Here is a 57671-nt window from a genome sequence, read left to right on the forward strand (position 1 = left end):
TAATTCCGATTAACGCTCGCACCCTCCGTATTACCGCGGCTGCTGGCACGGAGTTAGCCGGTGCTTCTTCTGCGAGTGATGTCCTTCCTGACGGGTATTAACCGGCAGGCTTTCTTCCTCGCTGAAAGTGCTTTACAACCCGAGGGCCTTCTTCACACACGCGGCATGGCTGGATCAGGCTTGCGCCCATTGTCCAATATTCCCCACTGCTGCCTCCCGTAGGAGTCTGGGCCGTGTCTCAGTCCCAGTGTGGCTGATCATCCTCTCAGACCAGCTACGGATCGTCGCCTTGGTGAGCCGTTACCTCACCAACCAGCTAATCCGACATAGGCTCATCCGATAGCGAGAGCCGGAGCCCTCTTTCTCCCGTAGGACGTATGCGGTATTAGCCTGGGTTTCCCCAGGTTATCCCCCACTACCGGGCAGATTCCTATGCATTACTCACCCGTCCGCCGCTCGTCAGCGGAGTGCAAGCACTCCCTGCTACCGCTCGACTTGCATGTGTTAGGCCTGCCGCCAGCGTTCAATCTGAGCCATGATCAAACTCTTCAGTTAAAAGCTTGATAGTCCTTACCTCTTCTCTATCCAAAGATAGAAGAAGTGAAGCGGACCAAACTTGGTTCAAGGTCAAACGAATCTTGACGAGTCGCTTGCCTCGATATGTCGTGACTGGCGTCACGCAAGACAAGCGCCCACATCAATTACCTGATCGATTGTTAAAGAGCGGTGCCGGCGGCTGTTGTCGTCGCCAGCGGATGCGTACTTTACGGACCTCAATGGCACTTGGCAACCCCTGCGCGAAGATTTTTTACGGCCCGTCATGACGGCGTCATATTCACGACGTGTGGGCTCGCCTCGCCAGCGGTTCGTGACGTGCGCCTTCAGATCACCCAGAGATCCATGAAATCCGCCACGGGCATGGCCTCAAGCCGGGCCGGCTCGAGGCAAAGCGCCTGCAGATGATCGCAACGCTGGGCCGGGAATCGCGTGGCGAGATTACGTCTGAACTTCGCTTCGAGTTGCGGGATGCCCTCTGCTCGCCGCCGCCGATGACCGAGCGGATACTCCACCGCGACGACGTCAGTAGAGGACCCATCCTTGAAGTGGATCTGCAACGCGTTCGCGATGGAGCGCTTGTCAGCTTCGAGATACTCGCGGGAATAGCGTTCGTCTTCGACGACCTCCATCTTGGCTCGCAGCTCGTCAATGATCGGATGGCTGTGATGGAAGTCGTCTTCGTAGTGCTCTGCCTGTAGATCCCCGAACGCCAAGGGCACGGCGATCATGTATTGGAGACAGTGATCGCGGTCGGCCGGATTCGCCAGCTCCCCGACTTTGGAGATGATGCGAATGGCGGACTCATGCGTGGTGACCACGATGCGCTCGATCTCGTCGAGTCGATCACGAACCCGCGGATGCAAGATCACCGCAGCTTCTGCTGCCGTCTGCGCGTGGAACTCCGCCGGGAAGCTGATCTTGAACAGCACGTTCTCCATCACGTAGGTGCCGTAGCCTTGCGGAATCCGAAACCGACGCTCGGCCTCGGGTTTGACCAACTGATCGCGATTGGTCTTGCTGAAAAGGACATCATAAAAGCCCCACTGAGGCGCCGAGAGCACGCCCGGAATGCCCATCTCGCCTCGCATGGCAATGTCAGCCAGTCGCACCGCTCGTGAAGTGGCATCGCCGGCTGCCCAGCTCTTGCGGGAGCCCGCGTTGGGCGCATGGCGATAGGTACGCAGGCTTTGTCCGTCAACGAAGGCCTGTGACAGCGCCGCCAGTAGCTGCTCCCTATCGGCCCCCATCAACTTGGCCACAACGGCCGTCGACGCGAGCTTGACCAGCAGGACGTGATCCAGCCCGACTCGGTTGAACGAATTCTCTAGCGCCAGAACCCCCTGGATCTCGTGCGCCATGATCATTCCCTCGAGCACGTCGCGCATCAGCAAAGGCGCTTCCCCATGGGCTCGACGACGCTGGGAGAGATGATCGGCGACTGCCAGAATGCCACCCAGATTGTCCGAGGGGTGCCCCCACTCCGCGGCTAACCAGGTGTCGTTGTAATCCAGCCAGCGGATGGTGCAGCCGATATCCCAGGCCGCCTTGACGGGATCCAGAGAGAGCTGCGTACCGGGAACGCGCGCCCCATGAGGCACCACGGTACCTGCCACGATCGGCCCGAGGTGCTTGGTACATTCCGGAAAACGCAGCGCCAGCAGCCCGCACCCCAACGTGTCCATCAGACAATGGCGCGCCGTATCCAGCGCCTCTCGGCTCTCGATACGATATTCAAGCACGTAGTCGGCGATGGCCTGCAGCTCGGGATCGTAATCGGGTCGTTGATTGAGATCGACGTTCGCGCTCATGACGGCATCCTGTTGTCACCGACCCGATCGCGATGGTCGCGAGGGCCGATATCCGGTGGAAACTGTGGCTCTGCCTCGAGGGGAGAAAGCGGTCTCAGCGCTCGCCGATCGGCACCCAGTCACGCTGCTCGGGGCCGATATAGTCGGCGCTCGGGCGAATGATCCGGTTGTTGGCGCGCTGTTCGAATACATGCGCACACCAGCCGGTGAGACGCGAGCAGACGAAGATTGGCGTAAACAGCTTGGTCGGAATCCCCATGTAGTGATAGGCACTGGCATGATAGAAATCTGCGTTGGGGAAGAGGTGTTTCTCCCGGCGCATCACTTCATCGACGCGCTCCGACACATCGTAGAGATGCGTATCCCCGAGGTCGTCCGCCAGTCGCCGTGCCCACTGCTTGATGATGGCATTGCGAGGGTCGGCGTCTCGGTAGACTGCGTGGCCGAAGCCCATGATCTTCTCCTTGGCCGCCAGCCTCTCGAGCACGCCTTGCTCGGCAGTATCAGGATTGGCCCACTGACTGATCATCGCCATCGCGGCTTCGTTGGCCCCGCCGTGCAGAGGGCCCCGTAGCGAACCGATCGCCCCTGTCACACAGCTGTGCAGGTCGGAAAGCGTCGAGGCACAGACACGAGCGGTAAAGGTCGAGGCATTGAATTCGTGCTCTGCATACAGAATCAGCGACACATTCATGACGCGAGCGTGAAGCTCGGAGGCCGGCTTGCCGTGCAGCAGATGCAGAAAGTGCCCGCCGACCGACACGTCATCCGTTTGCGTCTCGATACGCTCCCCGTAATGCGAGTAGCGGTACCAGTAATTCAGCATCGAGGGCATCGCGGCGAGAAGCCGGTCGGCGTGCCACTGCTGATCCTCGAGGCGCTGCTCGGTCTCCAGATTGCCCAGCATGGATGTGCCGGTCCGTAGCGCGTCCATGGGATGTGCATCGGCGGGAACCTGCTCGAGAACACGCTTCAGGGGATCAGGCAGCCCACGAGCGCGCACGAGCCCGGCAATGTAATCATCAAGCTCGTCCTGCGTCGGCAACCGCCCCTTGAGCAGCAGGTAGGCGACTTCCTCGAACCTCGCGTTTTCCGCCAGCGTCTGGATATCGTAGCCACGGTAGGTCAGCCCTGATCCGCTCTTCCCGACCGTGCAAAGCGCCGTGCTGCCGGCGCTCTGTCCCCTCAGGCCCGTGCTCTTGATCGCTTCCGCCATGAGATCCTCCGCCTGTCGCTGCCAGGTTGACTCCAGTATTCGTCAGTCGGCGCGTTGCTTGTCGAATAACGCATCCAGCTTGCGTTCGTAAGCGTGGTAATCAAGAAACTCGTAGAGTTCTTCACGCGTCTGCATCGATGCCACCACGTCGCGCTGATGCCCCTTCTCGTGAATGTCTCGATAGACCTGTAGCGCCGCCGCATTCATCGCCCGGAATGCCGACAGCGGGTAGAGCACCATCCGACACCCGACCGCCGCCAGCTCTTGCTGACTGAACAGCGGCGTGGCACCGAATTCGGTGATGTTGGCGAGGATCGGCGCATCGACGCGCTCACAGAATGCTCGATAGTCGCCGAGCGTATGCACCGCCTCAGCGAAGACACCATCCGCTCCCGCTTCCACACAGGCGTTGGCTCGCTCGATCGCCGAATCCAACCCCTCCTTTTGAAACGCGTCGGTGCGCGCCATCAAGAAGAAGTGGTCATCGCGCCTGGCGTCCGCCGCAGCCTTGATGCGATCGACCATCTCGCCTTGCGTGACGATCTCCTTGTTCGGCCGGTGTCCGCAGCGTTTCTGCGCCACCTGATCCTCGAGATGCACTGCAGCGACGCCCGCGCGCTCCATCTCCCTGATCGTACGCCCGATATTGAAAGCCCCACCCCAACCGGTGTCGATGTCCACGAGCAGCGGCACGTCGCAGGCGCCGGTGATTCGGCGCGCGTCTTCGGCGACATCGTTGAGGGTCGTCATGCCAAGGTCGGGAAGCCCGAACGAGGCATTCGCTACACCGCCGCCAGAGAGATAGATCGCCGGATGTCCCACGCTTCGGGCCATCATCGCCGTGTAGGCATTGACCGTTCCGACGATCGGCAGCGGATCGTGTGCCTTCAGCGCCTGCCGAAAACGTGCCCCGGGGCTTAGCCGCTGTCCACCGACGACTTCCAGACTTCCAGGACTCATTCTTCACTCCTTGTATTGGCGGATAACGAGACCTCACCGCCCTCTTCGTCTCCGAGTGCCTTGGCATAGCTGGCGGCAACATTCTCGCGGGAGGCACTGACATGGCGCCGCATCAGCAGCTCGGCAAGCTCCGCATCCCCCGCTTCGATGGCGTCGACGATCCGGTGATGCTCGACGAACGCTCGCTGCGGTCGGGACCCCTTGGCGCTGAACTGGGTGCGATAGAGCCGAACCAGATAGTAGAGATCGTCACACAGCAGCGTGACCAGCATGCGGTTATGGCTACCCTGGACAATTCGATAGTGAAAATCGAGATCGCCCTCGCGCCGGTAATAGGCCTCTGCGCTCGATATGTCATCCTGGCGCTCGTGAAACGCGAGCACCTCGCGCAAGCCAGCGATCTCCTCGGCCGTCATGTGCTTTGCCGCCAGCCTCGCGGCCATGCTCTCCAGCGCCTCACGAACATCGAACAGCTCCAGCAGCTCGTCCATGGAGAGCTTGACGACACGGGCACCGACGTGGGGAACGCGCTCGATCAGACGGTAGGTCTCGAGTCGCCGCATGGCTTCGCGCAGCGGCCCGCGCGAGATTCCATAGTGTGACGACAATCCCGGTTCAGTGATGCGCGTACCGGGCGGCAGCTCACCGCGCACGATCGCACGCTGGAGCTGATGGAAGACCCGTTCGGCGAGCGTTCGCACGACGGGCAGCTCGGTATCCGGCGTGGAGGGTTCAGAGACGTATTCAGACATGGACCGCACATTGTTAACAATTGATCGAAGTTCAGCCCATCATAGGGTGGCGAAAAACCGTGGGCAATGGAAAAAACGTCGCAGGCATGAGGCATTGGTCGCACGTCCATGCACATAATTATCATGATTGTCGACAACATCTCGGCAACGACGGTGAGAGCCTCCGCCGCGCCCGAGCGACTCACGCTCGCCGAGATGACGATCCGTTCGCACCCCGCGAAGGCGACTCTCGCCGACACCGACGGCAATGCGTAAACTTCCGCTGATACCCTAGGGCGCAGCCGCGCGCGATTGTCAGACCTATGCTCGATTTCAGACCTGCGTCAGATCTTATAATGAGTCCCCATGGCCGACGACAGACCCCGACTCGACATCGTCGAGGTAAGCTACAGCGCCGACCCGGCATTTCACTTCGAGCGCCTTCGGAATCGCCCCGGTGCGGCGCTGCTCGATAGCGGCCGCCCGCACAACACTCGCGGTCGATTCGACATTCTCACCAGCGACCCCGTCAGCACGCTGATCGCCGAGAGAGGCACCCTGCGCACCACGCCGCCTTCTCAGCTCACGACCGGCGACCTGTTCGACGCGCAGCAGCATCTGCTGGCCGAGGCGGAAATGAAAGCGCTGCCGACACTGCCGAGCTCGCTTGCGCTGCTTGCCGACTCGCTCCCCTTCATTGGCGGCTGGCTGGGATTCTGGGGCTACAACGCAAAGTCGCCCGACCGGATGTGCGATGACGAGGATCGGCGTCCCGGCCCGTCGCTGCCCGATGCCCGACTCGGGCTCTACGATTGGGCCCTGGTTCAGGATCATCACCGAGGCCGCGCTTTCCTCGTCGCTACGCAGGCGCGGCAACAGCAGGTCCTGGCCTGGCTGGCCGAACCACCCTCGAACGGCGAGGCGAACGACGACTTCCGCCTGCTCGGCGACTTCCGGCCTGACCTGGACCGGGAAGCTTACGGCCGGCGCTTTCGGCGCGTCATCGACTATCTGCGGGCCGGAGACTGCTATCAGATCAACCTCGCTCAACGCTTCACCGCCCCCGTCATGGGCGACCCATGGTATGCCTACGTACGATTACGCCGCGCGACGCCGACGCCGTACGGGGGATTTCTTGCACACGACGATCAAGCCATCCTGTCGCTGTCCCCGGAGCGATTCGTCGGCGTGCTCGAGGGCCACGTCGACACCCGGCCGATCAAGGGCACGCGCGCCCGTGGCGAGACCCTTGAAGCCGACGAACACCAGATCCGCTCACTGCAGGCAAGCCCCAAGGATCGTGCCGAGAACGTGATGATCGTCGATCTGCTGCGCAATGATCTGGGGCGAGTCTGCCGCCCCGGCAGCGTGAGAGTCTCGCAGCTTTGCGGCCTCGAGAGTTATGCCAACGTGCATCACCTGGTCAGCGTGATCGAAGGGGAGCTTGCCCCCGAGCGAAGCGCGCTCGACCTGCTCCGCGCCGCGTTTCCCGGCGGCTCGATTACCGGCGCCCCCAAGCGCCGCGCCATGCAGATCATCGAAGAGCTGGAACCCTGCCAGCGCAGCGTCTACTGCGGCAGCCTCGGCTATCTCGACCGTCGAGGGCGGCTCGATACCTCCATCGCGATACGTACCGCGATCATCGATGCCGGCACACTTCATATCTGGGGCGGCGGAGGCCTGGTCGCTGACTCGGAGGAAGAGGCCGAGTACCAGGAAACGATCGACAAGATCTCCCATCTGATGCGCGCCTTGGCAGCCCCGGAAACACTGGAATTGAGGGCGTATCAAGACAATGGCGCTCCTGCCCAGGTCGCGCGAAGGCAGGCCGGCAGCAGCACGACCGGAGCGAACGGGTTCTAATAATCAAAACACCTAGAACAAGATATTGGCTAGATAATTTCGTTATATATAGACCTAACCAAACGGTATTGGGCGAACGCCGAAATGCATTGCTAGAGTGCTGACATTCCTTGAATGCAATGATCTCAGGCGTTGGACAGCATGACGCCGCCAACCAGGAGTTTCGCCATGGCGCTCGATCTGGATGCCCTCAATCGCGAAATCGGCCACGACCCGCTGGCCATCACGGAATTTGCCTTGAGCCTCGAGCAGAAGGCGATCTGCACGACTAACTTCCGACCGTTCGAGGCCGTCATCCTGCACCTGGTGACACGCGTCCGTCCGGACATTCCCGTGGTATGGATGGACAGCGGCTACAACACGCCGGCGACTTACCGGTATGCCGAGGAATTGACCCGCCGCCTCGATCTCAATCTCACCATCTATCATCCGCGTCGCTCGCGCGCGCATCGCGAGTCCATCGAGGGACCGACACCGGAGATCGACGACCCGCGACACGCGGCGTTCACAGAGGAGGTCAAGCTCGAGCCTTTCCGTCGCGCCCTGCTGGAGACAGCCCCGGATGTCTGGTTTACGGCGCTTCGCGCCGAAGACACGCCGGAGCGGTCACGCATGCAGCCGCTCTCGCGCAACGCCGATGGCCTCCTGAAAGTGGCGCCGGTGCTGCACTGGAGCGCCAAGGAGATGTATCAATATCTTCAGCAACACGATCTGCCGAACAATTTCGACTACTTCGACCCGACCAAGGTCGAGGACAAGCGCGAGTGCGGTCTGCACCTGCAGCACTGAAAACGCTTCCCGGTCAGCCGGGCCTACCGGACTTCATTCAGCTCGCCGGGCTACTCACTGGGCTATTCACCCGGCGACTCGCCAATCCGGAGCGGACGCAGAGAATGAGTACCGGTAGGTGAAGTCGAAGGTGAGAGCAATAGAGCGAAAAAATCCGCCAATTCGGCGGATTTTTCGTGGACGACGGTTGGCCAATCTCGCTTCGGCGGCGGCACGATCACCCGACCTGGCAAGAGGCGCCGCCAGGGCAGGCTTATAGAACCGGCAACTCCACATCCTTGAACAGCTCGGCTTCATGACGCGGTCCCGCAGCCAATGCCGCCTCGACGGTGTCGCGATCGAGATGCGGCGCCATTCGCTTGACGAAGTCATACATGTAGCTGCGCATGAAAGTGCCACGACGGATGCCGATTTTCGTTGTCGAGCTAGCAAACAGGTGAGAGGCATCGATGGCCACGAGATCGCTGTCGGCGACCGGATCGATCGCCATATGGGCCACGATGCCGATGCCCAGACCGAGCCGCACGTAGGTCTTGATCACGTCCGAGTCGGCCGCCGTCAGCACGACGTTGGGCGTCAGATCTCGAGACTTGAAGGCATCATCCAGCTGGGAGCGCCCCGTAAAGCCGAAGACATAGGTGACAAGCGGATGCTCCGCGACCCGCTCCAGCGTCAATTCACCGGTAGCCAGCGGATGCCCCTTTGGCACCAGTACGCAGCGATTCCAGCGGTAACACGGCAGCAGAACGAGATCGTTGAACAGCTCGAGCGACTCGGTGCAGATGGCGAAATCCGCCGAGCCTTCGCTGACCATCTGGGCAATCTGCTTGGGGGTGCCTTGCTGCATATGCAGCGCCACATCAGGATACTGCTGACGGAATTCCCCAATGACCCCCGGCAGCACATAGCGAGCCTGCGTGTGCGTGGTCGCGATGGACAGGCTGCCGCGTCGCTCGTCACTGTGCTCCTGCGCCACATGCTTGATGTCATCGACCGTTCGCAGCACCTTGCCCGCCAGCTCGACGATCGCCTCTCCCGCCGGCGTCACGCGCGTGAGATGCTTGCCACTACGCGCGAATATCTCGACGCCAAGCTCATCTTCGAGCAGGCGGATCTGTTTGGAGATGCCCGGCTGAGACGTGAACAGGCTCTGCGCCGTGGCCGAAACATTGAGCTGGTGACGCGTGACTTCCCAGATATAGCGCAGTTGCTGGAGCTTCATGCACACCTCGTCCCGTTCGTGGTTGCCGGCGCGCTCGACGCCAGCCTCATCGCCACCTCATAATGGCATAAGAAACAGCCCTAGCATTACTTTACGCAATATAGGGCGACGGGTGAAGCCCTGATTGGTCAGTGCTTTACGGCATGAAAATTCAGCGTTTAATAACCTGGCGCTATCAATCCCATAACGAGCGATATTTGCCAGCACTCCACTCAAGGGCTAACATCGGCTCGATACGCTCGCCGAGAGCGCAATGTCTACAGGAGTCTTACCATGTCCAACAATGTCGATGTCACCACGGCGAATTTCGAGCAGGAAGTCTTGAATGCCGACAAGCCGGTATTGTTGAAGTTCTGGGCCCCCTGGTGCGGTCCGTGCAAGATGATGGCCCCGGTGGTCGATGAAGTCGCCAGCGAAAAGGCCGACGACATCAAGGTCGTCAGCGTCAACGTCGATGACGCGCCGGAGATCGCCTCCGAGCACGGTGTGCGCGGCGTCCCCACTGTCATGCTGTTCAAGTCGGGCGCCAAGGTCGCCTCTCTGGTCGGCGCTCAGTCGAAATCGCAGCTCACGCAGTTTCTCGAGCAGAACGGCTGAATCCGAACCTTCGCATTCATCAGGCCGCTCCTCACAGGGGCGGCCTTTTTCATGCCGTGATGTAGCGCCGGTATCGTGGCATGGTCAGGCGCCGATGCACCGTAGGCCGTCGGACCATCCGGTACCGAGGTTCGAGGTGCGGCCTCACCGCTGGTCGTTACCCTCCATCTCTTCTTCCAGCTCCTCCAGCACTTCATTGGCCTTGCGCTGATACCGTCGGCGCCGCTCCGAGGGGCCTAGCATCCTCGCGATCCATCGCGTTTCCGGATGGCTGTCCAGCGCAATCTTCAGCGTCATCGTCAGCGGCACCGAGAGCAGCATCCCCACCGGCCCCAGAATCCAGCCCCAGACGACCAGCGACAGAAACGCAACCAGCGTCGATAGCCCCATCGTGCGCCCCATGACGCGAGGCTCGATCAAATTGCCGAGCACGAAATTGATCGCAAGATAGGCGCCGGAGAGCATCAGCGCCTTGACCATGCCACCGTCCGGCATGGCGAGCGTCAGCAGCACCGCCGGAATGGCCGCGATGAAGGAGCCAATATTGGGAACGTAGTTGAGCACGAACGCCAGCGCGCCCCAGAGCAACGCGAATTTCACCCCGACCAGCCACGCCGACACCATGACCAGCAGCCCCGTGATCAGACTGATGACCGTCTTCACCGCCATGTAGCGCTTCAGGTTGAAGCTGAACTCGTTGAAACGCTCGAGACTCGGTCCGGGATTGCTCAACGCCCTGGCCACCTTCTGCCGGAAGTCGAGAGTCTCGAACAGCATGAAGTTCACCAGCAGCAGAATGACCAGGCTCTGCGAGAGCACGAGCCCCAATCCGCTGACGAAGCTGGTGACCCAGCCGCCGTTCGAGTCATCGAGCATGCTGTTCAGCTCGCTGGGCGAGATCGAAAGCCCCTGATGGGCCAGCCATTCAAGCAGCGTGAGATAGTGCCCTTCCAGCTGCTTCTGCATCTGTGGCCAGCTGTCCATGAATGCCGCGAAGCTATTGCCGAGCAGCATGCCGAACAGTGTCAGCAGCCCGCCGAGAATGATCAGCGTGATGAGCACCGCGGCATAGGAGTTGAGCCCGCGGCGATAGAGCCAGTGCACGGGAGAGGCACAGATCACCGCCACGAAGACCGACAGCAGCACCGGGATGATCAGCGTTTCAGCCGCTCGCACCCCCGCGATGATGATCGTGAGCGATGCCAGCGTCAGCATCAAATTGAAGGGCAGGTTGCGGAAAGAGGGTTCCTGTCCGGGGGACATGGGCGGCAATCCTTTGGCGGCGTATCATCCTTGATCGCTCGACCATAACACGCCTGCGTTTCCGGTTCGCCAACCCATTGAAGACGTTCGCTCGTCGCAGGCACGCGCGTGCCGATCTCGACGCGTCGGGCCGGCAAGAGCCGGCTCGACGAGCGCCTCCCCACGAACGCGACTCAGCCGTAGCGACCGGTAATGTAATCCTCGGTACGGGACTCCCGCGGCTGCGTGAAGATCTTGGTGGTGTCATCGCACTCGATCAGACTGCCCAGGTACATGAAGGCGGTAATATCGGAGATACGCGCCGCCTGCTGCATGTTGTGCGTCACGATGACGATCGTGTAGTCCTTCTTGAGCTCGTTGATCAGGTCCTCGATATAGCCGGTCGAGATCGGGTCGAGCGCCGATGTCGGCTCGTCGAGCAGAATGACCTCGGGTTTGACGGCGATCGTGCGAGCGATGCAGAGACGCTGCTGCTGGCCTCCGGAGAGTGCCTGCCCGCTCTGCTTCAGCTTGTCTTTCACCTCCTCCCACAGCGCCGCCTTGCGCAGCGCCCACTCGACCCGCTCCTCGAGCTCGCGCGCAGAAAGCTTCTCGTAGAGCCGGATGCCGAACGCCACGTTGTCGAATACCGACATCGGAAACGGCGTCGGCTTCTGGAACACCATGCCCACGCGCGAGCGCAGCAGGTTGAGGTCCACGCCCGAGTCGTAGATGTCGTGGTTATCGAGCAGGATCTGTCCCTGGGTCGAGATCCCCTCGTAGAGATCATGGATTCGGTTGAAGCAGCGAATCAGTGTCGACTTGCCGCAGCCGGAAGGACCAATGAACGCGGTTACCTGACGCTCCGGGATCTCCATCGAGATGCCCTTGAGCGCATGGAATTTGCCGTAGTGGAGATTCAGGTCGTTGACTCTGAGCTTGGTGGCCGTGCTGGCCTTCGGCTCGAGGCCGTCACGCTCGGCGTCACGACGGGCATGGAGATGCAGTTCGGCAGTCATGGCAATCTCGCGAGTGGAAATCAGGAGCGCTGACGCGAGAAGTAACGCGCCGCGATGTTGAGAATCAGGATAGCCGCAGTCAAGATCAGGGCTCCGCCCCAAGCCAGCGACACCAGATCCGGAATGAACGAGTTGATCGTCATGTTCTGATAGATCGTCATCGGCAGGTTGGCCATTTCGCTGCTCAGATCGAAGAAGTTCCACTGGTTCGAGTTCAGCGAGGTGAACAGCAGCGGTGCGGTCTCCCCGCTGATCCGCGCAAACCCCAGCAGAATGCCGGTGATGATGCCCGCCCGCGCACCGCTGTAGCAGACCCGCACGATGATCCACCAGCGGTGGGCACCCAGCGCCGCAGCCGCTTCACGCAGCGAATTGGGGATGAGCCTCAGCATGTCCTCAGTGGAGCGGATCACCACCGGCACGATAATCACCGTGAGCGACAGCACGCCGGCCCAACCGGAGAATCCGCCGGTCGGTACGACGATCACGGCATAGATGAACAGACCGATGATGATCGATGGCGCCGAAAGCAGCACATCGTTGATGAACCGGATCACCTTGGCCATGATCCCCTTTTCACCGTACTCCGCCAGCCAGGTACCGGCAGCGACGCCGATGATCGTGCCTAGCACCGTCGCCACGGCAGTCATCAGAAACGATCCCCAGATGGCGTTACCGAGCCCGCCGCCGCTCATGCGCGTACGCTCGATGAAGATCGAGGGAGAGATGGCGCTGATCCCCTTGGTCACCAGCGTGAACAGGATCGCGAAGAGAAACACGAAGCCGATCAGCGTCGCCACGATGCACGCGCCCATGACGAGCTGATTGAGGCGCTTGCGGCGACGGTAGAGTGGGCTCTGGCTGAGTTGCATGGGGGGCTCCTCCACCGGATCAGGCGTGACGGCCGGTGCTGTTGCGCAGCAGATAACGCGCAAAGGCCAGCACGGCAAAGGTGATGATGAACAGGATCAGGCCCAGCGCCAGCAACGCGGAGCGCTGCGTGCCGTCGGACTCCGAGAACTGATTTGCGATCAGGGCCGCGATGGAGGTGCCCTGCCCGGTCAATGTCGGGTTCAGGAACAGGTTGTTGCCGATGACGAACGTGACCGCCATGGTTTCACCCAGCGCGCGACCGAGGCCGAGCACGACACCACCGACCAGCCCACCCTTGACCGAGGGCAGGATGACTCGGCGGGCCACTTCCCAGGTCGTGCAGCCAAGCCCGTAGGCGGACTCACGCATGACGGCGGGAACGGTATTGATCACGTCGCGGCTGACCGCGGTGATGAACGGAATGATCATCACCGCCAGAATGATGCCCGCCGTGGCCAGGCCGGTCCCGGCGGGAAAGACGGAGGGAAACCAGGTGCGCAGCAGCGGTGCGAGCACCTCCATCCCCCACATGCCGTAGATAATCGAGGGGATCCCTGCCAGCAGCTCGATCATGGTACTGAGCGGCTGGCGAAGAAACCCGGGGCATCGCTCGGTCAAGAAGATGGCGATGCCGAACGAGACAGGCACGGCAATGACGATCGCGATCAGCGAGGTCAGCAGCGTGCCGTAGACGGCAGGCAGCGCTCCGAAGACTTCAACGTTGGCCGCCCAGCGGTTCTCGGTGAAGAACGAGACCCCATAACGCTGGATTGCCGGCCAGCTGGATACGATCAGAGAGGCGATGATCGCGCCCAGCAACAGCAGCACGGCAAAGGCGAAGGCGAACAGAACCCGCTCGAACCAGGTGTCGATCTGCGCCTTGCGCGCAAGCCGCTTGCGCGTACTCTCGCTCAGGCGTCCCAGGCCGCTGTCGGTCTGCACCGCGTTGGTGGTGGCCATGTCAAATCCTCGTCGGCTTGCCACTCGAGCTGCCCGCAGGCAGCCCGGATACGATGCCGCGACGGGGGGCGATCTCCCGCCCGCCGTCGCGGTACTTCCACTATCGTCTGCTTACTGCATCATTCGATCACGGGTTCCAGACGGCATCGCCGTTCGGACCCTTGATCTCGCTCCAGCTCTGGCGAACCATCTCGGCGACGTTGTCCGGCATCGGCACATAGTCGAGGCTCTGAGCGGCATCGCCACCGTTGTTGTAGGCCCAGTCGAAGAACTTGAGCGCCTGCGCGGACGCATCGGCATTCTCTGCCTGCTTGTGCATCAGGATGAACGAGGCACCGGTGATCGGCCAGCTGTCATCGCCCGGCTGGTTGGTCAGGACCAGGTACATGCCCGGCGCGTCCTGCCAGTCGGCGTTGGCCGCGGCAGCCATGAAGCTATCCATGTTCGGCTCGACCACGTTGCCAGCCTGATTCTTCAGGTGCATCAGGTGCAGATCGTTCTGTGCGGCGTAAGCGTACTCGACATAGCCGATGGCGCCGTTGGTATTGGCGATCTGGCTTGCCACCCCGGCGTTGGCCTTGGCGCCAACCCCAGCCGGCCAGGCGACGGACTTGCCTTCACCGACGTTGTTCTTGAACTCATCGCTCACCTGAGACAGATAGTGAGTGAAGAGGAAGTTGGTGCCGGACCCTTCGGCGCGATAAACGGGCGTGATGGCCGTATCCGGAAGATCGACATCCGGGTTCAGTTTGGCGATGGCCTCGTCGTCCCAGTTGGTGATCTCACCCATGTAGATGGCAGCGAGCGTCGGACCGTCGAGGTTCAGCGACCCATCGATACCATCGACATGGAATGCCGCGACCACGCCGCCCATGACCATCGGCCACTGCAGCAGGCCATTCTTGTCGAGCTCTTCCTTGGTCATCGGTGCGTCGCTGGCACCGAAGGTGACCGTCTTGGCAGTGATCTGCTGGATACCGCCGCCGGAACCGATGGCCTGGTAGTTGAGGCCGATCCCGGACTCGTCCTGATAGGCATCCGCCCACTGCGAGTAGACTGGATACGGGAAAGTTGCGCCGGCACCGGTAATGGCTTCCTGCGCCTGGGCACCAGCGGCGCCCAGCACCAGCGAACCTGAAATGAGGGTTGCAAAGACGTGTTTAAGCATAGCGATATCCTGTTTCCACCTTGGATGCGTGAGCGATAACGACGTTGCGAAGGTTGCCAACACTCTCGGGATGACACCGTACGTCAGCCCCGTGACACTTTTATGACAGCCCTGTCATCGTTTTGAAAAAAGACATTCGTCGAGTGCCCGCCGCTATTGTGAAAAAACCATCGACCGATCCTGGTTACCGTGATCGTCGATGGTTTCTCTATCGATATATCGAATGTGCAGCCGATATATCCAATGTGCAGCGAATCTGATGCGCCGCAACCTCCGCAGGCACACCTTGGCAGGATCGGATGACAGGAATATGACACGCGTCAGCTCACGTAACGAAGCGTCACGACACCGTTATGCCCCCTCCTCATTCAGTTCGCCATCTGAACTGGCTCGACCGGCCAGCAGACGCACGGAGAGATTGCCGGCGAGCGTTGCCGTCAGCATCGTCAGCACCGTCGGCCAGGCGCTGGCCAGCTCGAACGCCCCGACCACCGCACCGGAAATCGCACCGCAGGTGAACTGAAGGCAGCCCTGCAGCGCCGTTGCGGTCGCACTCATGCGGGGGAAGTGGTCAAGCATCGAAGACATCGCATTGGGACCGATCAGCCCCTGCATGCCGACGAAAACCACCATCAATGGCGCCACCGTGAAGATCGTGTCGAAGCCTGTCGCGACAAGCCCCACCAGGCCAAGCCCGGCACACAGCTGCACGCCGAGGCCCAACCGCAGGTTCTGCTGCGGCGTGCGAGTCCTCAGCAGGCGAATGTTCAACCGGCTGGATGACGCCATGATCAGGATATTGGCCCCGAAGACGAATGGATAGAGCGTGGTGGATAGCCCATAGTGCTCCATGTAGAGATAGGGCGAGCCGGTAATGAAGGCGAACATGCCGGCAAACGACATCGATACACCGCCGATGTAGCCCATCGCCTCGCGGTGCTTGAGCACGCTGGCGTAGTTGCCGAGTATCTGGCGCGCCGAAGGCGCCTCCGGGTTACGCCCGTGGGTCTCTGGTAGAAAGCGGCCCAGCAGCAGCAGCACGAACGCCGCATACACGGCCAGGAACAGGAAGATCAGCCACCAGTCCGCCAGATGCAGCAGCGCGCTGCCCAGTGCCGGCGCGACCAGCGGGGCCATCATCAGGATCATGACCATCGTCGACATGACCTTGGCCGCCTCGCGGCCGCTGAACCGATCACGGACGATCGCCGCCGAGTTGACCACGCACGCGCCGCCGCCCAGCGCCTGGACGAAACGGAAGCCCCACAGTGTCTCCAGCGACCCGACCTGCGTCAGCGCCAGGCTCGCCAGGAAAAACACGCATAGCCCGGTCATCAACACCGGTTTGCGCCCGTACCGGTCCGATAGCGGCCCGCAGATCAGCTGTCCGAGTGCAAACCCCAACAGGAAGACGCTGAGAGAGAGCTCGGTATGGTGGACGCTGGCGCCAATCGACGCCGCCAGCGATGGCATCGCGGGAAGATAGGCGTCAATCGCCAGCGGCGCCAGCGCCGTGTTGGCGGCCACCAGCAGCGCAAGACGACGCGCAGTCAGGACAGTCACGTCTACTCCTTGATCGATATCGTCGCGCCGGCCACCAGAGCATGGGGTCTGTGTTCGTGTGAGACCGACCCCCGCCCCGGCGTCTGCCGACGGACAAAAAATGAAGCGCCACCGGGATCGGTGGCGCCTGACAAAGCCGCTGAAACTCGATGACGGCGCCAGCACGACGGCCGCGATGACTTCAACACTGACGGCGGTTTCAACGCTGGATCAGTGGGACGACGCCTTGGCTCGCTGAGACTCCAGCAATTCCACCAGCGGCTGAAATTCATGGCGATTGTGATCGCTCATGTGCATGAGAATGCGGTGCGCTTCGAGAATCCGCTGATGGATGCCGCTCTCGTCGGACTCGACATGGGGCAACTCGGCCAGATCGGCGGGTTCCGTCAGCGGTGCCTCGACCAGCGTGAAGTAGCGCGAAAAGCCCATCACATCGAGCATGCGACGCACATCCGGGTGCTCGGCAATGATCGTCGCCGGCTGCTCCAGCCGCCCCTTGACCGCCAGTGCCACCTTGGCAAGGAAGCCAAGCGCAGTGGAGTCGACGTTGGTCGTCTCGCGCAGGTCGACCATGACCGCCCTCAGCCCCGGCAGGTCCGCCAGTCGCTGCGCTTCGGCATCGAGCGTCGCACAGAGCGTGAGACGGACGTCACCGCAGAGTTTGAGCACGAACACGCCCGACTCGAAGGCCGCCTTGATTCGCCCCTCATTCATGGTCGAAACCACTCAGTGTCATCATGCTGAGATCGTCCGGCAGTTGATCTCCCAGCGCGAGTCCATCCCTCAGATCCTCGACGCCGGAACAGCGTGTCACACGATGCTCGAGTTCCGTGAGCCGTGCTTCCAGTGATGTCTGCGGCAGGCACTCCAGCACGCCATCGGAACAGAACCAGAGGCGAAATGCTGCCGGCAGCGGACAGCCGTAGATGGGGTATTCGACATCGGGAAACAACCCCACCGGCGGGCCTTTTCCGCCCAGATACGTCGCCTGCCCGTCGCCTTGCAGAATCGGCATCGGCAGCTGGGCGCCGAGCGCATAGTGCAGAAAATGCCGCTCGTGGTCCAGTACCCCGGCGAAGACCGTCGCGTGCTTGCCGATCCCCGTCTCGAGCAGCTCCCGATTGAGCTCTCCCAGCCATCGTGACGGGAAGGCTTCCGGCAGCAGCGTGCGCCACTGCGACAGCCAACGATTGCATAGATACTTCAACAGCACGGTGACGAACGCCGACGAGGCGCCATGACCGGCAACGTCAGCGAAGTAGAAGAAGCTGAAGCGATCGTCGCAGCGCTGAAAGTCGAGAAAGTCTCCCGACAGATAGAGCGATGGCGCAAACCAGTGATCGCAGCGCACGCCCAGATGGGTGATGCCGGATGGCGGCAACAGCTTGCGCTGCACGTGGCCACCGGCGCGCTGATCGTCTCGCAGCATCTCCAGATGACGCTCGAGCCGGTCGTTCAGCGACGCAAGCTGGGCGTGGCTTTGGGCGTGCGCCTGCGAGAGCTGCTCGAGTTCCAGCGCCCTGACGATCAATCGGCGCAGGATATCGATGTGCTCGAGCGGATCGACCAGATAGTCGATGAGTCCGGCATCGATCGCCTTGTGAAGATCGCCATCACGCCGACTCTCGCTGATAACGATGGTCGGCAAGCCCCGCGAGAGATGTTCCCAGCCCTCGTGAGAGACGGCACGCACATGCGCGACGATCAACTCGCACTCGTTCGGCAGCGCTGCCGGAGAGTTCCCGACGTGCAGCGTGACATCGAGCTCGCCGATCCCGGCCGCCAGCGCGTCACGCGCCGGGCCAGGCAGATCGATCAGTCCGATCGTGGTGCGCGCGCCACTCGGCGTCATGGCCACGAGATCACTCGGCGAAGTCGTCTTCACTGTAGTCGAAGTCGTCGCCGAATCCGCCACTGGCAAAGGGATCCTCACCCGCCGCGCCGTTGCTGACCTCGAACTGACGCCGCTGCAGATAGGCATCGCGGATGAAGCTGTAGCGATCTCCCTGGATCAGCGACTCCTGATCGAGCAGGCCGGCGCGCAGATCGACGTAGCGCAAGAACGTCAGCCCGTAGCGCCACTTGTCTTCCTCGACGTAGGTCAGCGGGTAGGTGTAGTGATCGACCGGCAACCCGCTGGCATCGCGGACCGTGCTTGGCCCTAAAATGGGCAGCACCAGGTAAGGGCCGGAACCGACGCCCCAGACCCCCAGCGTCTGCCCAAAATCCTCTTCGTTCTCGTTCAGGCCCATGCGCGTCGCCGGGTCCAGCAGTCCGCCGACGCCAAGCACCGTATTGACCAGGAAGCGCCCGGAAGCGACACCGGCGTTGCCCCACTGCCACTGGAGCACGCTATTGAAGACGGTGCCGATCTCGCCAAGATTGGAGAAGAAATTGCCGACGCCATCCTGAACGGGATCCGGGGTAATGGTGTCATAACCCTGCGCAATCGGCTTCAGCGCGTACCGATCCAGCGTATCGTTGAATTGATAGACCCCACGATTGAATCCCTCCCAGGGATCCTGAGGGTTGGTCGCCTCGCTCGAAGAGGCGCAGCCGCCCAGCGCCGCTGCCACGCAGACGCCGCCCAGCCAGTGGATTGATTTCATCAACACGCATTCCCTTTACGCAGTATCACACTGCCCGCACTGTAGCCCGCACCGAAGGAACACACCACCCCTATGTCGCCCTCTACCATGTCCTCGCGGTGCAGATGCAGCGCGATGATCGACCCCGCCGAACTGGTGTTGGCATAGCGGTCGAGAATGATCGGCGCCTCGGCAGGGGAAGGTTCGCGCCCCAGTACCCGCTGGGCGATCAGATCGTTCATGTGCCGATTGGCTTGATGCAGCCAGAGACGTTTCACGGACTCGCCGGTCAACGACTGGCTGTCGAGATGCTCGAGAATCAGGCGAGAGACTAGCGGGCACACTTCCTTGAATACCTTGCGCCCCTCCTGCACGAACAGCTTGTCGGCCAGGCTTCCGTCCGCCTCGGCCAGACGATTCAGGAAGCCGAAGTTATTGCGGATCGCATTGGAGAACTGCGTCGTGAGACGAGTCCCCAGTACCGTGAAGTGTTCTCTCTCCTGAGCCAGATGATCGGCCTCGAGCACGATCGCGGTGCAGGCGTCACCGAAAATGAAATGACTGTCCCGGTCGCGAAAATTGAGATGTGCCGAGCAGATCTCCGGGTTCACGATCAGCACGCGATCGAGACTGCCCGCGCGAATGGCGTTGGTGGCCATGTCGATGGCGAAGGTGGCGCTCGAGCAGGCCACGTTCATGTCGAACGCATAGCCGCCGGCACCGAGCGCCGCCTGCAGCTCCACCGATACCGCCGGATAAGGGCGTTGAAGATTGGAGCAGGCAACAATGACCAAATCGATATCGCCCGCCGTGATCCCGGCCTTGTCCAGCGCCTGATTCGCCGCTGCCAGACCCATTTCTGCCTGCATCGACAGTCTGTCGTTGGGCCGTTCGGGAAGATAAGGGCGCATCCGATCGGGATCGAGAATGCCACTGGACTCCATTACGTAACGGCTATGGATGCCCGATGCCTTGACGATGAATGCTTCGCTCGAGTGCGCCAGCGGCTCACGCTCGCCCCGGGCGATAGCCTCGGCGAATCGCACATTCTCGGCATCGGCCCAGGCATTGAAACTCGCTACCAGTGCGGCGTTGTCGATAGACTCCGGCGGCGTATACAGCCCGGTCGCGGTAATCACGGCTTGCGTCATGGCTCCTCCTGGCGGCGCTGACCGCTCTTCGATAATTACGCACACCGCGTCGACACGGATGCGCGTCAGATGCGCTGCCCGGTCAGCTCCTCCCAGCGGCGCGCCAGTCTCTTTTCCGACACACTTTCGAGCGTGCCAAGCTGCTGGGCAAAGAGCGACACGCGCCACTCCTGCAGCCACCAGCCAAACTCGATCAACGCCTCATCGACGATTCCGTCACGGTGGGTCGACTCCCGTCGGGCGTCCAGGCGTGCTTCCCACTCCTGCACCTGCTGCATGGAGAGCTGATCGCGACGCCGGTCCCGCGGCGCCTTCTCCAGGCGTATTTCCGCCGCTTGCAGATACCGCGGATAGTGCGCAAGCCAGGGCCCCGCATCGCGCACGAAGCCCGGATAGACTAGCCGCTGCATCTGCGCCCTCAGGTCACTATAGGTCAGCGCCAGCGCCAGACTGACATTCCCTTTCAGCGCCTTGGTCACTGCCAGGTGACCCTGGAGAGCCGGATGCAGATCCTTCATCAGCGACTCGGCATAGCTCACCAGATCGCCCCGCCAGTGCTCGAGCCGTGCATCGAACGCAGCGCGGGAGCGCGGGAGAGGGTCGGCCGCGACCGTCTGCGCCAGGCAGGCATCGACGATATCGTTGGCCAGCTGTGCCTGCGTGCCCACCTTGGCAAACAGCAGTGCGCAGGACTTCAGCGCAGGCAGGTCGCGCTGCAGATAGCGCACGGTATCCGGCAGACGCCGGCGTGCCAGCCGAATCAACCCTTCTCGATGCGCCGCTTCAGCGCGGGCGGCATGGTCGAACCAGGCGACACCGAATTCATCGTCCTGTTCGACCAGCGCGGGATAGACCTCGACCTGAATACCCGCCTGGCGCGTGGTGCGAGACGTCGGCAGCGCTTCCTGCGGCAGCTCGCTCAGCGCCTCGACGCTCTCCTTCTGCGCGTCCGCCAGCGCCTTCGCGCCCTCGGCGGCCGCCTCGTTGAAACGGTTCTGCAATACGTGAAGATCACGTCCCTCGCCGAGCACGACGCCTTCGTGATCGACCACGCGCAGATTCATGATCAAATGCGGTTCGAGCTGGTCGAGCGCCCAGACCGTGGGATCCAGCCGGGTCCCCGTCTTGACCCGCAGGAACTCGCCCAGCGCCTCCTCCACCGGACGCTCGTCCGGCGTCAACGTCGCCAGCGCCGCGTCGACCCAATCCGGGATCGGCACGATCTGCCGCCGCAAGGACTTGGGCAGCCCCTTCAATAGCGCGATGCACTTCTCCCTGAGCAGTCCCGGCACCAGCCAGGAGAGCCGGCCCGCCGGCAGCTGCGCCAGCATCACGACCGGTACCGTCATGGTCACGCCATCATCGGGCGCACCGGGGGCGAAGTGGTAGCTGAGCGGGTAGCGCACCCCGTTGAAGACCAGTTCGTCGGGGTACTGTTCGACGCTGACATCGTCGGCGTCTCTCGACATCAGGGCGGCCTTGTCGAGCTCCAGAATCCCCGGAGACTCTCGCTCGGCACGCTTGCGCCAGCTCTCGAAACTCTTGCCGCTGGCGATATCGGCGGGAATGCGCTCGTCGTAGAACGCGTAGAGCGTCTCCTCGTCGACCAGGATGTCACGCTTACGGGCACGGTCCTCGAGCTCCTCGACTTCCGCCACCAGCGCCCGGTTGTGCGCGAAGAATGACGCGCGCGTCTCGAAATCGCCCTCCACCAGCGCGCGACGAATGAAAAGTTCACGCGCTTCGCCCGGCGCCACCTTGGCGTAATCCACCCGCCGTCCGGTGACGATCGGCAGCCCGAACAGCGTGACCTGCTCGCGAGCGATGACCTGCGCACGCTTGCGCTCCCAGTGCGGGTCGCTGTAGGCGCGCTTGATCAGATGTGCCGCCTGCGGCTCTATCCACTCCGGCTGGATCCGCGCCGCGTCGCGAGCGAACAGGCGGCTGGTCTCGACCAGCTCACCCGCCATCACCCACTTGGGTGGCTTCTTCGACAGCCCCGATGAGGGGTGAATCACGAACTTGCGATTACGCGCCCCGAGAAATTCACGGCTCTCCGGCTGCAGCTGGCCCAGGTTGGAAAGCAGCCCGGCAAGCAGCGCTTGGTGCAGCCGATTGGCATCGACGCTCGGTTGCTTGTCCGGCTCGTCGCCACCGGGTTCGGCTGGCTGCATCGCACTGGTGAACTCGAGCTTCATGTCTCGCGTCAACTGACGTAGCTGGCGGTAGGTATCGTGCCACTCGCGCAGGCGCAGGTAGCTCAGGTAGTGATCGCGACACCAGCGGCGCAGCTGGTTACCGGAGAGTTCCTCGCGCGCCGCGTCGAAACCCTGCCAGAGATTCAGCCAGGCCACGAAATCGGAGTGCGGGTCCTCCCACTGCTTGTGTTTCTGATCGGCGGCCTGGCGCTTCTCCGCCGGTCGCTCACGCGGGTCCTGAATCGCCAGCGCGCTGACCACGATCAGCGTCTCGCGCAGACAGCCGAACTGTTCGCCCGCCAGCACCATGCGACCGAGCCGGGGATCGATGGGCAGCCGCGACAGCCGCCGACCGAGCGGCGTCATCGTCTCGCCCGCATCGACCGCGCCGAGTTCGAACAGCAACCGGTAGCCATCCTTGACGAAGCGCGGGTCCGGCGCGTCGACGAACGGAAAATCGAACACGTCGCCAAGCTTCAGCGCCAGCATCGACAGGATGACGGATGCCAGGTTCGTACGCTGGATCTCGGGTTCGGTGAACTCGGGACGAGAGAGAAAATCCTCCTCGCTGTAGAGACGGATGCAGACGCCCTCCGCCACACGACCGCAGCGTCCCTTGCGCTGATCGGCGCTGGCCTGGCTCACCGGTTCGATCGGCAGACGCTGGACCTTGGCGCGGAAGCTGTAGCGACTCATGCGCACCAGCCCCGGGTCGATCACGTAGCGGATGCCCGGCACGGTCAGCGAGGTTTCCGCCACGTTGGTCGAGAGCACGATGCGCCGCCCGGCGTGAGACTGGAACACCCGATTCTGCTCGGCGTTGGAGAGCCTGGCGTAGAGCGGCAGAATCTCGGTGCTCTTGAGTTCGGCCCGGCGCAGCACATCCGCGGTTTCCCGTATTTCGCGCTCGCCGGGGAGGAAGATCAGGATGTCTCGCGGGCCGCTGTACCAACGTTTCTCACGCTCGATGCCATCGATCTCGTCGACCGCGGCAAGAATCCCCTCCTGTAGCGAAAGATCGTCTTCCTCGCGGGATTCCCGCACCAGCGGCCGATAGTGCACGTCGACCGGGTAGGCGCGACCGGAAACCTCGATCACCGGCGCCGGACGCGACTCGCCGTCTCGCTCGACGGCAAAATGACGCGACAGCCGCTCGACGTCGATCGTCGCCGAGGTGATGATCACCTTGAGGTCGGAACGTCGCGCGGTCAGACGTTTGAGATAACCCAGCAGAAAATCGATGTTGAGGCTGCGTTCGTGCGCCTCGTCGATGATGATCGCCTCATAGCGAGTGAGGTCGGGATCGTGCTGCGTCTCGGCTAGCAGAATACCGTCGGTCATGAGCTTGACCAGCGTGTCATCGCTGCTCTGGTCGGTGAAACGCACCTGATAGCCGACCTGCTGCCCCAGCGGCACCTCCAGCTCCTCGGCCAGTCGGCTCGCGACGGAGCGCGCCGCAAGCCGGCGCGGCTGGGTATGCCCGATCATGCCACGACGACCGAGCCCCAGCTCCAGGCAGAGCTTGGGCAGCTGCGTCGTCTTGCCGGACCCGGTCTCGCCCGCCACGACCACGACCTGATGCTCGCGCAACGCCTCGAGAATGGTCTCGCGCTTGGCCGCCACGGGCAGCGATTCGGGATAGGCGAGCGTCACCGGCTGGCGCTGACGCCGCTCGACGACGTCGCGGGAGGCCTGCAGTCGCGCCTCGATCTCGCCAAGCGAGCGATCAATCGGTTTACCGTCACGGGCACGGCGGGCCAGCCGCGAGAGACGCCGGCGCTGCTCATGAGCATCACGCAGCATGCATGACGCCAGACGCGTCTCGAGATCGTTCAGAGTTTGCAGGGATTGTGAAGCGGTAGCGCTCAAGAGTTCCTCGACATCGGCAACGACACGGTCAGCCATTCGCGATGGCTGACCGTCCATTGTAGCGCCCTCCCGGCCTCGACTCACGCCGACCGATTGGCGGACTCAGTCTCTCACGTCGAGGGTGCTGCGGATTCGTCGCGCAGCTCTCGCCGGAGCACCTTGCCGACGTTGCTTTTCGGGAGTTCATCGCGAAGCTCGACGAACTTCGGCACCTTGTAGCCGGTCAGCTCCTTCTTGCACCACTGACGCAGCACCTGCGGATCGAGCGCGTCGTTGCGCGCGACCACGAACAGCTTGATCGCCTCGCCGGTCTCCTCGTCGGGCACACCGACGGCGGCCGCCTCGACCACGTCGGGATGGCCGGCGACCACCTCTTCGATCTCGTTGGGATAGACGTTGAAGCCGGAGACCAGAATCATGTCCTTCTTGCGGTCGACGATCTTGACGTAGCCATCGGGCTGCACCATCGCCATGTCGCCAGTGCGCAACCAGCCGTCCTCGTCGATCGTCTTCGCGGTATCGTCCGGTCGATTCCAGTACCCCTTCATGACCTGCGGGCCCTTCACGCAGAGCTCGCCTCGCTCGCCGCGCGCGACGGATCGCCCCTCGTCGTCGACGATGCGCACCGAGGTGCCGGGCACCGGTCGCCCGATGGTACCGATCTGCGGCGACGCCGGCGGATTGACCAACGCAATGGGCGAGGTCTCGGTCAAGCCATAGCCCTCGACGATGCCGTTACCGGTGGTGGTCCGCCAGCGCTCGGCCACCACCTGGGTCAACGCCATGCCGCCGGAAATCGTCAGCTTGAGACCGGAAAAGTCCAGCGCCTTGAAATCGTCGCGCTGGCACAGCGCGTTGAACAGCGTATTGAGCCCGACGAAGACACTGAACGGGGTTCTGGAAAGCGTCTTCACGAACCCGGCGATATCGCGCGGATTGGGGATCAGCACGTTGTGCTGCCCTGTGGTCATCGCGAACAGGCAGTTCACGGTAAACGTATAGATGTGGTAGCACGGCAGCGGCGCGATGATCGTTTCGGCGCCCTCGTCGAGCGTGTCGCCAAGCAGCTGCTGCGTCTGCAGCATGTTGGCGATCAAGTTGCGGTGGGTCAGCATCGCTCCCTTGGCCACGCCGGTCGTGCCGCCGGTGTACTGCAGAACGGCGACATCGTCGCCTCGCGAAGCGACAGGCTCGGGGCGATGACGACCGCCGGCCGCGAGCGCTTCACGCAGACTTTTTGCCCTGGGCAGCGAGTAAACCGGCACCAGCTTCTTGACGTGGCGAACGGCAAAATTGATCAGCGGACGCTTCGGCCAGGAGTGCAGATCGCCCATTGCCGTCACGACCACATGGCGTATTTCCGTCTGATCGAGGACTTTCTCCACCTTCTGCGCCATATTGGCCAGCACGACGACCGCCTTGGCGCCAGCGTCGCTGAACTGATGCCGCATCTCGCGCTCGGTATACAGCGGGTTGGTGTTGACGACGACCAGTCCGGCTTTGAGCGCGCCAAACACCACGACCGGAAACTGCAGCACATTGGGCAGCTGAACGGCGATACGATCGCCCGGCACCAGATCGGTTTCGCGCTGAAGCCAAGCGGCAAAGTGATCGGAAAGACGATCGATGTCACGGTAGCGAAGCGTCTGCCCCATGCAGCTGAAGGCAGGCTTGTCGGCGAAACGGCGGCAGGCATCGGCGATGATGTCATTGATCGACTCGAACGCCTCCATGCCTTCGAGAGGCGCCCCTGTTTCGAGTTCCGGCGAGAAGCTTTCGCTCATGGGTTCTCCTGAAAATGGCTCGGCGGGTCGTCTCTCTTATATCAGGATCGCGCGCCGGCGACCCTGCCACCAAAGTGGCAGAAAACCGCCGCCGGCCAGGAAGTTATCCGTATTGGTGGATCTGTCTGAGTGGCAAGGCTGGGGCCGGCACGTCTGCATCGCGCTTCCTCTTGAAGCCCCAGCTTCACAGTCGCGGTTCGGCGCGTCGCGAGAGTCGACGACGAGTCACCGCCCGCCGCCAGCGCAGCAGCAACCATAGCAGCACGATCACGCCGATCACGGCCCAGGTCACGGGGCGCTGAGCATAGGTTTCCACGTAAGGCCTGGCGTATCGCCAACCCTGCTGGGCCTTCTCGACGGCGATGTCCGCCATCTGCGAGGCAGAGAGCCCGTCAGTCAATGAGTCGCCGTCGGAGGAAGTGCCGAGCCCGTCGTCCTGCTCCCGCGACTGACTGGTAACGCCAGAAGCCAGATCGGCACCGCTGAGGCCCACCGCCGCATCGGGATTGAGCCGAACGATCGGCAGTTCGAAATGTAGCGTCCGGCCATCGAGGCGAGCTTCGGCCTGAATCTGGACCGGCAGCGACTCGTTGGGGTCGGTCTGCGGCACATCGATGATCCACTCGCGTGGCCCCGTCTGGCGAATCGCCAGAGGTTTACCGGTCAAGGTGGCGCTGAGCTGAGTGTTGTCGACGTCGAGATCAGGCTGGTTCGCCCGCACCACGATCTGGGTGCCGTCCTGGCTCAGCTCGGCGCTCAGCGCGGCAACCACATTGACCGTCTGCACCTGCTGGCGAATCAGTCGATCGCTGCGCGCGATCAGCGTCAGTCGTGCGTTACCGAGCTGATCGGCACCGGGTAGCTCGCCCCGATAATGGCGACCGTCGGCAACGAGCGGCGCAGCCGCCAGCCGATTGCCGTCGAGATCGTCAAGCTCGGCACTGACGGCAAGGTCGCTTGGCAGCTGATCGGGCGCGAGCGGCGAACCGTCTCGCTCGAGCCAGACATCGAGCGGCGTCGAGAAGCCGCGATAGAGGGTCGCCGGCAGCTCGGCGCTGCGAAGTACCGTGTCGGCCTGGATACTGATGCGGCTGTCACCGCCGACCTGCCCCTCGATGCGCCACTGGCCGGGCGCCGGGTCGGGCACGGTGATCAGGTCGTAACGCTGGCTGCTCTGCCACTCCACCTTGCCGGGGTGATCGTCGCGCGAATACCGCTGCCCGTCCGGGCCCACCAGGACCGGCGAATCGGCACCCGGTGCATGAAACAGCAGCGCATTGAACTCGTCGATGTCGTCGTCGATGCGGAAGTGCTGCTGGTCATCGATCGGCACCTGATCGCCAGGCACGATGCGGTCCAGCACGTCGAGAAACGCACGCAGCAGCTCATCGGGGGTGTGTGCGACCGCCGCCAGCCCGCCGGTCCGCTGGGCAATCTGCTCGAGCAGCGGCAGATCGACGTTGCTGGAGAGCGCGATGGGATGCACGACGACGTCTCGCGAGGCGAGGTCGGGCGCCAGCTGCGCGAGTATCCGTTGCCGGGAAGACGCGTCGAGATCACGTTTCCGGGCACCACTCGCGGGCAGATCGACCATCCCGTCGGTCAACAGAATCAAGTGCCTGTCGCTATCTTCTGGCGGTGCCGCGGCCGCAGCGGTCAGCGCTTTTTCGATATCGGTGAACTGCTGGTAGTCGGTCAGCCGCGAACGCAGTTCGGCGACACGGCGTCGCCAGCTATCATCGATAGGCGCGCTGGGCAGGGGATTGGCTACCGTGGTACCGAATGTCCAGATCGAACCCCGAGCGCTCGGCGGCAGTAGCGCTGCCGCGAGCCCGAGCGCATTGGCACGAAGATTCTGCGGATCGTTCTGCTTCATGCTGCCGGATACGTCCATCACCATCCGGACATCCGGCGCGGCAGGTTCCGTCTGGGCCTGGGCCAGCGCCAACCCCGGTAGAGAGAGCAGCGCCCAGAGGGCGATCGACAGCAGACCCCGCATTTCACGCTTCCTTATTGAAATAAACAGTCGAAATAAACGGTCGAAATAAACGGTTGAAATAGACAGTAGAAAAAGACGTTTGCAATCAACGACTCGCCAAGGCAGACAGCGCAAGCACGAGCCAGACGGCTAAATGGACAGCATGGCTGGTGAGCGTCGTGGCACCAGCCTTCCAGTCGCGCCGGTCGCCTAGTTGACGACCGGCTCGCGGCGTCCGCCCGGCTTGCCGCCGCGCCGACCTCGCTCCCCTCGCGCGGCGGAACGATCGCTACCCTGGGCGCCGGGTGCAACACGACGCCGGGGCGTCGCGCCGTCACCTCGACCGCCCTTGGGCTCGTCATCATCACCTCGCTGGCGAAGCAGGCGCCAGCCCAGCACGCCGAGCACCGCGCCGATGACCGCGCCCACCAGCAGCAGCGGTAAGGCCGTCGCCATCTGCCCCCCGTCGTGCTGGAGAAAACCGACCGCGAGCACGACGATGGCTGGCGCCAGACCGGAATAGGTCTGCCCCGGGTCGGTCAACGGCAGCGTGAACGGCGCGACCATCCACAGCAAGCCGGCGACGACGCCGACCAGCACCAGGCGCGGCAGCCTCGGCAACAGGCGCACCGCGAAATAACCGGTTATCAGAACCACCAGAGACAGCACCGCGTAGCTCAGCCAGAGCTGCGGCAGGGAGTCGGAAAACAGCATGATGAAAGACTCTCGATTCGTACGATTTGGTGACATGGTACACTCCGAGCCAGGAAAGCACAGCCACGCCCGCTGCGCCCTACGTTTCCGCTATCAGGCCAGGCTTCCCGACCCATGTCCTCGACCCCGATCACCGAACGCTCCCCCGCCCTCCATTTCCGACGCGAAGACGACCCCGACTGGCACTGGCTCGAATCTCGAGACGATCCGCAGGTGAAGGCGTTCCTGCGTGCCGCCAATCGCGAGAGCGATCGTTTCTTCGCGCCGCTACAAGCGCTTGAACAAGCGCTGTACGACGGCCACCTGGCCCGCCGCGAGCTGGCCGTCACCGGGCTGCCGACGGATCTGGAGCGCTACCGCTACTGGAGCGAGACCGCCGCGGAGGCCGACTATCCGCTGTGGTGGCGCCAGCCGGTCCAGGGCGACGGTGCCCTCGAGCTGCTGCTCGACCTCGAGGCACGTTCGCAGGCGCATGACTATCTCGAACTCGGTGACATGGCGATCTCCTCCGACGAGCAGTGGATCGCCTGGACAGAAGACGCCAGCGGTAACGAATATTTCGACCTCTATCTCAAATCGTTGCCGGATGGCGAACCGCGGCGGCTGCGACGCCGGATCGGCCCTGAACTCGTCTGGGCCGAGGATAACCGCACGCTGCTGTTCACGCGCTACGACGCTACCCAGCGCCCGGCCAGCGTCTGGTCCCTGCGCCCGGCGGACGATGTCTGCCGCAAGCTGTACGAAGAGCAGGATGTCGAATTCTGGATCGGCCTCGGCAAGACACGCTCGCGCCAGTGGCTAGTACTGGAGACCGCCTCCAAAGACACCAGCGAGTGCCATGTCATCCCTGCCCTGGACCCGACCGCACCGGCTCGCTGCGTTCGCCCGCGGGAGGCCGGCGTGGAGTACGGCGTCGATCACCGCGCCGATGATTTCTACATCCTGCACAACCGTGATGCCCCTCATTTCAGGCTGGATGTCGCGCCGATTGCGCAACCCGATCAATGGACGCCGCTCCTCGGCCATCGCGACGAGGTTACGCTGGAAGATATCGACACCTTCGACTGGGGGCTGGTGCTGACCGAGCGCGACCACCAGGAAGCTCAGGTGCATCTGCGCGTGATCGAGCTGGGAGAGGGTCGTGCGATGGATGGCGTCAGTGCCACGATGCCGGAGCCAGGCTATCGGCTGCCGCTCCCGGAAGCGCCCTGCAGCCTGGCGCTCGGCGACACACCCGATTTCTCGGCTCGCCGCCTGCGGCTGCGTGAAGAGTCGTTCACGTTGCCGGTGCGCTGGATCGAGCATGACCTCGACAGCGGTGAACGGCGCCTGCTCAAGACACAGCCGATTCACGGCGACCTGCAGCCCGACGCCCTGGTCTGCCGCCGACTGTGGGCCCAGGGACACGACGGCGAGCACATTCCGGTCTCTGTCGTCGCTCGCGCCGAAGATCTGAAATCGGGCCCGCTACCGACACTGCTTTATGGTTACGGCGCCTATGGTGAGGTGCTCGATCCCTGGTTCTCGGTCGCCCGCCTCGAACTGCTCTCGCACGGCGTGGCTTTCGCCGTCGCCCACGTGCGCGGCGGCGGTGACCGGGGAGAGCCGTGGTATCTGGCCGGCAAGCTCGAACACAAGGAGAACAGCTTCCGCGATTTCCTGGCCGCCCGGCATGCGCTGGTCGCCGAAGGCATCAGCGAAGGCGCCCGTATCGCCGCGTATGGTGCCAGCGCGGGCGGCCTGCTGGTCGGCGCCAGCCTCAATCTCGAACCGGAGGCCTTCTGCGCCGCAGTACTCGACGTGCCTTTCGTCGACGTACTGCGCACCATGGAAAACCCGGATCTGCCGCTGACCACTGCGGAGTACACCGAGTGGGGCAACCCCGACGAACCGGCAGCCCGGCGACGGATACGCGACTACTCGCCGCTCGACAACCTGACTGCACAGCCCTATCCCAGCGTCTTCCTTCAGGGCAGCTGGCACGACTCTCGCGTGCCGTACTGGGAACCCGCCAAGCTCTACGCGCGAATGACCGAACTCGCCAGCGCCCGAGGACCGGTGTTGTTGCGCACCGACATGGCTTCGGGCCACGGCGGCGCCTCCGGGCGATTCAAGGCTTGGCGAGACAACGCCCGCCAAGATGCGTTCGTGCTCTGGACGCTGGGCTGCGCGGGACAGACAGAGCAGTCATGACGCAGAGGTGATGCACGGGTAGCAGAAGGGCATGATCAGCGGCTAACGCTTCGGTTCGAGCGGGATGATGTCGATGATGTGCGCTTCGTAATCGGCTTCGTTCACCTCGCGCTCGCTGATCGCGAAGTGACGCACGCTCATCCGACGCTCGTGCATACGCCGGTCGCTGCCGCTGCGCAGCGGATGCCAACTGGCAAGCTTGCGCCCTTCGGCCAACCGGCGGTAGGCACAGCTGTGCGGTAGCCAGTGGAATTCGTCGAGGTTTTCGAGACTCAGCTGGGTGCACTCCGGTACCCGCGAGAATCGATGGGGATAGTCGCTGCAGCGGCAGCTTTGAATATCCAGCAGACGGCACGCCACGTTCAGGGTGGCGATCTCGCCACTATCCGGGTTCTCCATCTTGACCAGACAGCACTTGCCGCAACCATCGCAGAGCGCTTCCCACTCCTCGGCGGTCAGCTCCTCGAGCGTAAAGCGCTCCCAGAACCGTTCACGCATGTTCAGCTCTCTTCACGTCCACCACCGAGCTCGGGGGGATCGTCGCGCTTGGTGAAAAGATCGAGCAGATACGGCTCCTTGGCCGGGGGCATCTGCAGATAAAAGCCCTGCTCTCGGATCGTGGCGATCACCTTGGCCACATCCACCCGCGCCAGCGGCCTCTCCGGCCGCAGCAGCAGCGTCATGACCGGCAGCGGGCGCCCGAAACGCTCACGCAATATCTCCGGAACCGGTGCCATGCCTCGCGCCTTGTCCAGATAAAGATACATCTCGTCATGGCGTGCGCTCTTGACCACCTCGCAGAGCAGGCGTCCGGCCATATTCATGAAGCGGCTCCGGCTTCCACCAGCGCCGCCTGCCAATCGGCATCCAGCAGCTCGCCACGCCAGCCTGCCGGCAGCGGCAATGGCTCGCCAGCGAGATGCGCGACGACGATCGCCTCCATCTCGCTGCGGTTGGAGAGTCGTTCGGGTGCCAGATCGAGCGCTTCGGCGTGCGCCTGCACGACACGCTTGAGCGCCTTGATGCGCCGCTTGAACGCTGGCTGGGTCGGCGCAGGGAGCGACGCGGGAAGCTCGCTCTCGTCCCGCAGGTGGGCAGTCTTGACCGCCGCCAGCAGCGCCTCCCCTTCGCGCTTGACCAGGCTCGGCGTCACGCCATCGACCGCCGCCAGTTCATAGCGATTTTTCGGCATCGCTTCGGCCACCGCGAACAGCACGGCATCCTTGACCAGCCAGCCGCGCGGCACGTCACGCCGTCGAATCTCCTCCTCGCGCCAGCGGGTCAATAGTCGATAGGCTTCGATACCGGTCGGCGCCAGCCGCCACAGCTGTCGCTGACGGGTGTACCACTGATCCGCCGTCTGGACCTGACGCGAAAGCGACAGCGCCGTGCACTCTTCGACCAGCCAGGCGTCGCGTCCCAGCGCCGCCAGCTCGTGTGACTGCTGCTCCCAGATCATCGGCAGATAGGCGACATCGAGCACGGCATAGTCGAGCTGGGCTGGCGTCAGCGGGCGCTCGAGCCAGTTCGAACGCGTCTCCTCCTTCGGGATATCGACGCCGCAGCGTGCTTCCACCAATCGCCGGTAGCCAATGGCGGCATCGGTACCCAGCAGGGATTCCGCGACCTGCGTATCGATCAGAGGCGCAAGCTCGACACCGGCCCATAGCGAGATGACATCGAGATCCTCGCCGCAGGCGTGCAGGAGCTTGACCGGGCCCCGGGAGAACAGCAGACGAATCGCGGCGTTGGCCGTCACCGCCTGCGGGTCGATCAAGTAGACGGTCGAACCCGCGGTGATCTGGATCAGTGCGGGAACCGGGTAGAAGCTGGACTCACGAAAAAACTCCGTGTCCAGCGCCAGCACGGTGGCATCGGCCAGCGCGTCACAGGCCGCGTCCAGACCTTCGGGCGTATCGACCCAGCAGTGGGAAGTTTCGACTGTCATTCGGTGTCCTTGGGGCCGCGGCTCGACGTTCGAGATGCCGCGGAAAACTCGGAAAGGCGATAAGGGTGAAGCCACACTGTTGGGTGCGGGCGGGTCCTCAATCTCGACTGAACGGCTGGCGACCCTGGAACGCCCGACTCAGCGTTCCGCCGTCGACATATTCGAGTTCGCCGCCCATGGGCACTCCGTACGCCAATCGCGATATCTTGATCTCGCGCCCCACCAGATGCTCGGCGATATAGTGCGCGGTCGCCTCCCCTTCGACGGTCGGATTGGTCGCCAGAATGATCTCGCCGACGGGCTCTTCCGCGAGGCGGGCTTCGAGCTGATCGAGCCCGATGTCATCCGGGCCGATACCATCGAGCGGAGACAGGTGACCATGCAGGACGAAATACTGACCGCGATAGCCGCCGGCCTGCTCGATCGCCAGCATGTCGGCAGGTGATTCGACCACGCACAGCGACGTCTCGTCACGCCGGGGATCCTGGCAGACGCTACACAGAGTCTCTTCGGTCAAGGTGCGACAGCGCTGGCAGTAGCCGACCTGCTCTATCGCCTGCGAAAGCGCCGCCGATAGCCGTCTGCCACCCTCTCGCTCCCGCTCCAGCAGGTGCAACGCCATACGCTGGGCAGTCTTCGGGCCCACACCGGGCAGTACCCGCAGGCTCTCCAGCAGCTGATCGACCAGCGGCGAAAAGCTCATTAAAACGGCAGCTTCATGCCAGGCGGCAGATTGAGCCCGGAGGAGACCTCCTCCATCCGAGACTTGGACTGCGTCTCGACCTTGCGCGAGGCGTCGTTGACCGCAGCCGCCAGCAGATCTTCCAGCAGTTCCTTGTCTTCCTGCAAGACCGAGGGATCGATCTCGACCTTGCTGACGTCGTGGCGGCCGTTCATGGTCACCTTGATCATGCCGGCACCGGCCTCGCCCAGCACCTCCATCTGCGCGATCTCTTCCTGCACCTGCTGCATCTTCTCCTGCATTTCCTGGGCCTGCTTCATCAGATTGCCCATGCCACCCTTGAACATGTCGAGCTCCATTGCGATTGAAACGGTGAAATCGGGACGGCGCCGGCGAATTACCGACACCGCCATTGGAACGTCAGAGACGGTCGGCAGTCACGCTCTCTTCCATGAGCCGGGCGCCGAAACGCGTTTCCATCTCCTGTACGTGAGGGTCGTCGCGCAGCGCTTCAACGGCACGCGCATGGCGCTCGCGAGCCTCTCGATCACGCTTGGCTTTCGGTGTCTCGAGCGCACCGTCGAGCTCGGCCACCGTGATATTGACCCGCCGCGAATAACCCAGCGCGGACAACGCCTTGACGATGCGATCGACATGCATCTCCGACAGGATCGCCGACTGGCCGGGATCGAGTGTCAGCGCGAGCGTCGCACCGTCGTCGGACTCGACAACGCAGTGAGCCGCCAGGTTGCGAGTCAACCCGCCGATGGCCAGGGTATCGAAGTGCTCGAGCCAGAGCGCGTGCGTCAGCTCGCCTTGAGCAACAGGCGTCGTCATCTCATTGGCGGAATCGGGCGCCGCCGCCGAATTCACTTCGTTGCTCGGGCCCGCGTCATCCATGTCGGCGACTGGCGCGCTCTGCGGAGCGGCTTCCGGTACGCTCTCCAACGCCGGTGCAGCCGCCGTAGCCCAGTCGGCATAGGCGGCTTCGGCGGCGGCCAGATCGGCGCCCGATTCGATGTCGCCCTCCTCCTCGATGACGGCATCGCTCGCGCCAGGCTCTGACGCCGGCGCAGCCGCCTCGGCATCGGCAGCCTGCGACGGCATTGGCGGCTCCGGCGACTCCACGGCCCAAGGCGGCGCCTCCGGCGCATCCACAGAATTCGGATTCGCCGCGGGTGATGCGGCGGCCAGGGCTTCCCCGGCCGGCTGAGGCGCCGATGTCGACGTTTCGACCGACGTCGAACCAACCTCCGCAGCCTCTTCACGCCAGGGTGGCGCTTCATCGGCGACCGGAGATGGCGCCTCAGGCGCCGCCGTGCCCTGTGGCGCCGCAGTAGATTCTGGCTGGCGCGTCGGCTGCGTCTCGGTGGCCGGGGCCTGAGTCCGATCGCTCGCCGGTGGCTGCGCCGAGGCGGGGCCGCCAGTCGGCGCGGCCTGTGCGGGCGCCGTGGCCTGCTCGCCACGCAGCGGTAGATCCGTCTGCGGCGGCGTGGGCACGCCCTGCGGACGGAACGCCAGCATCCGTAGCAGCGTCATCTCCAGCGCCGTGCGCGTATCCGGCGCGCTATCGATGTCGCCCCGCCCCTGCAGCGCGATCTGGTAGTAGAGCTGCACGTCTTCCGGCGTGAAGCGTGACGCCAGTGCCAGCAGCTCATCACGGTCGCCGTGGCCGTTATCGAGCGCGTTGGGCACCATCTGCGCGATTGCCAGCCGATGCATCAGGCCCGAAAGTTCATCGAGAATGCCGGCAAAATCCGGCCCCTGCTCAGCCAGCGACGCGACCTCCGCCAGCAGACGCTCGGCGTCGACGGCGGCCAGCGCTTCTGCCAGCGCAATCAGGTGTGCGTGATCGAGCGTGCCGAGCATCGCCGCCACGTCCTCGCGGCGAATCTCGCCCTGACCGAACGCGATCGCCTGGTCGGTGAGGCTCATGGCATCACGCATCGAGCCGTCGGCGGCCTTGCCGAGCAGCCACAGCGCCTGCGGATCGAAGGCCACCTGCTCGGCCTCGAGCACGTGAGTCAGATGTTCGACCACGCGCTCGGGCGCCATGTTTTTCAGCGTGAATTGCAGGCAGCGCGAAAGAACGGTGACCGGCAGCTTCTGTGGGTCGGTCGTGGCGAGCAGGAACTTGACGTGGGGCGGCGGCTCCTCGAGCGTCTTCAACAGCGCATTGAAGCTGTGCGTCGAGAGCATGTGCACTTCGTCGATCAAGTAAACCTTGAAGCGCCCCTGCGTCGGCGCGTACTGCACATTGTCGAGCAGCTCGCGAGTGTCTTCGACCTTGGTACGCGAGGCGGCGTCGACCTCGATCAGGTCGACGAAGCGACCGTTGTCGATTGCCTGGCAGGTCTCGCACTGGCCGCACGGTGTGGAAGTGACGCCCTGCTCGCAGTTGAGGCACTTGGCCAGAATGCGCGCCAGCGTCGTCTTGCCCACGCCACGCGTGCCGGTAAACAGGTAAGCATGATGCAGCCGTCCCTGATCGAGCGCATTGACCAGCGCGCGGCTGACGTGTTCCTGACCGACCAGCTCGTGGAAGTTACGCGGACGCCACTTGCGGGCCAGAACCTGATAACTCATGCGCCTGGGCTCTCCTCGCGACTGAGCACAACGGTGTCTTCCTGGCGCTCTCGAGGATGCGAGATCGCGGAAGTGAATCGCGCCATTCTAGCAGGGTCGACGAAGAGGTGACGAGGCAGGAGCGCGACCTTCGAGCCGCGAGGCCTTGCGGGCAGCGATTCAGAACGCCAGATGGCGAAAATCCGGAGGCAGAAATGGAGGCGGCCCCAAAAGCCACATCCCGGCACACGCGGCCACCACTACCGTTGCTCCCTTCCGGGCCTGGCGGGGTTTGCGGTTTAGCGTTGCGGGAGGACCTAAGGGGCCACCATAGCTCGAGCTGCCTGCAATACGACAGCGCTCGAAATCCGACAAAGCCTGAAGCATCAGTGCGTTGTGGAACGTGCGGCACTATACCAGTGCGACTCCGGGCCGGCAACCGGTGACGAGCGAGTCAATCCAACACTTGAGGCGCGTGCCGGCTGTTGGCCCATCAATGACTCGCCTCCCCCACGCTCGCAGGCGCCACACCCAGACAAAACGCCTCGCCGGCACGGCCGACGAGGCGTCGCGGGATCACGGCGGACCGCTCACTCGGTGTGCTGCTTGGCCGCCTGCATGCGCCGACGCAGAATCGGGCCGACAATCACCGGCAGCAGCAGGCCGACGATCGCCACCAGCCACAGGCCGATCGACAGCGGGCTGCTCCACAGAATTGACCAGTCGCCGTCGGATATCTGCATCGCGTGGCGCAGGTTCTTCTCCATCTCCGGCCCGAGCAGCAGGCCGAGAATTACCGGCACCAGCGGAATATCCAGCTTGCGCAGAATATAGCCGCCCACACCGAAGGCGATCATGAAGTAAAGGTCGAAGGTCGAGTGACTGATCGAGTAGATGCCCACGAACGCGACCATGGTCACGATCGGCAGCAGATACATCGGCGGCACCGACAGGATCTTCACGAACACCCCGACCAGCGGAATGTTGAGCAGCAGCAGCATGAAATTGCCCACCAGCAGTGCCGCGATCACGCCCCACACCAGATCGGCATTCTGCGTGAACATCAGCGGCCCCGGCGTGATGTTGAGCGACACCAGCATCGCCAGCAGCACCGCGGTGGTGCCGCTCCCCGGCACGCCAAGGGTCAGCATCGGCACCAGCGCCCCGCTGGAAGCCCCGTTATTGCCGGACTCCGGTGCCGCGACGCCGCGCGGATCCCCCTCGCCGAAATAGCCCTTCTTGCCGACGATCTTCTTCTCGAGCGTGTAGGTGATGAAACTGCCGAGAGAGGCGCCCGCGCCGGGCAGCACGCCGGCAATGAAGCCGAGTACGCCACCGCGAATGGAGGTCGGGAAGATCGACAGAATCTCGCGCCACTTCAACTTCAGCGGATTGACCTTGATCATCTCGCGCCCGGCGCCGGCCTTCTCCTCGATGAAGAACAGAAGCTCGGAAACCGCGAACAGACCGACGATGGCGATGATGAAATCGACCCCCTCGTAGAGCTCCAGCACGCCGAACGTATAGCGCTGCGTGCCGGTGGAGAGATCGATACCGACCGTGGCGATGATCAAGCCGATTGCCGCTGCCATCAGCGTCTTCATCGGATTCTTGCCGGTGATACCGCCGAGCGTGGCAAACGCCAGGACGAACAGCGCGAAGTACTCCGCCGGCCCGAACGTGAGCGCAAAGCGGGCCAGCAGCGGTGCCAGCAGGATCAGGCCGACGGTCGCGATCAGGCTGCCCATGAACGAGGCGATCGCCGAGATTGCCAGCGCCTCCGCCGCCTTGCCCTGACGCGCCATCGGATAGCCATCGAGGCAGGTCATCATCGCCGGTTCGTCGCCAGGGATGTTGAGCAGTATCGACGAGATACGACCGCCGTACATGGCGCCCGCGTAGACCGCCGTCAGCATGATCAGCGCGGTTTCCGGCTTGAGGCCGAGCGTAAAGGCCAGCGGAATCAGGATCGCCACGCCGTTGGCCGGACCCAGACCCGGCAGCGCGCCGATCAGGGTGCCGATGAAGCAGCCGATCAGCGCGAACATCAGGTTCTCGGGCTGCAGCGCCACGCCGAAGCCGAGCGAAAGATAGTGCAACGTTTCCATCAGTTCAGCTCCAGCAGGCCGAGCGGCAGCGGCAGTTCCAGGCCGTAGGTGAACAGCACGAAGACGACGATGCCGCTGATCAGGCCGGTGAGGTAGGCCTTGAGCGGCGTGGCGCCCATGCGCCAGCAGAGTGTGCCGATCGCGAGCGTCGTCGAGATGATAAAGCCGAGCGGCTCGAGCAGCAGCGCGTAGACGATCAGCGCGACGATGGCGATGCCCAGTTCGACGAAGGTGCGTCCCGCCGGCCAGGCATTATCGGCATCGGGCTTGACGATCATGTAGAGGCTGCAGATCGCCAGCACGACGCCGAGGATCTTGGGAAAGGTCTCCGGCCCGACGGCTTCCGATCCCCCGAAGGGGACCGGAAACTGGGTGGCGCCATAGTAATAAGCGACGGCCACCGCCAGCATGACCAGGCCGAAGACGCGGTCATTGAATCTGCTCATTGAATCAGCCCGATTTCCTGGGACAGCGACTGGATATCCTGGATCTGCTGCTTGACGAAGGCATCGAACTTGTCGGAATCCGGATGGAACGGCATCAGGCCGTTGCTCTTCATCACCTGCTTCCACTGGTCGCTGGCGTAGAGCTTATCGACGGCATCGCTCCAGTACTGCTTGGCATCGTCATCGACACCGGCCGGGATGTAGAAGCCGCGCCAGTTGGGCCCGACCGCATCGATGCCCTGCTCCTTGGCGGTCGGAATGTCCGCCAGATCGCCGGGCAGGCGCTCGTCGGAAAGTACCGCCAGAACGCGCAGATCGCCGGATTTCAAGAAGCCCTGGGCTTCGGAGATATCACCGGTAAACGCGTCGACGTGACCACCGATGACCTGCGTCATGGCCTCGCCGCCATTGTTGTAGGAGAGATACGGAATACGCGGCAGGTTACCGACGCCCGCCGCCTTGGCGGCGATCAGCACCTTGAGATGATCCCATCCACCGTTGGCGCTGCCGCCGGCAAACTTGACCGCCCGCGGGTCCTGTTTCATCGCCTCCATGAGCTCATTGAGGTTGTGGTACGGCGAATCCTTGCTGACCGCGATGATGCCGTAATCCGCGCCCACGGCACCGACCCAGTTGACCATATCGGCGTTCATGCCGGGAAACTGGTTCTGCGCCAGGCGCGTCGTGGTCGCCGTCGACGCCGCAACCAGCAGCTGATCGTCGCCCTTGCGTTTGCTCACGGTGTGGGCGAAAGCCACGCCACCGCCGGCGCCGGCCATATTGATGGTCTGCACGCTCGCCGGTACCAGGTCGAGCTCCTCGAGCACGTTACCGACGCTACGGCAGGTGAAATCCCAGCCGCCGCCCGGATCCGAAGGGGCAATACATTCGACCTTGCCGGAAGGCTCGAAAGCCATGGCGCTACTGGCAGTGAGCGCCAGCGCAGCGGCGGCGACCCATTGAATTGTTCTGGCTGCAAACATGGTGCTGTCTCCTCACGGAAGCGCGAAATTATCGTGGCTTACGCCAACCTTACAGTTTCGTAAGGTAGAACTGTGTTCCCGTGAGCGGAAATTAGTGTGGTGTGCTCTCACCCTCAATTCCCCTTTAGAATATAAGACCAAAGGATATGCGACTAAAGTCCCATGCCATTCCGACGGGATCGTTTACAATCGCGCGGTTGATCATTCGGGACCGATTGCTACCGTCTACCGCCACGCCGCAGGAGATAACGCCATGGCCGCCAAGCTACTGCTGGTCGAAGACGACCCGCTACTCGCGAGCACGTTGAGGGAGACGCTGGCAGTCGACGAACAGCACATCGACCGCATCAGCGACGGCGGCGAGGCCAACGCCCGCCTGTCGCTGGAGCACGGCTACGACCTGATTCTGCTCGACCTCAACCTGCCGACCCGCAGTGGACTCGACGTGCTCGCGACCCTACGCAATCACGACCGCCAGACGCCGGTGCTGATTCTGACCGCACGGGCGGCGATCGAGGATCGTGTCCGCGGGCTCGACCTTGGTGCGGACGACTACTTGGCCAAGCCCTTCGCGCTCGATGAGCTCGAGGCGCGGGTACGCGCGCTGCTCAGGCGTCGCCAGCAGGGACACGACGAGCCGCTCGCACTCGGACCGCTGCGACTCGATCGTCAACGCCAGCACTTCACGCTCGCCGAAGCGACGCTGTCACTGCCGCCGCGTGAACACCGCCTGCTCGCTTGCCTCATTCGCTACGCCGGCGAACCGGTCGACAAGGCACGTCTGCTCGACGAAGCCTTCGTCGGCGAAACCGTTGGCGACAACGCCATCGAAGTCTACGTTCACCGCCTGCGCCGCCGTCTGGCCGATACCGATATCAATCTGCGAACCGTCCGCGGAATCGGTTACCTGCTGGAGGCGCAGTGACGCTGCCGGGACGCTGGCATCTATCGCATCTCAGTCTCTACCGCAGACTGATGATATGGCTGCTCTGCCCGCTGGCCGTCCTCGTCGCGATCATGCTGCTTCAGGCCTGGTTCGCCTCGCGTGAAGCCGCTGACCGCGCCTTTGATCGGCTGCTCGATGCGGCCTCGCTATCGATCGCCGAGCAGGTACGCTGGCAGCAGAATCGGCTCTGGATGGACCTGCCGCCATCGGCGCTCGAGATGCTGGCGACCGACGCCAGCGAGCGCGTCTTCTACGCCCTCTACGATGCCCACGGTGACTTCGTCACCGGCAATCGCTCGCTACCGTCGCTGCCCGCGAGTGACTCAGGTCAGATGAGCTACGGGACGGTCACCTCCGACGGTATGGCGGTTCGCCTGGGCGTATTGCGCTCGCGGCTCGAAGGGTGGGATCGCAGTGATCGTTTCGAGGTGCGCGTGGCGCAGACGCTGGAAGGTCGCGAAGCGCTCGCCAATCGGCTATTCCTCTCGAGTCTGATCAATATCGTCATCATCGCCGTCCTCGCGGTGGCCGTGGTCCTGCTGTCGGCGCGTTTCGCGCTGGAACCCTTGACCCGTCTGCGCCGAGCCATCCGTCAGCGCAATCCGCGGACCCTGGCGCCACTGGAGCTGCCGCTACCGCGCGAGCTGGCCGAGCTGCGCCGGGCGCTCAACGAGCTTCTGGCGCGCATGCGACGGGTACGCGCCAATCAGGAGCGCTTCATCGGTGACGCCTCGCACCAGCTACGTACGCCGCTGGCCGGGCTCTCGGCACGCGCCGAGCTGGCGCTGCGCCAGACCGACCCGGCAGACTGGCATGCCGCCCTCACCACGATGCATGACACCGTCACCAAGACGGCTCGGCTTGCCGGCCAGCTTCTCTCGCTGACCCGACTCAACAATCCTGAGGCGACGCCGGCACGCGCGCCGCTTTCGCTCTCCGCGCTCGCCCAGCGCGTAGTGCGCGAAAGCTACACACGCTATCACCGTCGCGGTGTCGATCTCGGCGTCGAGTTGCCCGTCGACGAAGTCACCGTCTCGGCCACCGACTGGCAGCTCGAGGAAGCGCTCAACAACCTGATCGAGAACGCGGCAAACTACGGTGCGACGCAGGTCACCGTCCGCGTCGACATGGCGCCGCCACGGCTGTCGGTGGAAGATGACGGCCCCGGCATTCCCGAATCGCAGCGGCTACTGGTACTGCGACCGTTTCATCGCGGCGAAGAGACCGGTTCGGGTACCGGACTGGGGCTCGCCATCGTCGACAGCATCGCCCGCGCTCACGATATTCATCTGAGCCTGCGCGATGCTCGCCCCGATCATCCCGCACGCCCCGGGCTCTGCGTCGAGCTCGGATTCCTCGACGATTCGAACTGGCACACGGCCACCCTCGGCACGGCCAGCGCTCGAGACGAGGCGGAGTGCCCGGAGCCGGACACCGAGCCCGCGGAAGATGCACAATCCACGAGCGCAGGGGCCACGAGGCGCGGCGGCAACGACGGTCAGGAGACGTGAAGAGATGTCGATGAGCCGACTGTTCGCCATCGCGGGCGCAGGCCACGTGGTCCGGCGCTGGGTTGTCATTTCTCTTCTGACATTCGCCATGCCGGCCGGTGCCGCTACCCTGCATTACGCTGCCACGACCGGGGCCCCGCAGCCACTGACGCTCTACGGGGTGCTCGATCCGCCCCAGGTCGAGCCGCTGCTCGATGCCTTCCATCGCCAGCATCCGGACGTGGCGCTCACCTACTACAACCTCGATTCGATGACGCTGCATCAGCGCGTACTGGCAGAGCGGGAGTCGCCGCGGGCCGATGTGGTCCTGTCGCCAGCGATGCCGTGGCAGTACCAGCTCGCCAATGAAGGGCTGTCGAGCCCGGTCACATCGGCGACCACCGCCAACTGGCCGCGCTGGGCCCGTTGGCGCCACGAGCTCTTCGGCTTCACCTTCGAACCGATCGTGATGGTCTACCGGCGCGACCTGGCCTCTCGTCTGGCGCCGCCGAAAAGCCATGCCGAACTGCTGTCTCTGCTCGAAGCGCACGGGCACGAACTCGATGGCCGCGTGGTGACCTACGACCCAAGACGCAGCGGCGCCGGCTACACCTACGCCATCGAGGATGCGCGAATCTCCGCTCGCTACTGGGATCTGGTCGAAGCGCTGGGGCGCAGCCACGCCGCGCTGGAGACCACGACATCGGCCATGCTGAAGGGCTTGAGCGATGGCCGTTACTGGATCGGCTACAACCTGATCGGCTCCTATGCGCAGGCTTACGTCGAAACGCATCCGGAACTCGCCATGGTGGTGCCTCGCGACTACGCCCTCGTTCTGCAGCGGCTGGCGCTGGTCTCGCGCAACGCGCCGCATCCGGCGACCGCCCGGCGCTTCCTCGACTTCCTGCTGAGCCGCTCGACGCAGCATCTGCTGGCGAAGCAGACCACGCTGGGCGCCGTCCACCCTGGCATCGAAGGCCCCGGCACCGCCGCGTCGCTTCGCGAGCGACTCGGCGACGCCATTCGCCCCGTGGAGATCGGCCCCGGCCTGCTGGCGACGCTGGACACGCTCAAGCGCCAGACACTGCTGGAGCAGTGGCAGCAGGCGTTCGACAGCGACTCGCCGCTACCGGCAGACGATACCGACGTCGTGCCGTCAAGCACCGCGATCACGCCCCGCTTCCCTGCGGTCTCTGCCCCGTCTTCCGAGGAGCCCAGCGCCCCATGAAACGCCTGGATCATCTGGTGACCGCCCATGTCCGCTCGCGCACGCGTGCGCAGCGGCTGATTCGACAAGGCCACGTCAGCATCCAGCTCGACAGTGACTGGCGGGTCGCCACCAAGCCGGGCGAGAAGCTGCCGGAAACCGTGCAGATCCGCATCGCCGAAGCCCCCGAGGAGCGCTATGTCTCACGAGCGGGGCTCAAGCTGGAAGCGCTGCTGGAAGCACGCGGACGCCGCCTGGACGGCTGGAATATCCTCGATATCGGGCAGTCGACCGGCGGTTTCAGCGACTGCGCGCTGCGCTTCGGTGCGCACCGAGTGATCGGCATCGAGGTCGGCCATGATCAGCTCGACGCCGCGCTTCGCGACGACGACCGCGTGATCTGTCTGGAAGGCGTCAACGCCCGTGCGCTGCCGCTCGACCAAATTGGCGCACTCGTGCCGGCGGGCATTCAGGCGGTGGTCATGGACGTGTCGTTCATCTCGCAGACGCTGATTCTGCCGGAGATTGCCAAGCTGCTGGGAGGCGCAGGCGAACTCTTTTCCCTGGTCAAACCGCAGTTCGAGGTCGGCCCCGGCAAGGTCGACGATCGCGGCATCGTGCGCGATCACGCCCTTTACGGCGAGGTCGAACAGCGGCTTCGCGCCTGCTGCACCGAACTCGGCTTCCAGGTCGACCACTGGCAGGAGAGTCCGATCCAGGGCGGCGATGGCAACCGCGAATTCCTGCTGCACGCCGTCAAGCGAGCTGACTGAACTCGCGGCCGTCTGCGGCCGCAATCAGCGCCCGCCGTCGCCGCCTCCCTCGCCGCCCCCACCATCACTGCCGGCACCGCCGACGTCAGCGTCGCCCAGATGGCCATCATCTCCGCTGCGCGACGTGCGACGCGAACTCGCCCCCAGCTCGCCAGGCGCACCGAGATCGGTGCCGCTGGCACTGTGCACGCGCGCGCTCTGGCCGCTGTCGTTGTGCAGCCAGACATCCATCTGATTGAAGGCGACGCGAATACCGTGGGCCTTGAACAGCTGGTCGAGATGACGGTTGATCTCATCGCTGGCATAGAGCCGGTCGAGCAGATCGTTGACGAAGATCCGCAGCTCGAAATTGAATGCCGTCGGCCCATAACTGACGCAGAACACCTGTGGCTCCGGGTCCCTGAGCACGCGACGATTCTCGTCGGCGGCCTGACGCAGTAGTCGATGGACTTCGTCGAGATCCGAACCATGCGCCACACCGTAAGTCAGCACCACTCGCGTCACGTTGTCGGAGAGCGACCAGTTGATCAGCTGATCGGTGACAAAGGTCTTGTTGGGGATGATGATCTCCTTGCGATCGAAATCGGTCACGGTCGTGGCACGAATGCGTATGCGACTGACCGAGCCATGAAGCTGCCCCAGAGTGATGGTGTCGCCAATGCGCATGGGGCGCTCGAACAGGATGATCAAGCCGGAGATGAAGTTGGCGAAAATCTCCTGCAGCCCGAAACCGAGACCGACACCCAGTGCCGCAACCAGCCACTGCAGCTTGTCCCACGACACCCCGAGCGTGCCGAGCGAGACCACCACTCCGGTGCCGATGATGGCGTAGGAGAGCAGCGACGAGATGGCATAGGCGCTGCCCTGCTTGAGCGTCAGCCGCGATAGCACCATGACTTCCAACAGCCCGGGCAGGTTCTTGGCCATCATCATGGTCAACGCCACCGTCACCAACGCAATGACGATATCGGCGACGGTGATCGGGTCCAGCGTCATCGCCTCGCCCTGGCCGCGCTCTATTTCCCAGACACTGACGTGGTCGAGGTAGGAGAACACCTCGAGCAGATCCGACCAGATCAGATAGAAGGCACAGGTGAAACCGATGAACAGAATGAGCTTGGAGAGCCGCAGCGACTGCTGGTTGACCTGCTCCATGTCGAGCGGCGGCTCCTCGACCACCTCGAGCCCGCCCTCGGCGCCCTCCTGAATCTGCGCGCGGCGCCTGGCCACCGCGCGTCGATAGGCCAGACGACGCTGAGCAACGGCGAGACCCCGCACCACCGCCGCCTCGACCAGAATCCAGAGGCCGAACACGTAGAGCGAGTTGATGAACCGGCCGATCAGGCGCAGCGCGGCATATTCGTAGCCGAGCGCGATCAGTCCGGCAAGCACCAGCGGCACCAGCGCGAGCGCCAGCCCCAGCAGCAGGCGAAAAAGCTTGAGGCCGAAATACGGCACGTGCGCGAGAATCAGCCGCACCAGAATCCAGCTCATGGCCAGCAGACCGGCAAGCATCAGTAAAAGCGAGAGCGGTCGACTGGAAAGCTCGTCCTGGCTCCCCGGCGCGAGTCCGCCGATCAGGATGACCGGCACCAGCGAGATGCCGAGCCAGAACAGGAGCTGGCGCAGGCGAGCCACGTAGCCCGTCGACCAGTGAAAGTGACGCGTCGCCACGCCGTCGGAAACCAGCAGCCGCCGGGCCCAGCCAAGCACGCCCCACGCCAGCGCCAGCTGCAGCAGCGCCTCGCCGAGACGCTCGGCGAAGTCATCCGTCCCCAGTCGCAGAACCCCGCCGATCGACGCCAGCAGCAGCGGACCGTGAGCGGCCAGCAAGAGGTTATAGAAGATCGCCCGCGGGGTATGCATCTGCGTATCACGTTTCAGTCGCCCGATCTGCTCGTGGAGATTGAGCAGCCGCACCTTGATGCGCCGACGCAACGCCAGCAGCAGACCAGCGACGCACAGCACCGGAATCACCGCCAGCGCCCTCGGATCGGGCACCTGCCAGAGGCTGCTGGCCGATGCCTGCCAGCTTCCACTGCGCAGTTGGTGCGTCAGGTTGGCCGGCGCGTCTCGCCACCAGCCGAGGGTCAGCGGACGCGCGCTGGCAACCCAGAACAGCTGCTCCTCGATCGCGCTCCTGAGCGATGACGAGAGCGATGCCAGCTGCTCCTGATTGAGCTGCAGGTCGATCGCCACGGTCAGCAGGTTTCCATACTCCTTGTCGAGCTGGGAGAGCACCTCGCTGCGCGATTGGAACAGTTTTACCAGAGCGTCGCTCAACGAAGGTGTCATCTCGATATTGGCATCGGCGAGACTCTTCTGCGCCAGCGCCTCTGGCTGGCGCAGCGCGTCGCGCTGGTTGACCAGATCGAACTGGGCGAGCCGCGTCTGCGCGATCTCTTCCTGCAGTCCGCCGAGCTCGTCGATCTCCGGCAGCGACCGTCGCTGCTCGTTGAGAATGCGAGACAGCAACGGACTACCGCGAATCGCCTCGATCTGCTGGCTGAGCGTACGCTTGACCTGGCGCACGCGATCGAGCTGGGAGCGCACGTCGATGGCACGTCGAATCAGCACGTTGGTCCGATCGGTGACCTCGAGCAGCCGATCGCTGAGATCGCTGTTGGTCTGCTGAATCTCGCGCAGCACGGGATGCGCGGCGATGGCCTTGCCATCCTCCTCGCCGATATCGGCAACCGCCTTTTCCGAGTCTTCGCGTCGCTGCCGATCGAGCGCCGCCTGCAGCGCATCGAGGCGAGCCTCTTCTACAGCGATCTGACGGCTGAGAAGATCCCGGCGCTGAACATCGAGTTCGCGCAGCTGCGTGTTGTTGGCCAGCGCCCGACGGTGGTATTCGGCCTGCTGCTCCGCCAGCGCCAACTCAAGGCGGTAGCGCGCCTGCGCCGGATCGAACGCGGCGGCGTCGTCGTCCCCGTCGCCGGTCTCGATCCGTGAGCGCGCCTGCTCGGCGCGGTTCATGGCGTCGGCAATGGCCGCCTGGGCGCGCTCGGGCAGCGTCTCGGCGCTGATCAACCGCGCCTTGACCGTGGCAAGCTGACCCTGAAGCGCCTCCAGTTGATCGAGCGAGTCGGAGGTCCGCTGTCCCAGCTTCTCCGCCGAGAGCTGATCGAGCGTTGCCGCCTCCGGAGGACGCTCGTCACTCAGCCCGGAAAGCTGTCGCTCGAGTTCACGGATCCGCTGGGGGGCCTGCTGGGCGCTGCGCTCCAGCGCCTGCAGATCCTGACGTATGGCATCGAGCGAATCGCGCGCCTGCAGGGCCGCCTCGATATCGGCAAGTTCGGTCTGCTGCTGCTCGCTGAGGGTATCGACTTTCTCGAGTTTCTGGCGCTCGGTCTGCAGCGCTGACCGCGTCGGCAGCGCCGCCGACTCCTGGGCCATCGTGGCGAGACTTGCGCAGAGCATGCACAAACCCAGTGCAATTAACGTGATAACCTGAAAGACTTTGCGGCGACCGGCAGGGCGGGAGACAAAAAGACGCCATCCGTGACGTCGAAGATGGCCGCTCGCGGCCCGTGAATCTGCCATGCCCCACTCCTTGTAGGCTCTTGACCCTCGGGCCACCGTGGCCCTGATGTAAGCGCCGGAGTTTACCCGAGACCGACGCCGGATTCCGAATATCGCACAGCGATATCGCCGGTAACGATTGACTTGGCGTGGCGGCATGCTAGAAATCGCCACTGCGATGGGGCGCGAGTGCAGACGACGTGGAAAAGCAACGCGGAAACCCGGGTGCCACGTCGACCGCCCGCCACCCTTGCCCAGACCCGTAACTGCCGAGGCGAGCCAGAAACCCGCCCGCATCAATGCCAACCGGATCATTCTCGACAGGACCGTCTCATGACCCTATCTCGCCCGCTAACGTTCCTCGGCCTGCTGCTTGCGGGCGCCACCACGTCCGGTGCGGCCCTCGCCCAGAGCGATGACGCCGCCGTACCGGGCGGTTCGGTGCAGCAGGCGAGCGATCCGGTCCAGCAGGCGAACGAAAGCGCCGAGAGCCGGCGGAGCCTGGAAGCGGAAACCGCCGACAACCCGTTGGCGATCACGGCCTACCGGCGCAACTACATCATGCCGTGGACCTACAACACCAATCCGGACAAGTCCGACTTTCGCGAAATTTCGTCGGACGGCGATGTCGACAACAGCGAGATCAAGTTTCAGATCAGCTTCAAGGTCAAGCTGGTCAACGACATCTTCGGCCACAACGGTGATCTGTTCTTCGCCTACACCCAGCGCAGCTGGTGGCAGGCGTACAACTCCGAGGCCTCGGCGCCCTTCCGCGAGACCAATTACGAACCCGAGGCTTTCATGAGCTTCGACAACGACTGGACGCTGTGGGGGTGGACCAACACCATCAACCGCGTCGGCTTCGCGCATCAGTCCAACGGTCGTTCGGACCCGCTGTCGCGGAGCTGGAACCGCGTCTACGCGGAGTCGATCTTCCAGCGCGGCGACTGGGCGTTCAGCGTTGCCCCGCACTGGCGCGTGCCCGAGAACGACGCCGACGACGACAATCCGGATCTCGAGAACTACATCGGGTACGGCGATCTGACGCTGGTTCGCGCCTTCGGCGACCAGGAAGTCTCGCTGATGGTTCGAGGCAATCCGGGCAAGGCCCACTACGGCGGCCAGCTCGACTACTCCTTCCCGCTGTTCGGCAAGGTTCGCGGCTACGTCCAATATTACAAGGGTTACGGTGAGAGCCTGATCGATTACAACCACGACGTGCAGCGGTTCGGCCTCGGCTTCAGCATCAACACCTTTCTGGCCGGGATTCCCGGCACGCGTTGATGCCCTGCGTGAGCATGGCTATGCTGATTGACGCCAATCGACTGTCAAAGGAAGACACCCATGACCATGCAACCCGTAGGCGGTAACGGCAGCGACGCTCAGCGCGAGCGTGAAGCATCTACCGATCAGCTCAAGGAAGACCTGCGCAACCTGTCGCACACCGTCGAAGAGCTGATTCACGCCACCGCTGAAGACTCGCGTGGCAACATCGCCGAGCTGCGCGAGCGTGCCCAGCAGCGTCTCCACGAAACCCGCGAGCGACTCGAGGCGCGCGGCGAGAAGATCTACGCCAGCGCCAGGGAGCAGGTCGACGCCACCGACCGCTACGTCCACGAGAATCCGTGGACCAGCATCGGTATCGGCGCCGCCGCCGGCGTCGTTCTGGGGCTGTTGCTGGGGCGCCGTTGATGGCGGGTCCGGCGGAGAACGTGATCGGCGCCGCCCGGCGCCTGATCGCCAACCTGATCGCCAGCGGCGAGACGCGACTGCGCCTCGCCGTCGTCGAATGGGAAGCCGAACGCGACCGCATGCTGACGCTGCTGCTGCTCGCTGGCGCCGGCCTGATCATGCTGTCGTTCGCCGTCGGCATGCTCCTGCTGCTGGTCGTCGTGGCCTATTGGGAGGAGTACCGCCTACAGGCCATCGCCATCTGCTCGGTCGGGCTATTCGTGCTCGCCGCAGCACTGATGCTCGGGGCCAAGCGCGTTGCCAAACGACGCAAGCTGATGGCAGCCACACTTCACCACCTCAACCAAGACCGTCAGGCGCTGGATCCGACCCATGACTAGTCGCTCTCGACAGCAGCAGATCGACGCGCTGGAGCATGAAATCCTTCAGCAGCGTCTCGACATGACCGCCTCCATGCGCGAATGGCGAGACGCCACGGCGCCGATCGACAACGCCTGGAGCAAACTGATGAGTTGGCGCACGCCGCTGCTAGCGGCAGGCAGCCTGCTCGCCTTCCGAGGCGCCCGAAAACCGCGCTCGACCGGTCGGCTTTTCAAACGCGCGCTGACGGGGCTGATGATGTACAACCGTGGCCGCGCGCTCTATCGCGCCAGCAAGGGCCGTCGCTAGGTAGTGGCAAAATCGATGAGGCCTTCGCCATGAAGGCCTCGTTGCGCTTGAGATCTTTTCGCTCGCGATGCTCGCTTCCAAGCAGAGATCGAAGATGCTTGATCGCTGCGTCATGCGTAGGAAATGAGCTCTGCTCGCGAAGCCGTTGCCCCTCAGAGCGGTAGGAGCGAGCTCTGCTCGCGAAGTTGCGTCGCAGCAAGCATCTCGAACGAACCCGCTGTTCCTCTGCGCCGAGGAGCGAGCATCGCGAGCGAAGCCATGGAGCTCGAGATCTTTTCGCGAGCAGAGCTCGCTCCTATGAGAAAACTGAGGCTCGTGAGGCAAACCTAGACCGCCTGCCCGCAGGCGACACCCGAGGCCCAGGCCCACTGGAAATTGAACCCGCCCAGTTCGCCGGTCACGTCCAGCACCTCGCCAATGAAATAGAGCTGCGGCAAGTCATTGACGGCAAAGGTCTTCGACGAGATCGCCGCAGTGTCAACGCCGCCCAGAGTCACTTCCGCCGTACGCCAGCCTTCGGTCCCCGCCGGCTTGAACGTCCAGCGATGAAGCGCCTGCGCGAATGCTTCGATATCGCGATTGGACAGCTCGCCGAAGGGCCGATCCGACCAGCCCTGCCACTCCATCATCGACTGCGCCAGACGTCGCGGGAGCGCATCACCGAGCCAGGCGGCCAGTCGACGCTTGGGATGCTGCGCTCTCGAATGGCTCCACTCATCGGGGATCGAGCGTCCGGGCAGCCAGTCAATCTCGACTGGCATGCCGGCCTGCCAGTGGCTGGATGCCTGCAGCATGGCCGGCCCGGAAAGACCGCGATGGGTGAAGAGCAGCGGTTCGTCATAGCGCCCGTCACCGCAGCGCGCGGTCACCGGGCACGAGAGCCCGGCCAGTTCGCCCAGTGTCGACTTCCACTGGGAGGTCACCGTAAACGGCACCAGCGCGGCACGCGTCTCGGTCACTTCGAGATCGAAATTACGCGCCACCTCGTAGCCGAACCCGGTCGCGCCGAGCGTGGGAATCGACAGACCGCCGGTCGCGATCACCAGCGCGCCGGCCTCGATACGCTCGCCACCCGCGCGAAGCCGCATGCCCTCTCCGCATCGCTCGACCTCGGTGACCGGCGTCGAGAGCGAGACCTCCACGCCGGCCCACTCACACTCCGTGAGCAGCATCGCCGCGATCTCCTTGGCCGACTGAGCGCAGAACAGCTGCCCAGGCGCTTTCTCGACATAATCGATGGCATGGCGTTCGACCAGCTCGACGAAATGTTGCGGTGTATAACGTTTCAGCGCCGAGATGGCGAAATGGGGATTGCGCGAGAAGAAATGCGCCGGCCGGGTGGCCAGATTGGTGAAGTTGCAGCGGCCCCCGCCGGACATCAGTATCTTCTTGCCCGCCTTGTTGGCATGATCGACCACGCGCACGCGCAGCCCGCGATAGCCGGCGGTCAACGCACACATCAGACCGGCCGCGCCGGCGCCAACGATAACGACGTCATAGGTTTTCATGACAGGATGCAGGATTTCATAACGGATCAAGACTCACGGCTGATAGGGCTCCACGGCAGATAGGGCTTCACGACAGCCCGGTGTCACCAGGCGTTTTTATCCGCCCAGTCAGCGGATTCGGGGCGCGTATCTTAACAGACCCGTCCGGCCGGCTGCCGATGTACCTTCATCCGTGATTCATGGAATTTCCGGTAGCGTGTCGCTAAAACGAGATGTCGACAAGACGACAACAACACTGACGATACCCATGATCGATACGCGCAAACCTTCCTTCCCTCGACGCCTCTCGCACGCTCTTCTGTGGCTGCTGCTGGCCGGACTAACGATACCCGCACTCGCGCAGAGTGTGTCGGCACCGACGGCGGTGATCGCCGCCACGGTTAAGGAGACGACCTGGCAGGACCCGGTCGAGGCGCTGGGCACGCTGCGTGCCGATGAGAGCGTCACGCTCTCATCGACCGTGACGGGCACCATCGACGCTTTCAATTTCGATGACGGTGACGCGGTCAGCGCCGGTCAGTGGCTCGTCCAGCTTGACGACGATGAGGTGCAGGCGGAGCTGCGCGCGGCAGAGGCGGTGCAGCGCCAGCGGCAGAGCGCGCTTGATCGCGCCCAGCAGCTGCAGGACCGCAACCTGGGCGTACGCGCCACGCTCGAGGACAACGCCGCTCTGGTCCAGCAGAGCCGCGCCGAGATCGATGCGCTGCGCGCACGCATTGCCGATCACCGCGTGCGAGCCCCTTTTGCCGGCAGCGTCGGCCTGCGGGAGTTGAGCGTCGGCGCGCTGGTCACACCCGGCACCGAGCTGGTCACGCTCGACAAGCTCGATATCATGAAGCTCGACTTCACGGTGCCGGCGACGCTCCTGGCTGTGCTGCATCCCGGGCTGACGCTCGAAGCCACAACACCGGGCTATCCGGAGACGATCTTCCGCGCGAAGATCGCGCATCTCGGCACGCGGATCGACCCGATCTCGCGCAGTCTGGTCGTGCGTGCCGTTCTGCCCAACGACGACGGGCGACTGCGCCCCGGCATGCTGATGGAGATCCATCTTGCGCAGCCGGCTCGGTCTGCGCTGACCATCCCCGAGAGTGCACTCGTGCCGGACGGCGAACGGCAGACCGTATGGAAGCTTGGCGGCCTGGACGAAGAGACGCCGCGCGTCAGCCGCCAGGAGGTCACCATCGGCGAGCGCCGCACGGGCCAGGTCGAGATCCTCCGCGGCCTCGATCGTGGCGACCGGGTCGTCACCCACGGTACGCTCAAGGTTCGCGACGGTGACGCCGTCGACCTGATTGCCGTGGACCCGCCCGCCTCGCGGATCGAGGATGTGCTGGAGCGCCAGCGTCGTGCCATGCGCTCGTCGGCAACCTCGTCACAGCCTGCCCCGGGTACGCCCGACTGATGCGGCTTTCCGATCTCTCCATCCGCCGGCCAGTACTAGCAACGGTCGCCTCGCTGCTGCTGATCGCCTTCGGGCTGCTCGCGGTCGAACGTCTGCCGTTGCAGGAATATCCGGCCATCGATCCACCGATCGTCAGCATCGAGACGGCCTACCCCGGCGCCTCCGCGAGCGTGGTCGAAACCCGTATTACCCAACTGATCGAGGATCGGATCGCCGGCATCGAGGGAATCGTGTCGATCGAATCGAGCAGCGCCGATGGCGAGTCCGAGATCGATGTCGAATTCTCGCTCGACCGCGACATCGACGCCGCCGCCAACGACATTCGCGACCGCGTCTCTTCGGTCGCCGACAACCTGCCGGATCAGGCCGATCCGCCGGAGATCGAAAAAAGCGACAGCAGTGACGACGTGATCGTCTGGCTGTCGCTTTCGGGCGAGGGCTACACCATCCCCGAGCTGACCGACTATGCCAATCGCTACCTGGTCGATCGTTTCTCGACCCAGAGCGGCGTCGCCAGGGTGCGCCTGAGCGGCGGCAAGGAGTATGCCATGCGGGTCTGGCTCGACCGCAACGCGCTTGCCGCTCGCGGCCTGACGGTCGATGACGTCGCCGCTTCGCTGGAAGCGGAAAATGTCGAGCTGCCCGCCGGGTTCCTGGAGTCGAGGGATCGACAGTTCACGCTACGTATCCCACGTAACTTCGTCACCGCCGATGACTTCCGGCGACTCGTCGTGGCGCGCGGCGGTAACGGCTACCTGGTCAGACTGGGCGATATCGCCCGCGTCGAGGTCGGCTCGGTCGAGGAGCGTTCGCTCTATCGCGGCAACGGCGTGCCCATGGTCGGGCTTGGCATGATCAAGCAGTCGACGGCGAGCGTCCTCGAAGTCGCCGAGGGCGCCAAGGCCGAAATGGCCAGACTCCGGCAGACGCTGCCGGAAGGCATGACGCTCTCCCTGAACTTCGATTCGTCGATCTTCGTCGCCGGCGCCCTGCACGAGGTAATCGTCACGCTGTTCATCGCCATGGCACTGGTGGTCGTGGTGATCTTCGTCTTCCTCGGCAACGTGCGTACCACGCTGGTACCGGCGGTCACCGTCCCGATCTCGCTGATCGGGACTTTCATCTTTCTCGCGCTGTTCGGTTTCACGCTGAACCTGCTCACGCTGCTGGCGCTGGTTCTCGCCATCGGCCTGGTGGTCGACGATGCCATCGTGGTGATCGAGAACGTCCATCGCCGCATGGTCAGTCACGGCGAGACGCCCCTGGTCGCCGCCTACCGCGGCACCCGGGAGATCGGCTTCGCGGTGATCGCGACCACCCTCGTGCTGGTGACCGTGTTCGTGCCGCTGAGTCTGCTGCAGGGTGACATCGGCCGGCTGTTCTCGGAGTTCGCGTTGACGCTCGCGGCAGCCGTCGCGCTCTCCTGCCTGGTGGCGCTGTCGCTGGCGCCGATGCTCTGTTCCAAATTGCTCAGCCCACGCATGCACGAAAACCGCATCAGTCGCACCGTTCACTGGCTGCTCGAGCGTTCGCAGAACACCTATCGCCGCGCGTTGATGATCGCGCTGCGCTGGCGCTGGGCGGTGGTCGGCTCGTTCTGCCTGTTGCTGGCCGCGACCGCCTGGCTGTTCCAGCAGCTGCCGAACGAATACACCCCACGCGAGGATCGCGGCGCCTTCTTCGTGCTGATCGAAGGCCCGCCGGGCGCGACCTTCCGCTACATGCAGGATTACTACGACGAGATAGAGGCGAGGCTGATGACCCTGGTCGATCGCGGCGAGATCAATCAGGTGTCGATGCGGGGCCCCCGGGGCTTCGGGAGCGTCGAGAACTTCAACGATGGTATGGCGATCGTCACCCTCAAGGACTGGAGCGAACGCCGCTCGGCGTGGGAGATCATGGCGGAGATTCGCGAACGTCTCGACGGTCTGCCCGGCGTCACCGCCGTGCCCGTCATGCGTCAGGGCTTCGGCGGGCGCGTCGAGAAGCCGGTCCAGTTCGTGCTTGGCGGTGGCACCTACGAAGCGCTGGTCGACTGGCGAGACCGTATGCTCGCGCGAATTCGCACCGATGACAGCGGACTCGAAGCGGTCGACAGCGATTACAAGGAAACCCAGCCGCAGCTACGTATCGAGATCGACTACGACCGCGCTGCCTCGCTGGGAGTCACCGTCAGCACCATCGGCAACACGCTGGAAACGCTCTTCGGCGGACGCAACGTGACCACCTACGTTGACAACGGCGAGGAGTACGACGTCATTCTCGAGGGCGAGCGCGACCGCCAGCGCCAGCCCAGCGCCCTCGACAACGTGCAGGTCCGTTCCGCCACCAGCGGCGCACTGATTCCGCTCGCAAGCCTGGTCACGGTCTCCGAATTCGCCGGCGCCAGCGAACTCAATCGATTCAATCGCATGCGCGCCATCACGCTGGAAGCGAATCTGGCCGACGGCGTCGCGCTCGGCGACGCGCTCGACTATCTGCAGACCGTTGCCGACGAGGAGCTGCCCATTGAGGCGGTGATCGACTACAAGGGGCCCTCGCGCGACTTCCAGGAAGCGAGCGGGGCCACGCAATTCTTGCTCGCTCTCGGCATCCTCGTCGTGTTTCTGGTACTGGCGGCGCAGTTCGAAAGCTTCATTCACCCGTTGGTGATCATGCTCACCGTGCCGCTGGCGATCAGCGGCGCGCTGCTGGGTCTCTGGGTCAGCGGGCAGTCGCTCAATATCTACAGCCAGGTCGGACTGGTGATGCTGGTCGGCCTGGCGGCGAAAAACGGCATTCTGATCGTCGAATTCGCCAACCAGCTTCGCGATCAGGGGCGGGAGTTCACGACCGCGCTGGTCGATGCTGCGGTCACTCGCCTGCGGCCGATCCTCATGACCACCGTCACCACCATGGCCGGCGCGGTACCGCTACTGCTGGCCTTCGGCCCGGGGTCAGAATCGCGACTGGTCATCGGCACCGTGATCTTCTGCGGCGTCGCCGTCGCCACGCTGCTGACGCTCTTCGTGGTGCCGGTCGCCTACGCCCTGCTCGCCAGGCGCACCGGCTCTCCCGGGGATGTCGCCCGCCGACTCGAACGCGAGATGCAGCCCCGCGACGATGCCTGATCACCGCCCTGGCGGCGCTGCAAATTGGGACTACACTGCAGAAGGTGACGACCGGCCGATAGGGCCACGCCCCGTCGGCGGCAAGGAGGGAATCCCGTGAGTCTTTTCCATCGAGACGACAAGCAGTCCCAGGTCAACCGGATCGAAGAGGATCTGACAGGGCCCTCGACCGAACCGTCGTCGGTGTCACCCGCGTCAGCAGGTACCGTCACCGAGCCGCTCGAGGAGAGTATCGACGAAGCGCCAGCCGCGGCCCGCTATTACCTGGAAGCGGGCGACTGGGCGACCCGCTCGAGACGCCGGCTCGACGAACAGATTACCGATACCTGCCAGAGCTGCGATACGTTCGTCAGGCGCAAGCCCTGGAAGAGTGTCGGAATCGCGGCGTTGGGCGGTGCCGTTCTGGCATTGATGGTGACTCGCCAGTGATCCGCACAGCGTCCATTTCCACCTACCACGATTAAGGATGATCCATGAGCCGCAATTATCGAGAAGATGCGCGTGAAGCCTATCGCGATGCCAAGCGTCGGGGACGCCGCGGCGTGGAGCGCGCACGCCATCGCGCCGACGATATCAGCCACGACCTGGCCGAGCACGCCGAGGAAGCGTGGCGCGAGACCGACGACTACGTACACCGCAACGCCTGGAGCAGTGTTGGTGTTGCCGCTCTGGCAGGTTTTGCGATCGGCTTCTTCGTCGGCCGTCGCTGAGAACCGGAAGTGAGCTGACCGGAGTGACGGTCAGCCTGAGAGAAGGCCCGGATGCCGATGGCACCCGGGCCTTCTCGTGACCAGGATCACCTTTGAATCACTCCACCGGCGCCGGCGTCACGTGAATGCCGAACAGGCTGGCTTCGCCGCTGCCGCGCCCGGTTTCCTCGGGCTCGACGAGCTGCCCGTCTCGCACCATCACGTGACCGCCCTGCCCCTGCTGGCCACCAATGACACTGCCGACCAGATAGGTCGGAAAAATGCCGGGGTCGTTCTCGTAATTGGGGTTGTGGATCAACCCGATCATCTGGAAGCGCCCACGCGTGTTGCGCAGCGACTCGAGCGAGTCCTGAATCAGTCGGCGATGCGACAACTTGGAGAACAGTCCGTCCAGCAGAATCACGCTCTCTCGGCTGACTCGTGCCCGGCGCTTCTGCGCACCGGGAAGCTCTCGCAGTTCGCGCTCGATAGCGAATTCCGACAGTTTGACCAACCACATCAGCGACACCGCCTCGCGCTGCCCCTCGGACATATCCTCGTTGAGCGAGAACAAGCGCCCGTGAGGACGAATCGCTTCGTGCTTGATGCGAATGGTGACATCTCGGAACAGTCCGCGGTAGATACGCCGACGAATCTGACGTGTCAGCTCGTCGTCGCTGCCACCGCGCGCCTGCGCCTTGTCTCCGGCCTGCTCGATCCGCCGCCGCTGCACCGCGAGATGCGCATCGATGTCGGCCAGCAGTTGCTGGATCAGCTCGCGCACGTCATCGTCCGCGATCAGCGCCGCCTTCACCTCGAAGTAGGCGCCGCCGTCGCTGGCCCGCTGCGCGACACGCCGAAGAATCTCGAGATTGCCGGCC

The 57671-nt window shown here is 63.7% G+C and carries 47 protein-coding genes, 1 rRNA gene and 1 other RNA gene (1 of these 49 running past the window's edge); 16 read left to right on the forward strand and 33 right to left on the reverse strand.

What is annotated here, in order from left to right; genetic code table 11:
* From IE125_RS15150 to IE125_RS15170, 5 genes are all read right to left on the reverse strand, one after another.
* A 16S ribosomal RNA gene (locus IE125_RS15150) occupies window positions 1-555 on the reverse strand; the annotation flags it as partial.
* Window positions 556-881: 326 nt separating this feature from the next.
* Entirely contained in the window at window positions 882-2366 is a 1485-nt protein-coding gene (gene prpD / locus IE125_RS15155) for a 2-methylcitrate dehydratase (RefSeq protein WP_189445526.1), read from the reverse strand.
* Between the two features lie 94 nt (window positions 2367-2460).
* Window positions 2461-3582: a bifunctional 2-methylcitrate synthase/citrate synthase gene (prpC, locus tag IE125_RS15160; RefSeq protein ID WP_189445527.1), complete on the reverse strand. Its 1122-nt coding sequence runs from the start codon at window positions 3580-3582 to the stop codon at window positions 2461-2463.
* A gap of 42 nt (window positions 3583-3624) precedes the next feature.
* Window positions 3625-4542 carry a methylisocitrate lyase gene (prpB, locus tag IE125_RS15165; RefSeq protein WP_189445528.1) on the reverse strand — a complete coding sequence of 306 codons (918 nt, stop codon included), beginning with the start codon at window positions 4540-4542 and terminating at the stop codon, window positions 3625-3627.
* Window positions 4539-5294 (reverse strand): GntR family transcriptional regulator, encoded by a 756-nt coding sequence (locus tag IE125_RS15170; RefSeq protein WP_189445529.1) that lies wholly within the window; start codon window positions 5292-5294, stop codon window positions 4539-4541. Before IE125_RS15170 ends, prpB begins: the two co-directional genes overlap by 4 nt.
* 345 nt (window positions 5295-5639) lie before the next feature.
* Between IE125_RS15170 and pabB the strand changes: the two genes are divergently transcribed.
* Both pabB and IE125_RS15180 read left to right on the forward strand, forming a co-directional pair.
* Window positions 5640-7136, forward strand: a complete 1497-nt coding sequence (gene pabB / locus IE125_RS15175) for an aminodeoxychorismate synthase component I (RefSeq protein ID WP_189445530.1) — start codon at window positions 5640-5642, stop codon at window positions 7134-7136.
* A 168-nt stretch (window positions 7137-7304) separates the two neighbouring features.
* Window positions 7305-7925, forward strand: a complete 621-nt coding sequence (locus IE125_RS15180; protein WP_189445531.1) for a phosphoadenosine phosphosulfate reductase domain-containing protein — start codon at window positions 7305-7307, stop codon at window positions 7923-7925.
* Window positions 7926-8178: 253 nt separating this feature from the next.
* Here the strand turns inward: IE125_RS15180 and cysB are convergent, their stop codons facing one another.
* Window positions 8179-9147, reverse strand: coding sequence for an HTH-type transcriptional regulator CysB (cysB, locus tag IE125_RS15185; protein WP_189445532.1), 969 nt, complete (start codon window positions 9145-9147; stop codon window positions 8179-8181).
* Between the two features lie 273 nt (window positions 9148-9420).
* Between cysB and trxA the strand changes: the two genes are divergently transcribed.
* Entirely contained in the window at window positions 9421-9744 is a 324-nt protein-coding gene (gene trxA / locus IE125_RS15190) for a thioredoxin (protein ID WP_189445533.1), read from the forward strand.
* A 144-nt stretch (window positions 9745-9888) separates the two neighbouring features.
* Here trxA and IE125_RS15195 read toward each other — a convergent pair whose 3' ends face one another.
* The 14 genes from IE125_RS15195 to IE125_RS15260 form a co-directional block, all read right to left on the reverse strand.
* Window positions 9889-11007, reverse strand: a complete 1119-nt coding sequence (locus IE125_RS15195; protein WP_189445534.1) for an AI-2E family transporter — start codon at window positions 11005-11007, stop codon at window positions 9889-9891.
* Window positions 11008-11180: 173 nt separating this feature from the next.
* On the reverse strand, window positions 11181-12005 hold the full coding sequence (gene pstB, locus IE125_RS15200; protein WP_189445535.1) for a phosphate ABC transporter ATP-binding protein PstB: 825 nt from the start codon (window positions 12003-12005) through the stop codon (window positions 11181-11183).
* Window positions 12006-12025: 20 nt separating this feature from the next.
* Window positions 12026-12877, reverse strand: coding sequence for a phosphate ABC transporter permease PstA (pstA, locus tag IE125_RS15205; RefSeq protein ID WP_189445536.1), 852 nt, complete (start codon window positions 12875-12877; stop codon window positions 12026-12028).
* Window positions 12878-12896: 19 nt separating this feature from the next.
* Window positions 12897-13838, reverse strand: a complete 942-nt coding sequence (pstC, locus tag IE125_RS15210) for a phosphate ABC transporter permease subunit PstC (protein WP_189445537.1) — start codon at window positions 13836-13838, stop codon at window positions 12897-12899.
* 127 nt (window positions 13839-13965) lie between these two features.
* Window positions 13966-15006, reverse strand: a complete 1041-nt coding sequence (gene pstS, locus IE125_RS15215) for a phosphate ABC transporter substrate-binding protein PstS (protein ID WP_189445538.1) — start codon at window positions 15004-15006, stop codon at window positions 13966-13968.
* Window positions 15007-15357: 351 nt separating this feature from the next.
* The gene (locus IE125_RS15220) at window positions 15358-16569 is read right to left on the reverse strand and encodes a Bcr/CflA family multidrug efflux MFS transporter (protein ID WP_189445539.1); all 1212 of its coding nucleotides are present in this window, start codon (window positions 16567-16569) and stop codon (window positions 15358-15360) included.
* Between the two features lie 210 nt (window positions 16570-16779).
* Window positions 16780-17283, reverse strand: a complete 504-nt coding sequence (locus IE125_RS15225; protein ID WP_189445540.1) for an STAS domain-containing protein — start codon at window positions 17281-17283, stop codon at window positions 16780-16782.
* Window positions 17276-18421 (reverse strand): SpoIIE family protein phosphatase, encoded by a 1146-nt coding sequence (locus IE125_RS15230; RefSeq protein ID WP_189445802.1) that lies wholly within the window; start codon window positions 18419-18421, stop codon window positions 17276-17278. Before IE125_RS15230 ends, IE125_RS15225 begins: the two co-directional genes overlap by 8 nt.
* A gap of 10 nt (window positions 18422-18431) precedes the next feature.
* Window positions 18432-19178 carry an MlaA family lipoprotein gene (locus tag IE125_RS15235; RefSeq protein WP_189445541.1) on the reverse strand — a complete coding sequence of 249 codons (747 nt, stop codon included), beginning with the start codon at window positions 19176-19178 and terminating at the stop codon, window positions 18432-18434.
* Entirely contained in the window at window positions 19178-20308 is a 1131-nt protein-coding gene (locus tag IE125_RS15240) for a beta-ketoacyl-ACP synthase III (protein WP_189445542.1), read from the reverse strand. The genes IE125_RS15235 and IE125_RS15240 overlap by 1 nt, the downstream gene beginning before the upstream one ends.
* 65 nt (window positions 20309-20373) lie before the next feature.
* Window positions 20374-24432, reverse strand: a complete 4059-nt coding sequence (hrpA, locus tag IE125_RS15245) for an ATP-dependent RNA helicase HrpA (RefSeq protein WP_229809148.1) — start codon at window positions 24430-24432, stop codon at window positions 20374-20376.
* A 53-nt stretch (window positions 24433-24485) separates the two neighbouring features.
* Window positions 24486-26159, reverse strand: coding sequence for an AMP-binding protein (locus IE125_RS15250; protein WP_189445543.1), 1674 nt, complete (start codon window positions 26157-26159; stop codon window positions 24486-24488).
* Between the two features lie 184 nt (window positions 26160-26343).
* Window positions 26344-28158: a vWA domain-containing protein gene (locus IE125_RS15255; RefSeq protein WP_189445544.1), complete on the reverse strand. Its 1815-nt coding sequence runs from the start codon at window positions 28156-28158 to the stop codon at window positions 26344-26346.
* Between the two features lie 189 nt (window positions 28159-28347).
* Window positions 28348-28851 (reverse strand): hypothetical protein, encoded by a 504-nt coding sequence (locus IE125_RS15260; protein WP_229809149.1) that lies wholly within the window; start codon window positions 28849-28851, stop codon window positions 28348-28350.
* Between the two features lie 114 nt (window positions 28852-28965).
* Here IE125_RS15260 and IE125_RS15265 point away from each other — a divergent pair, with 114 nt between their 5' ends.
* Window positions 28966-31044: a S9 family peptidase gene (locus tag IE125_RS15265; RefSeq protein ID WP_189445546.1), complete on the forward strand. Its 2079-nt coding sequence runs from the start codon at window positions 28966-28968 to the stop codon at window positions 31042-31044.
* A 42-nt stretch (window positions 31045-31086) separates the two neighbouring features.
* Here IE125_RS15265 and IE125_RS15270 read toward each other — a convergent pair whose 3' ends face one another.
* From IE125_RS15270 to IE125_RS15315, 10 genes are all read right to left on the reverse strand, one after another.
* Complete coding sequence (locus tag IE125_RS15270; RefSeq protein ID WP_189445547.1) at window positions 31087-31542, reverse strand: YcgN family cysteine cluster protein; 456 nt, start codon at window positions 31540-31542, stop codon at window positions 31087-31089.
* 2 nt (window positions 31543-31544) lie between these two features.
* Window positions 31545-31862, reverse strand: a complete 318-nt coding sequence (locus IE125_RS15275) for a YcgL domain-containing protein (protein ID WP_189445804.1) — start codon at window positions 31860-31862, stop codon at window positions 31545-31547.
* A 2-nt stretch (window positions 31863-31864) separates the two neighbouring features.
* The gene (locus IE125_RS15280) at window positions 31865-32992 is read right to left on the reverse strand and encodes a ribonuclease D (RefSeq protein ID WP_189445548.1); all 1128 of its coding nucleotides are present in this window, start codon (window positions 32990-32992) and stop codon (window positions 31865-31867) included.
* Window positions 32993-33089: 97 nt separating this feature from the next.
* A complete protein-coding gene (gene recR, locus IE125_RS15285; RefSeq protein ID WP_189445549.1) occupies window positions 33090-33695 on the reverse strand; it encodes a recombination mediator RecR in 606 nt (201 codons plus the stop codon).
* Window positions 33695-34021, reverse strand: a complete 327-nt coding sequence (locus tag IE125_RS15290) for a YbaB/EbfC family nucleoid-associated protein (protein WP_189445550.1) — start codon at window positions 34019-34021, stop codon at window positions 33695-33697. The genes recR and IE125_RS15290 overlap by 1 nt, the downstream gene beginning before the upstream one ends.
* 73 nt (window positions 34022-34094) lie before the next feature.
* Window positions 34095-36260, reverse strand: a complete 2166-nt coding sequence (gene dnaX, locus IE125_RS15295) for a DNA polymerase III subunit gamma/tau (RefSeq protein ID WP_189445551.1) — start codon at window positions 36258-36260, stop codon at window positions 34095-34097.
* A gap of 204 nt (window positions 36261-36464) precedes the next feature.
* Window positions 36465-36561: signal recognition particle sRNA small type (gene ffs, locus IE125_RS15300), an RNA gene on the reverse strand.
* 268 nt (window positions 36562-36829) lie between these two features.
* Window positions 36830-38347, reverse strand: coding sequence for a tripartite tricarboxylate transporter permease (locus IE125_RS15305; protein ID WP_189445552.1), 1518 nt, complete (start codon window positions 38345-38347; stop codon window positions 36830-36832).
* Entirely contained in the window at window positions 38347-38793 is a 447-nt protein-coding gene (locus IE125_RS15310; RefSeq protein WP_189445553.1) for a tripartite tricarboxylate transporter TctB family protein, read from the reverse strand. The genes IE125_RS15305 and IE125_RS15310 overlap by 1 nt, the downstream gene beginning before the upstream one ends.
* Complete coding sequence (locus IE125_RS15315) at window positions 38790-39776, reverse strand: Bug family tripartite tricarboxylate transporter substrate binding protein (protein ID WP_189445554.1); 987 nt, start codon at window positions 39774-39776, stop codon at window positions 38790-38792. The genes IE125_RS15310 and IE125_RS15315 overlap by 4 nt, the downstream gene beginning before the upstream one ends.
* Before the next feature lie 253 nt (window positions 39777-40029).
* On the opposite strand from IE125_RS15315, the gene IE125_RS15320 reads away from it, so the two are divergent.
* From IE125_RS15320 to IE125_RS15335, 4 genes are read left to right on the forward strand one after another with little or no spacing between them, the layout of a single operon-like run.
* Window positions 40030-40701 (forward strand): response regulator, encoded by a 672-nt coding sequence (locus IE125_RS15320; protein ID WP_189445555.1) that lies wholly within the window; start codon window positions 40030-40032, stop codon window positions 40699-40701.
* Window positions 40698-42233 carry a sensor histidine kinase gene (locus tag IE125_RS15325; protein ID WP_229809150.1) on the forward strand — a complete coding sequence of 512 codons (1536 nt, stop codon included), beginning with the start codon at window positions 40698-40700 and terminating at the stop codon, window positions 42231-42233. Before IE125_RS15320 ends, IE125_RS15325 begins: the two co-directional genes overlap by 4 nt.
* A gap of 10 nt (window positions 42234-42243) precedes the next feature.
* Window positions 42244-43440, forward strand: a complete 1197-nt coding sequence (locus IE125_RS15330) for an ABC transporter substrate-binding protein (protein ID WP_229809151.1) — start codon at window positions 42244-42246, stop codon at window positions 43438-43440.
* Window positions 43437-44192 carry a TlyA family RNA methyltransferase gene (locus IE125_RS15335; protein ID WP_189445556.1) on the forward strand — a complete coding sequence of 252 codons (756 nt, stop codon included), beginning with the start codon at window positions 43437-43439 and terminating at the stop codon, window positions 44190-44192. The genes IE125_RS15330 and IE125_RS15335 overlap by 4 nt, the downstream gene beginning before the upstream one ends.
* 24 nt (window positions 44193-44216) lie before the next feature.
* Here the strand turns inward: IE125_RS15335 and mscK are convergent, their stop codons facing one another.
* Window positions 44217-47738, reverse strand: a complete 3522-nt coding sequence (mscK, locus tag IE125_RS15340; protein ID WP_189445557.1) for a mechanosensitive channel MscK — start codon at window positions 47736-47738, stop codon at window positions 44217-44219.
* A gap of 312 nt (window positions 47739-48050) precedes the next feature.
* Here mscK and IE125_RS15345 point away from each other — a divergent pair, with 312 nt between their 5' ends.
* Genes IE125_RS15345 through IE125_RS15360 form a run of 4 tightly spaced genes read left to right on the forward strand, consistent with a single transcriptional unit; the run spans window position 48051 to window position 50078 of the window.
* On the forward strand, window positions 48051-49001 hold the full coding sequence (locus IE125_RS15345) for a phospholipase A (RefSeq protein ID WP_189445558.1): 951 nt from the start codon (window positions 48051-48053) through the stop codon (window positions 48999-49001).
* A 60-nt stretch (window positions 49002-49061) separates the two neighbouring features.
* Entirely contained in the window at window positions 49062-49409 is a 348-nt protein-coding gene (locus IE125_RS15350; protein ID WP_189445559.1) for an ElaB/YgaM/YqjD family protein, read from the forward strand.
* Window positions 49409-49789 carry a phage holin family protein gene (locus IE125_RS15355; protein WP_189445560.1) on the forward strand — a complete coding sequence of 127 codons (381 nt, stop codon included), beginning with the start codon at window positions 49409-49411 and terminating at the stop codon, window positions 49787-49789. The genes IE125_RS15350 and IE125_RS15355 overlap by 1 nt, the downstream gene beginning before the upstream one ends.
* Window positions 49782-50078, forward strand: coding sequence for a YqjK-like family protein (locus tag IE125_RS15360; RefSeq protein ID WP_189445561.1), 297 nt, complete (start codon window positions 49782-49784; stop codon window positions 50076-50078). Before IE125_RS15355 ends, IE125_RS15360 begins: the two co-directional genes overlap by 8 nt.
* A 326-nt stretch (window positions 50079-50404) precedes the next feature.
* On the opposite strand, the gene IE125_RS15365 is transcribed toward IE125_RS15360, so the two are convergent.
* Window positions 50405-51586 carry a BaiN/RdsA family NAD(P)/FAD-dependent oxidoreductase gene (locus IE125_RS15365; RefSeq protein WP_189445562.1) on the reverse strand — a complete coding sequence of 394 codons (1182 nt, stop codon included), beginning with the start codon at window positions 51584-51586 and terminating at the stop codon, window positions 50405-50407.
* A 196-nt stretch (window positions 51587-51782) separates the two neighbouring features.
* Between IE125_RS15365 and IE125_RS15370 the strand changes: the two genes are divergently transcribed.
* The 4 genes from IE125_RS15370 (at window position 51783) to IE125_RS15385 (ending at window position 56811) form a co-directional block, all read left to right on the forward strand.
* The gene (locus IE125_RS15370; protein ID WP_229809153.1) at window positions 51783-52991 is read left to right on the forward strand and encodes an efflux RND transporter periplasmic adaptor subunit; all 1209 of its coding nucleotides are present in this window, start codon (window positions 51783-51785) and stop codon (window positions 52989-52991) included.
* The gene (locus IE125_RS15375) at window positions 52991-56101 is read left to right on the forward strand and encodes an efflux RND transporter permease subunit (protein ID WP_189445564.1); all 3111 of its coding nucleotides are present in this window, start codon (window positions 52991-52993) and stop codon (window positions 56099-56101) included. The genes IE125_RS15370 and IE125_RS15375 overlap by 1 nt, the downstream gene beginning before the upstream one ends.
* 96 nt (window positions 56102-56197) lie before the next feature.
* Window positions 56198-56530, forward strand: a complete 333-nt coding sequence (locus IE125_RS15380; RefSeq protein WP_189445565.1) for a hypothetical protein — start codon at window positions 56198-56200, stop codon at window positions 56528-56530.
* A gap of 44 nt (window positions 56531-56574) precedes the next feature.
* Window positions 56575-56811 (forward strand): ElaB/YgaM/YqjD family protein, encoded by a 237-nt coding sequence (locus IE125_RS15385; RefSeq protein WP_189445566.1) that lies wholly within the window; start codon window positions 56575-56577, stop codon window positions 56809-56811.
* Between the two features lie 97 nt (window positions 56812-56908).
* On the opposite strand, the gene IE125_RS15390 is transcribed toward IE125_RS15385, so the two are convergent.
* Window positions 56909-57671 carry the 3' end of a hypothetical protein gene (locus tag IE125_RS15390; RefSeq protein ID WP_189445567.1) on the reverse strand. The gene runs 4154 nt beyond the window's last position, so only the last 763 of its 4917 coding nucleotides appear in the window; its start codon lies beyond the right edge, outside the window; the stop codon is at window positions 56909-56911.

The sequence above is a fragment of the Salinicola rhizosphaerae genome, assembly GCF_014652715.1.
GTDB lineage: Bacteria > Pseudomonadota > Gammaproteobacteria > Pseudomonadales > Halomonadaceae > Salinicola > Salinicola rhizosphaerae.

Bases quoted from the DNA above. Each gene is read 5' to 3' on its own strand.
- prpD (WP_189445526.1), bottom strand. From the start codon at position 2,366: ATGAGCGCGAACGTCGATCTCAATCAACGACCCGATTACGATCCCGAG.
- prpC (WP_189445527.1), bottom strand. From the start codon at position 3,582: ATGGCGGAAGCGATCAAGAGCACGGGCCTGAGGGGACAGAGCGCCGGC.
- prpB (WP_189445528.1), bottom strand. From the start codon at position 4,542: ATGAGTCCTGGAAGTCTGGAAGTCGTCGGTGGACAGCGGCTAAGCCCC.
- IE125_RS15170 (WP_189445529.1), bottom strand. From the start codon at position 5,294: ATGTCTGAATACGTCTCTGAACCCTCCACGCCGGATACCGAGCTGCCC.
- pabB (WP_189445530.1), top strand. From the start codon at position 5,640: ATGGCCGACGACAGACCCCGACTCGACATCGTCGAGGTAAGCTACAGC.
- IE125_RS15180 (WP_189445531.1), top strand. From the start codon at position 7,305: ATGGCGCTCGATCTGGATGCCCTCAATCGCGAAATCGGCCACGACCCG.
- cysB (WP_189445532.1), bottom strand. From the start codon at position 9,147: ATGAAGCTCCAGCAACTGCGCTATATCTGGGAAGTCACGCGTCACCAG.
- trxA (WP_189445533.1), top strand. From the start codon at position 9,421: ATGTCCAACAATGTCGATGTCACCACGGCGAATTTCGAGCAGGAAGTC.
- IE125_RS15195 (WP_189445534.1), bottom strand. From the start codon at position 11,007: ATGTCCCCCGGACAGGAACCCTCTTTCCGCAACCTGCCCTTCAATTTG.
- pstB (WP_189445535.1), bottom strand. From the start codon at position 12,005: ATGACTGCCGAACTGCATCTCCATGCCCGTCGTGACGCCGAGCGTGAC.
- pstA (WP_189445536.1), bottom strand. From the start codon at position 12,877: ATGCAACTCAGCCAGAGCCCACTCTACCGTCGCCGCAAGCGCCTCAAT.
- pstC (WP_189445537.1), bottom strand. From the start codon at position 13,838: ATGGCCACCACCAACGCGGTGCAGACCGACAGCGGCCTGGGACGCCTG.
- pstS (WP_189445538.1), bottom strand. From the start codon at position 15,006: ATGCTTAAACACGTCTTTGCAACCCTCATTTCAGGTTCGCTGGTGCTG.
- IE125_RS15225 (WP_189445540.1), bottom strand. From the start codon at position 17,283: ATGAATGAGGGGCGAATCAAGGCGGCCTTCGAGTCGGGCGTGTTCGTG.
- IE125_RS15230 (WP_189445802.1), bottom strand. From the start codon at position 18,421: ATGACGCCGAGTGGCGCGCGCACCACGATCGGACTGATCGATCTGCCT.
- IE125_RS15235 (WP_189445541.1), bottom strand. From the start codon at position 19,178: ATGAAATCAATCCACTGGCTGGGCGGCGTCTGCGTGGCAGCGGCGCTG.
- IE125_RS15240 (WP_189445542.1), bottom strand. From the start codon at position 20,308: ATGACGCAAGCCGTGATTACCGCGACCGGGCTGTATACGCCGCCGGAG.
- hrpA (WP_229809148.1), bottom strand. From the start codon at position 24,432: ATGGACGGTCAGCCATCGCGAATGGCTGACCGTGTCGTTGCCGATGTC.
- IE125_RS15250 (WP_189445543.1), bottom strand. From the start codon at position 26,159: ATGAGCGAAAGCTTCTCGCCGGAACTCGAAACAGGGGCGCCTCTCGAA.
- IE125_RS15255 (WP_189445544.1), bottom strand. From the start codon at position 28,158: ATGCGGGGTCTGCTGTCGATCGCCCTCTGGGCGCTGCTCTCTCTACCG.
- IE125_RS15260 (WP_229809149.1), bottom strand. From the start codon at position 28,851: ATGCTGTTTTCCGACTCCCTGCCGCAGCTCTGGCTGAGCTACGCGGTG.
- IE125_RS15265 (WP_189445546.1), top strand. From the start codon at position 28,966: ATGTCCTCGACCCCGATCACCGAACGCTCCCCCGCCCTCCATTTCCGA.
- IE125_RS15270 (WP_189445547.1), bottom strand. From the start codon at position 31,542: ATGCGTGAACGGTTCTGGGAGCGCTTTACGCTCGAGGAGCTGACCGCC.
- IE125_RS15275 (WP_189445804.1), bottom strand. From the start codon at position 31,862: ATGGCCGGACGCCTGCTCTGCGAGGTGGTCAAGAGCGCACGCCATGAC.
- IE125_RS15280 (WP_189445548.1), bottom strand. From the start codon at position 32,992: ATGACAGTCGAAACTTCCCACTGCTGGGTCGATACGCCCGAAGGTCTG.
- recR (WP_189445549.1), bottom strand. From the start codon at position 33,695: ATGAGCTTTTCGCCGCTGGTCGATCAGCTGCTGGAGAGCCTGCGGGTA.
- IE125_RS15290 (WP_189445550.1), bottom strand. From the start codon at position 34,021: ATGTTCAAGGGTGGCATGGGCAATCTGATGAAGCAGGCCCAGGAAATG.
- dnaX (WP_189445551.1), bottom strand. From the start codon at position 36,260: ATGAGTTATCAGGTTCTGGCCCGCAAGTGGCGTCCGCGTAACTTCCAC.
- IE125_RS15305 (WP_189445552.1), bottom strand. From the start codon at position 38,347: ATGGAAACGTTGCACTATCTTTCGCTCGGCTTCGGCGTGGCGCTGCAG.
- IE125_RS15310 (WP_189445553.1), bottom strand. From the start codon at position 38,793: ATGAGCAGATTCAATGACCGCGTCTTCGGCCTGGTCATGCTGGCGGTG.
- IE125_RS15315 (WP_189445554.1), bottom strand. From the start codon at position 39,776: ATGTTTGCAGCCAGAACAATTCAATGGGTCGCCGCCGCTGCGCTGGCG.
- IE125_RS15320 (WP_189445555.1), top strand. From the start codon at position 40,030: ATGGCCGCCAAGCTACTGCTGGTCGAAGACGACCCGCTACTCGCGAGC.
- IE125_RS15330 (WP_229809151.1), top strand. From the start codon at position 42,244: ATGAGCCGACTGTTCGCCATCGCGGGCGCAGGCCACGTGGTCCGGCGC.
- IE125_RS15335 (WP_189445556.1), top strand. From the start codon at position 43,437: ATGAAACGCCTGGATCATCTGGTGACCGCCCATGTCCGCTCGCGCACG.
- mscK (WP_189445557.1), bottom strand. From the start codon at position 47,738: ATGGCAGATTCACGGGCCGCGAGCGGCCATCTTCGACGTCACGGATGG.
- IE125_RS15345 (WP_189445558.1), top strand. From the start codon at position 48,051: ATGACCCTATCTCGCCCGCTAACGTTCCTCGGCCTGCTGCTTGCGGGC.
- IE125_RS15350 (WP_189445559.1), top strand. From the start codon at position 49,062: ATGACCATGCAACCCGTAGGCGGTAACGGCAGCGACGCTCAGCGCGAG.
- IE125_RS15355 (WP_189445560.1), top strand. From the start codon at position 49,409: ATGGCGGGTCCGGCGGAGAACGTGATCGGCGCCGCCCGGCGCCTGATC.
- IE125_RS15360 (WP_189445561.1), top strand. From the start codon at position 49,782: ATGACTAGTCGCTCTCGACAGCAGCAGATCGACGCGCTGGAGCATGAA.
- IE125_RS15365 (WP_189445562.1), bottom strand. From the start codon at position 51,586: ATGAAAACCTATGACGTCGTTATCGTTGGCGCCGGCGCGGCCGGTCTG.
- IE125_RS15375 (WP_189445564.1), top strand. From the start codon at position 52,991: ATGCGGCTTTCCGATCTCTCCATCCGCCGGCCAGTACTAGCAACGGTC.
- IE125_RS15385 (WP_189445566.1), top strand. From the start codon at position 56,575: ATGAGCCGCAATTATCGAGAAGATGCGCGTGAAGCCTATCGCGATGCC.